Source organism: Lysobacter firmicutimachus (assembly GCF_037027445.1).
Lineage (GTDB): Bacteria > Pseudomonadota > Gammaproteobacteria > Xanthomonadales > Xanthomonadaceae > Lysobacter > Lysobacter firmicutimachus.
Map to the genome: position 1 here is coordinate 4,421,652 of NZ_JBANDL010000002.1, position 57,015 is coordinate 4,478,666.

48 protein-coding genes (1 of these 48 cut by a window edge) are annotated in these 57,015 nt (G+C 68.8%); 17 read left to right on the forward strand and 31 right to left on the reverse strand.

Annotation, left to right across the window (positions count from 1 at the left end):
* The 8 genes from V2J18_RS19095 to gstA all read right to left on the reverse strand — a co-directional run.
* On the reverse strand, positions 1-1,414 hold the beginning of the coding sequence (locus tag V2J18_RS19095) for a hypothetical protein (RefSeq protein WP_336132608.1). Its footprint begins 1,676 nt before the window's first position; the window shows 1,414 of its 3,090 coding nt (coding positions 1-1,414); its start codon is at positions 1,412-1,414; its stop codon lies off the left edge, out of view.
* Positions 1,415-1,631: 217 nt separating this feature from the next.
* The gene (locus tag V2J18_RS19100) at positions 1,632-3,911 is read right to left on the reverse strand and encodes a hypothetical protein (protein WP_064747285.1); all 2,280 of its coding nucleotides are present in this window, start codon (positions 3,909-3,911) and stop codon (positions 1,632-1,634) included.
* Positions 3,912-4,015: 104 nt separating this feature from the next.
* On the reverse strand, positions 4,016-6,169 hold the full coding sequence (locus V2J18_RS19105) for a hypothetical protein (RefSeq protein WP_064747286.1): 2,154 nt from the start codon (positions 6,167-6,169) through the stop codon (positions 4,016-4,018).
* A 358-nt stretch (positions 6,170-6,527) separates the two neighbouring features.
* Entirely contained in the window at positions 6,528-7,211 is a 684-nt protein-coding gene (locus V2J18_RS19110) for a hypothetical protein (RefSeq protein ID WP_064747287.1), read from the reverse strand.
* Complete coding sequence (locus tag V2J18_RS19115; RefSeq protein ID WP_336132609.1) at positions 7,208-9,019, reverse strand: hypothetical protein; 1,812 nt, start codon at positions 9,017-9,019, stop codon at positions 7,208-7,210. The genes V2J18_RS19110 and V2J18_RS19115 overlap by 4 nt, the downstream gene beginning before the upstream one ends.
* A gap of 3 nt (positions 9,020-9,022) precedes the next feature.
* Positions 9,023-11,503, reverse strand: coding sequence for a hypothetical protein (locus V2J18_RS19120; protein WP_336132610.1), 2,481 nt, complete (start codon positions 11,501-11,503; stop codon positions 9,023-9,025).
* Positions 11,504-11,793: 290 nt separating this feature from the next.
* Positions 11,794-12,420 carry a 2-hydroxymuconate tautomerase family protein gene (locus V2J18_RS19125; protein WP_222423776.1) on the reverse strand — a complete coding sequence of 209 codons (627 nt, stop codon included), beginning with the start codon at positions 12,418-12,420 and terminating at the stop codon, positions 11,794-11,796.
* Between the two features lie 11 nt (positions 12,421-12,431).
* Positions 12,432-13,037 (reverse strand): glutathione transferase GstA, encoded by a 606-nt coding sequence (gene gstA, locus V2J18_RS19130; protein WP_336132611.1) that lies wholly within the window; start codon positions 13,035-13,037, stop codon positions 12,432-12,434.
* Positions 13,038-13,140: 103 nt separating this feature from the next.
* On the opposite strand from gstA, the gene V2J18_RS19135 reads away from it, so the two are divergent.
* Entirely contained in the window at positions 13,141-14,058 is a 918-nt protein-coding gene (locus V2J18_RS19135) for a LysR family transcriptional regulator (RefSeq protein WP_064748936.1), read from the forward strand.
* A 7-nt stretch (positions 14,059-14,065) separates the two neighbouring features.
* Here V2J18_RS19135 and V2J18_RS19140 read toward each other — a convergent pair whose 3' ends face one another.
* The 4 genes from V2J18_RS19140 to V2J18_RS19155 form a co-directional block, all read right to left on the reverse strand.
* Complete coding sequence (locus tag V2J18_RS19140; protein WP_141233525.1) at positions 14,066-15,268, reverse strand: hypothetical protein; 1,203 nt, start codon at positions 15,266-15,268, stop codon at positions 14,066-14,068.
* On the reverse strand, positions 15,265-16,722 hold the full coding sequence (locus tag V2J18_RS19145) for a serine hydrolase domain-containing protein (protein WP_336132612.1): 1,458 nt from the start codon (positions 16,720-16,722) through the stop codon (positions 15,265-15,267). Before V2J18_RS19145 ends, V2J18_RS19140 begins: the two co-directional genes overlap by 4 nt.
* Positions 16,723-16,845: 123 nt before the next feature.
* Positions 16,846-17,586, reverse strand: a complete 741-nt coding sequence (locus V2J18_RS19150; RefSeq protein ID WP_064748939.1) for a LytR/AlgR family response regulator transcription factor — start codon at positions 17,584-17,586, stop codon at positions 16,846-16,848.
* Positions 17,586-18,701 (reverse strand): sensor histidine kinase, encoded by a 1,116-nt coding sequence (locus V2J18_RS19155; protein WP_186442617.1) that lies wholly within the window; start codon positions 18,699-18,701, stop codon positions 17,586-17,588. The genes V2J18_RS19150 and V2J18_RS19155 overlap by 1 nt, the downstream gene beginning before the upstream one ends.
* A gap of 427 nt (positions 18,702-19,128) precedes the next feature.
* Here V2J18_RS19155 and V2J18_RS19160 point away from each other — a divergent pair, with 427 nt between their 5' ends.
* A complete protein-coding gene (locus V2J18_RS19160) occupies positions 19,129-19,593 on the forward strand; it encodes a hypothetical protein (RefSeq protein WP_075575201.1) in 465 nt (154 codons plus the stop codon).
* 282 nt (positions 19,594-19,875) lie between these two features.
* On the opposite strand, the gene V2J18_RS19165 is transcribed toward V2J18_RS19160, so the two are convergent.
* The gene (locus V2J18_RS19165) at positions 19,876-20,532 is read right to left on the reverse strand and encodes a glutathione S-transferase family protein (protein WP_064748942.1); all 657 of its coding nucleotides are present in this window, start codon (positions 20,530-20,532) and stop codon (positions 19,876-19,878) included.
* A gap of 373 nt (positions 20,533-20,905) precedes the next feature.
* On the opposite strand from V2J18_RS19165, the gene V2J18_RS19170 reads away from it, so the two are divergent.
* Positions 20,906-21,547, forward strand: a complete 642-nt coding sequence (locus V2J18_RS19170; protein ID WP_064748943.1) for a GNAT family N-acetyltransferase — start codon at positions 20,906-20,908, stop codon at positions 21,545-21,547.
* 113 nt (positions 21,548-21,660) lie between these two features.
* The gene (locus V2J18_RS19175; RefSeq protein WP_141233526.1) at positions 21,661-22,131 is read left to right on the forward strand and encodes a hypothetical protein; all 471 of its coding nucleotides are present in this window, start codon (positions 21,661-21,663) and stop codon (positions 22,129-22,131) included.
* A gap of 101 nt (positions 22,132-22,232) precedes the next feature.
* Here V2J18_RS19175 and glmS read toward each other — a convergent pair whose 3' ends face one another.
* On the reverse strand, positions 22,233-24,065 hold the full coding sequence (gene glmS, locus V2J18_RS19180; RefSeq protein ID WP_064748945.1) for a glutamine--fructose-6-phosphate transaminase (isomerizing): 1,833 nt from the start codon (positions 24,063-24,065) through the stop codon (positions 22,233-22,235).
* Between the two features lie 189 nt (positions 24,066-24,254).
* Here glmS and V2J18_RS19185 point away from each other — a divergent pair, with 189 nt between their 5' ends.
* The 9 genes from V2J18_RS19185 to V2J18_RS19225 all read left to right on the forward strand — a co-directional run bounded on the left by V2J18_RS19185 (position 24,255) and on the right by V2J18_RS19225 (position 35,247).
* A complete protein-coding gene (locus V2J18_RS19185) occupies positions 24,255-25,532 on the forward strand; it encodes an efflux RND transporter periplasmic adaptor subunit (RefSeq protein ID WP_336132613.1) in 1,278 nt (425 codons plus the stop codon).
* Between the two features lie 2 nt (positions 25,533-25,534).
* The gene (locus V2J18_RS19190; protein ID WP_141233527.1) at positions 25,535-25,747 is read left to right on the forward strand and encodes a hypothetical protein; all 213 of its coding nucleotides are present in this window, start codon (positions 25,535-25,537) and stop codon (positions 25,745-25,747) included.
* Positions 25,748-25,787: 40 nt separating this feature from the next.
* Positions 25,788-26,516 carry an ABC transporter ATP-binding protein gene (locus V2J18_RS19195; RefSeq protein ID WP_064748948.1) on the forward strand — a complete coding sequence of 243 codons (729 nt, stop codon included), beginning with the start codon at positions 25,788-25,790 and terminating at the stop codon, positions 26,514-26,516.
* A 10-nt stretch (positions 26,517-26,526) separates the two neighbouring features.
* Positions 26,527-27,837 (forward strand): ABC transporter permease, encoded by a 1,311-nt coding sequence (locus V2J18_RS19200; RefSeq protein WP_064748949.1) that lies wholly within the window; start codon positions 26,527-26,529, stop codon positions 27,835-27,837.
* A gap of 66 nt (positions 27,838-27,903) precedes the next feature.
* Positions 27,904-29,127 (forward strand): ABC transporter permease, encoded by a 1,224-nt coding sequence (locus V2J18_RS19205; protein ID WP_064748950.1) that lies wholly within the window; start codon positions 27,904-27,906, stop codon positions 29,125-29,127.
* A gap of 137 nt (positions 29,128-29,264) precedes the next feature.
* The gene (locus tag V2J18_RS19210; protein WP_079248260.1) at positions 29,265-31,127 is read left to right on the forward strand and encodes a DUF885 domain-containing protein; all 1,863 of its coding nucleotides are present in this window, start codon (positions 29,265-29,267) and stop codon (positions 31,125-31,127) included.
* 114 nt (positions 31,128-31,241) lie between these two features.
* Positions 31,242-32,600 carry a sigma-54-dependent transcriptional regulator gene (locus V2J18_RS19215; RefSeq protein WP_064748951.1) on the forward strand — a complete coding sequence of 453 codons (1,359 nt, stop codon included), beginning with the start codon at positions 31,242-31,244 and terminating at the stop codon, positions 32,598-32,600.
* 10 nt (positions 32,601-32,610) lie between these two features.
* Positions 32,611-33,915: a sensor histidine kinase gene (locus V2J18_RS19220; RefSeq protein WP_064748952.1), complete on the forward strand. Its 1,305-nt coding sequence runs from the start codon at positions 32,611-32,613 to the stop codon at positions 33,913-33,915.
* A gap of 495 nt (positions 33,916-34,410) precedes the next feature.
* Positions 34,411-35,247, forward strand: a complete 837-nt coding sequence (locus tag V2J18_RS19225) for a glycoside hydrolase family 18 protein (protein ID WP_336132614.1) — start codon at positions 34,411-34,413, stop codon at positions 35,245-35,247.
* A gap of 278 nt (positions 35,248-35,525) precedes the next feature.
* On the opposite strand, the gene V2J18_RS19230 is transcribed toward V2J18_RS19225, so the two are convergent.
* Both V2J18_RS19230 and glmU read right to left on the reverse strand, forming a co-directional pair.
* Positions 35,526-36,503 (reverse strand): right-handed parallel beta-helix repeat-containing protein, encoded by a 978-nt coding sequence (locus tag V2J18_RS19230; protein ID WP_336132615.1) that lies wholly within the window; start codon positions 36,501-36,503, stop codon positions 35,526-35,528.
* 113 nt (positions 36,504-36,616) lie between these two features.
* A complete protein-coding gene (gene glmU, locus V2J18_RS19235; RefSeq protein WP_064748954.1) occupies positions 36,617-37,981 on the reverse strand; it encodes a bifunctional UDP-N-acetylglucosamine diphosphorylase/glucosamine-1-phosphate N-acetyltransferase GlmU in 1,365 nt (454 codons plus the stop codon).
* 90 nt (positions 37,982-38,071) lie between these two features.
* Here glmU and V2J18_RS19240 point away from each other — a divergent pair, with 90 nt between their 5' ends.
* Positions 38,072-39,655 (forward strand): hypothetical protein, encoded by a 1,584-nt coding sequence (locus tag V2J18_RS19240; RefSeq protein WP_336132616.1) that lies wholly within the window; start codon positions 38,072-38,074, stop codon positions 39,653-39,655.
* On the opposite strand, the gene V2J18_RS19245 is transcribed toward V2J18_RS19240, so the two are convergent.
* On the reverse strand, positions 39,621-40,544 hold the full coding sequence (locus V2J18_RS19245; RefSeq protein WP_087960743.1) for a glycosyltransferase: 924 nt from the start codon (positions 40,542-40,544) through the stop codon (positions 39,621-39,623). The two genes, V2J18_RS19240 and V2J18_RS19245, sit on opposite strands and share 35 nt — an antisense overlap.
* A gap of 131 nt (positions 40,545-40,675) precedes the next feature.
* Here V2J18_RS19245 and V2J18_RS19250 point away from each other — a divergent pair, with 131 nt between their 5' ends.
* Entirely contained in the window at positions 40,676-41,059 is a 384-nt protein-coding gene (locus tag V2J18_RS19250) for a GtrA family protein (RefSeq protein WP_064748957.1), read from the forward strand.
* A 152-nt stretch (positions 41,060-41,211) separates the two neighbouring features.
* Here the strand turns inward: V2J18_RS19250 and V2J18_RS19255 are convergent, their stop codons facing one another.
* The 9 genes from V2J18_RS19255 to V2J18_RS19295 form a co-directional block, all read right to left on the reverse strand.
* Positions 41,212-41,637 carry a F0F1 ATP synthase subunit epsilon gene (locus V2J18_RS19255; RefSeq protein WP_064748958.1) on the reverse strand — a complete coding sequence of 142 codons (426 nt, stop codon included), beginning with the start codon at positions 41,635-41,637 and terminating at the stop codon, positions 41,212-41,214.
* Positions 41,638-41,767: 130 nt separating this feature from the next.
* On the reverse strand, positions 41,768-43,195 hold the full coding sequence (gene atpD, locus V2J18_RS19260) for a F0F1 ATP synthase subunit beta (RefSeq protein WP_064748959.1): 1,428 nt from the start codon (positions 43,193-43,195) through the stop codon (positions 41,768-41,770).
* A 69-nt stretch (positions 43,196-43,264) separates the two neighbouring features.
* On the reverse strand, positions 43,265-44,128 hold the full coding sequence (gene atpG / locus V2J18_RS19265) for a F0F1 ATP synthase subunit gamma (protein ID WP_221671220.1): 864 nt from the start codon (positions 44,126-44,128) through the stop codon (positions 43,265-43,267).
* 108 nt (positions 44,129-44,236) lie between these two features.
* Positions 44,237-45,787, reverse strand: a complete 1,551-nt coding sequence (gene atpA / locus V2J18_RS19270) for a F0F1 ATP synthase subunit alpha (RefSeq protein ID WP_336132617.1) — start codon at positions 45,785-45,787, stop codon at positions 44,237-44,239.
* A 136-nt stretch (positions 45,788-45,923) separates the two neighbouring features.
* Positions 45,924-46,451, reverse strand: a complete 528-nt coding sequence (locus tag V2J18_RS19275) for a F0F1 ATP synthase subunit delta (RefSeq protein WP_064748962.1) — start codon at positions 46,449-46,451, stop codon at positions 45,924-45,926.
* Positions 46,452-46,467: 16 nt separating this feature from the next.
* Positions 46,468-46,938, reverse strand: a complete 471-nt coding sequence (locus tag V2J18_RS19280) for a F0F1 ATP synthase subunit B (RefSeq protein WP_064748963.1) — start codon at positions 46,936-46,938, stop codon at positions 46,468-46,470.
* 87 nt (positions 46,939-47,025) lie between these two features.
* Complete coding sequence (gene atpE, locus V2J18_RS19285; RefSeq protein WP_064748964.1) at positions 47,026-47,295, reverse strand: F0F1 ATP synthase subunit C; 270 nt, start codon at positions 47,293-47,295, stop codon at positions 47,026-47,028.
* A 76-nt stretch (positions 47,296-47,371) separates the two neighbouring features.
* Entirely contained in the window at positions 47,372-48,208 is an 837-nt protein-coding gene (gene atpB, locus V2J18_RS19290) for a F0F1 ATP synthase subunit A (RefSeq protein ID WP_064748973.1), read from the reverse strand.
* A 10-nt stretch (positions 48,209-48,218) separates the two neighbouring features.
* Entirely contained in the window at positions 48,219-48,587 is a 369-nt protein-coding gene (locus V2J18_RS19295) for a hypothetical protein (protein ID WP_075575199.1), read from the reverse strand.
* Positions 48,588-48,920: 333 nt separating this feature from the next.
* On the opposite strand from V2J18_RS19295, the gene V2J18_RS19300 reads away from it, so the two are divergent.
* Both V2J18_RS19300 and V2J18_RS19305 read left to right on the forward strand, forming a co-directional pair.
* Positions 48,921-49,127 (forward strand): DUF2061 domain-containing protein, encoded by a 207-nt coding sequence (locus V2J18_RS19300; RefSeq protein WP_064748966.1) that lies wholly within the window; start codon positions 48,921-48,923, stop codon positions 49,125-49,127.
* 313 nt (positions 49,128-49,440) lie between these two features.
* Positions 49,441-50,247 (forward strand): hypothetical protein, encoded by an 807-nt coding sequence (locus tag V2J18_RS19305; RefSeq protein WP_064748967.1) that lies wholly within the window; start codon positions 49,441-49,443, stop codon positions 50,245-50,247.
* A gap of 197 nt (positions 50,248-50,444) precedes the next feature.
* On the opposite strand, the gene V2J18_RS19310 is transcribed toward V2J18_RS19305, so the two are convergent.
* From V2J18_RS19310 to V2J18_RS19330, 5 genes are all read right to left on the reverse strand, one after another.
* Positions 50,445-51,119 (reverse strand): hypothetical protein, encoded by a 675-nt coding sequence (locus tag V2J18_RS19310; protein WP_336132618.1) that lies wholly within the window; start codon positions 51,117-51,119, stop codon positions 50,445-50,447.
* 338 nt (positions 51,120-51,457) lie between these two features.
* Positions 51,458-53,290 carry a dihydrolipoyl dehydrogenase gene (gene lpdA / locus V2J18_RS19315; RefSeq protein ID WP_336132619.1) on the reverse strand — a complete coding sequence of 611 codons (1,833 nt, stop codon included), beginning with the start codon at positions 53,288-53,290 and terminating at the stop codon, positions 51,458-51,460.
* Between the two features lie 97 nt (positions 53,291-53,387).
* A complete protein-coding gene (locus V2J18_RS19320) occupies positions 53,388-54,086 on the reverse strand; it encodes a hypothetical protein (protein WP_336132620.1) in 699 nt (232 codons plus the stop codon).
* A 104-nt stretch (positions 54,087-54,190) separates the two neighbouring features.
* Complete coding sequence (gene aceF / locus V2J18_RS19325) at positions 54,191-55,585, reverse strand: dihydrolipoyllysine-residue acetyltransferase (RefSeq protein WP_425606071.1); 1,395 nt, start codon at positions 55,583-55,585, stop codon at positions 54,191-54,193.
* Positions 55,586-55,734: 149 nt separating this feature from the next.
* Positions 55,735-56,499, reverse strand: coding sequence for a DUF2884 family protein (locus V2J18_RS19330; RefSeq protein WP_336132621.1), 765 nt, complete (start codon positions 56,497-56,499; stop codon positions 55,735-55,737).
* Positions 56,500-57,015: the final 516 nt, after the last annotated feature.

Genomic DNA, 57,015 nt, shown 5'->3' on the forward strand with positions numbered 1-57,015 from the left:
ACAGGCCGAAGGTCTGTTCCTGGGTCGCCGCCGGCCATTCGACTTCGATCAGCCGCGCGCCGTTGGGATCGACATTGACGGTGCAACGGCCTTGCGCGTCCAGCGCCACCGGCTGGGCGTCGACTTTGACCACCGCGCCGGCGCCGGTCACGGTGATGGTTTCGCTGAGGCCGCTGCTCGACGGCGTGTGGCTGACCGATTGTCCGGCCGGCAACGGCGAGGGTTGCTGCGATTCGACCGTGAGCGTGGCCGGTTGGATCTGCGCTGGCGGCGGCGTGGTGCCGGTACCGGGCGCCGTACCGGGACTGGTGGCGGCGGTACCGTTGAAGCCGCCGCCCGGCGCGCTGCTGCCGGGCGTCGTGCCGGTACCGGGCGTGGTGCCCGTGCCCGGTGTGGTGCCGGTACCCGGCTGCGTGCCGGTACCGGGCGTCGTGCCGGTACCAGGCGTGGTACCCGTGCCCGGCGTCGTGCCGGTACCGGGCGTCGTGCCGGTACCGGGCGTCGTGCCGGTACCGGGCGTGGTACCCGTGCCGGGCGTCGTGCCAGTGCCGGGCGTGGTACCCGTGCCAGGCGTCGTGCCGTCGGCGGCCAGGCGGCCCGGCACCAGGGTCGGCTCGAACCACTTGCTGAGCAGGTCGTTCTTGAAGAAATCCAGCGCCCACTGCTCCTGGTCGCGGCGATCCTCGGCGTCGGTGAAGGCCTCCACCTGAATATCGATCACGCCCTTCTGCACCAGCGATTCGAACGCGGCATCGATGCCGGCCTTGAACCAGGCGTATTGGCCTTCCAGGCTGGCGCTGAAGTGGTTGTAGATGCGCTCGAAGTCGGCGGTGATGGTCACCCGCAGCGCCGGCCGCATCGCCAGGTACTTGAAGTTGTAGATCACCCCGATCGGGGTCATGCCGTCGCTGAGCGCCTGCTCGAGGATGGTGGCGCCTTCGGCCGACAGGCTCAGGCTGAAGGCGGCGCGGTTGGCCGCGTCCATCGACGGCACGCTGGCGCCGAGGATGTGCTCGACCGCATTGAAAGTGCCCGGCTGCGCCGGTTGCGCCGAAGTGCCGCCGGAGCCTTGCACGTTCAAGGCCACGCACTGCACCGAGCCTTCTTCGAAGGTCGCCGGGCTCAGGCGCACCGGCAGCTGCACGCCGGGTTCGGCGTTGAGCCGGCCGACGATCTTGCTCTCCATCGACGAAGGCAGCTGCAGGGTGGTGACGAAGGTGACGAAGCCGCCCCCCTTGTTGGCGGCTGCGGCGTTGGCGACGCGGTACTTGAGGAAGCTGAATTCCTTGCGTCCGTCGGCTGGACGCGACGCCAACGCGACCGGGCCCGGCAGATACCAGAACTGGCTCTTGTCGGAGTGGTCGCGGAACACGGTGATGCCGTCGATGACGATCGGCTTTTCGAGACTGAGCATGTCGAACTCCGGAGATTCTGCGATGGACGCGCGGTGCGCGGCCGGTCCTTGTCCTTGCACGCCGGGCGGTGCGGGCGCTGGGCTCGTCATTCCCGCGAACGCGGGAACCCAGGGCTTCGCCGAAACACGGCGCTGAAGTCTCTGGGTCCCCGCTTGCGCGGGACGACGGCGGTGCGGGCACGTCCCGGGCCGGCGATCCTGTGGGTTGCGGTTGCGATCAGGGCATCTTCAGCACCAGATCGGTGGCCTCGCCCGGCGACCAGTTGAGGCTCTTGTTGGTGCCGTTCTCGAGCAGGTAACTGGCCTTGTACTCGTAGCGCATGCGCGCCGGGTCGAGGTAGTCGTACTCGAACTCGCCGACCGCCTGGGCGTTGTCGAATTCGAAGTCCTCGGCGAAATTCAGCCCGCCGACCAGATCCTCGAAGCGCAGCGAGACCTTGACCTTGCGCATCTTGCGCTTGGCGAAGTCGGTCGGCGGCTTGACCGTGACGATGCGCCGGCCCTTCATGCCCGCCTTGAGCATGATCCGGTTGCCGAAGGTCACCGACTCGGGGATCTCCTCGACGTCGCGCCCGTCCTTGTACAGGATGCTGACGCTGTAGAAGACCGCCTTGATATCGGGGTTGCGCATGTCCACAGCGAAGGTCTGCGAGGCCGATCCTTCCTGGAAGCTCATCGGCTGCTCGATCAGCACGTCGTTGGCGCGGTCTGCATAGCGCAGGTCGACGAACACTTCCTGCACTTCGTTCCAGTTGAAGTTCGGCACCACCTGCAGCACGCGCCGGGTCGGGAACGGATTGCGCACGGTCACCTGCGGCTCGTCCAGGTCGGCCCAATCGACGACCTTGTCCGGGCCGCTGACGGCGTGATGGACCAGGCGCACCTGGTAGCCGGTCTTGGCCAGGTCGATCATGAACATCTTCCAGGCTCCGGCCGGCGCGTCCTTGGTCAGCCGCACCATGTCGTTCTGGTTGATCTTGTTGGCCGGGTCGCGATAGCGCAGGAATACGTCGACCGAGCTGTAGCGGTCCCAGGGGTAGTTCTCGGCCAACACCGGCACGGTGTTGATCGCGTACAGGTCGCGCGGCACGACTTCGATGTTCTCCACGTCGAAGACCTGCGGCTTGGACTTGAGCTTGGTCGGCCGCTCGGCCGCGTCCACGCCCTTGAAGTTGACCTCGTACTCGACCTGCACCTCGCGCTTCATCGCCCCGCGCTCGAGCTGGCTCAGCCACTCGAAGCTGGCCTCGCCGGCGTTGGCGCCGAGCAGCGCGTTCTGCGCCTTGTCGCCGTAGCGCACCCGCACGTTGATGCTGCCGATGTCGTCGCCGGCCAGGTCGGCGCGCGAGATCACCTTGACCCTGCGCTTCTTGAAGAAGTCGTTGTCCAGGCTGATCTGCTTGACCAGCCGCTCGCGCGGCACGTTGCCGTCGCGGACGGTCTTGAACAGCGCCGCCAGGTGTCCTTGCGGATGGATCGAGCGCTTGATAGCCACGCGCTCGGAGAAGTTGACGTTGAGCTTCTTGCGGTCGACGCGCTTGTAGTCCATGCGCTTGTAGCTGAAGCTCGGCATCAGCGCGCCAATCGGTCCGCCGGCGGCGCGGGCCGAGGATTCGGCGGCGAACTTGCCGATCGCTTCCAGGCCGCGTTCGAAGTCGTTCTTCTTCTCCGGCGACCACGGCGGCAAGCTGGGCTGGAAGAAAGCGTCGGTGACCATGTTGCGGACCTGGGCCAAGGCCGCATCGCGGCGGTCGATGATGCCCTTGGTGTCCTCGCTCTCGGCGACGAAGGTGTCCGACTCCAGCACGATCGCGCGCTTTTCGACCAGCTCGTCGACCGCCTTGCCGATCTCGGTGGAGAAGAAGATGTTGCCGCCGGAGAAACTCTCGTCCATGTGCTTCTGGACGCGGTCCCAATCGATCTTCAGGTTGATGTTGTAGGCCGGGCGCAAGCCGAGGAAGTCCAGCGAGTAGATCACCGCCACCGGCAGGATCTCGCCCTCCAGGCACTGCTCCATCACCGTGTAGCCGTCCTGATCCAGGCGCACCGAGAACGCGGCCTGGTTGTTGCCGTACAGGGCGGGCTTGGCGGCCTGGTCGATCTTGAGCACGAACTGCGGACCGCCGCCCGGGGTCGCCGCGGTATCGCCGCTGGCCTTGCCGAGCATCAGCAGCCTTACCGATCCGTCTTCCAGCGGCACCGGGGCGATGCGCGGCTTGTTGCGCAGGTTCTCGGCGTTGGCGATCTCGCGCGCCAGATCGTCGATCTGCTTGGCGCTGGCGCCGACGTTGCAGTCGAAATTGAGGAACCCGCCGGTGCCCGCGTCGCCGCGGAAACCGATCAGGAGGAATTGCGGCACGTCGATGCCGAGCGACGGGTCGCGCACGGTGGTCAGATGCGGCGCGGTCGGCATGTAGTACCACTGCTCGGGATCGGCATGGTCCGGGAAGACCGAGATGCCGTTGATCTCGCGAGTGCGGCTGTCGAGGAGAAGCATGATCGGACTCCTTCCGAGTCAGGCGTGATGGCGGGTGGACGGCGGGCGGTGCGCGACCGCCGCTCCGGGCCTGCAGCGCAGGCCCGACGGCGGCGGCGCAACGCTCAGGCCGGCACTTCCAGGAACAGGGTCAGATCGGTGGCGTCGTCGAGCGCGACCACCTTGCGCGAGTTGTCGGCCATGAAATAGGTGATCTTGGCGTCGTACTCGGGGTCCTCGCCGTTGGCGATCGGCAGCTTCCAGCTCTTCTCCTCGTCGCCGGGCTTGAAGCGCAGGTCGATGCGCTTGGGCCCGTGCGACAGGGCGACGCTGACCATCTTCAGCTCGTCCCAGTTGAGCAGGTCCGGCACCACCGCCACTTCCAGCGCGTCCAGCTTCTTGCCGACCAGCACGGTCGAACGGCTGGCGACCTGCTCGGGCTCTTCCTTGCTGGTGCCGTCGGCGTACAGGGTGGTGACCGCGTACTTGACCGTGCCCAGGGTTTCGTCGACCACCGGGAAGGCCCAGTCGAACGAGGTCATGTCCTTGGACAGGGTGATCACGGTCTTCTGGCTGTACTTGTTGGCGGTGTCCTCGTAGCTGCCTTCCACCGTGATCGACGCGATCTCGTTCTCCAGATCGCCGGCGGCGCGGAAGCTGACCGTCTTCTGGGCGGTGAACGGGTCGTCGATGTACAGCTCCTTGGCCTGCTGGGCGCCGGCCTTCTTGATCTGGCGGCCGTCGGCCAGCGAGTACAGCAGTTCGTACTCGATGTCCTGGGTGCGCGGCACGCCGATGATCTTGCGCAGCTGGAAGGTCGGCGTGTCCTTGGTCAGGTTGAACTTGGCCTCGACCGGTTGCTTGCCGCCCTTGTAGCGCACGGTGACCTGGGTGCGCGGCACCTGAGCGAAGTCGATGTCGCCGGGACCGATGTCCAGCGACAGCAGGCCCAGGTCGTCGACGTTGATCACCAGATTGGTGTCGTCGGTCTCGATTTCCGGCGACTGATGCTTGAACGCGTTGCCCTTGTAGTTGACCGTATAGGAATACTTGAACTTACGAATGCCCTGATGCACGAAGGCCTCGAACTTGGCCACGTCGTCCGGGCTGGTGAAGGTGAACTCCTGCACCTTCTTGTTCGGGCCGTGCGGGTAGTTGATCTTGACCTCGACGCTGTGGATCGGCAGGTTGGCGAAGTCGGCGTTGACCCGCATGTTCACCCGCACGGTCTTGAGGAACTCGTCCAGGTTGATCTTGGAGTAGTAGTTCTCCCACTTCAGCGCTTTGTTCTTGCCGTCCTTGAGCGACGTGATGGTGGGCAGCATGCCCTGCGGGTTGCGGTTGACGATCACCGCCTTGGCCTCGCTCCATTCGACCCGCACGTTGGCGATCTGGGTCTTGCTGACCGCGCGGCGGATCTTCTCGAAGTCCTGGCCTTCCTGCAGTTCCTTGATGTTGGGGTCGACCTCGGCGATTTCCTTCAGCAGGTTGCGCTGCACCGCCGCTTCCAGCTGCTTGTTGATCGCCGCGCGGATGTCGGCCTCCAGCTTGGCGTTTTCTTCCGGAGTGCCGTTGGGCGCTTGGACGAAGTCGAAATGGGTCTTGGTGACGTCGTTCTTCCAGCGCGTCGAGCTGACCATCTCGCTGTAAGCGTCGTCGCCCCAGCAGTTCTCCTTGACCGTGACGTCTTGGGCGAAGCGGTAGAACTCCGACGCGTTCCAGGTGCCCCAGGCCTTCATTTCCGGCAGGCGCATATAGCAATTGAGCTTGTACACGACCTGCACGGCCGAAGCCGAGCCGGTGCTCAGGGTCTCCTTGAAGATCGCCGTGCCCAACTCGGACAGTTCGACCATGAACGAGGCCTTGTTGTCGCCGTACAGCGAGGGCTTGCCGGCGCCGCGGATCTTCTCGACCAGGGCGCCGCCCTCGGTCAGCAACAGCTCGACCGTGCCGTCGGTCCACAGCACCGGCGCCAGCACCACCTTGGGCGGGGTCTTGCCCTTGTACTTCTCCGCCAGCTCCTTCTGCAGTTCGGCGGTGATCTTCTTCTTCTCGTCGGCCGGCACCGACAGATCGGTGTCGAACGCGATGAAGCCGCCGAACTTCTTTCCGCCGTCTTCGCGGATCTGGCCGTATTCGACGAAGCGCAGGGCCAGGTCGCCGTTGCTCATGCGCGCGAACGTCGGGCCCTGCGGCATGATGTAGAAAGTGTGGTCGTTGGCATCGTCGCCGTAGACGAAGTAGTCGCCGACGTTTCTGCCGCTGTCGAGTTTCATCATGGACCTGCTCCTTATCCGATAGTCCGCCGCGCCCCAGTCCGGGAGCGCGCTGCGTTTTCCTGTCGCCGCGGCGCGAATGCCGCGACCCCTTGCGATCCGGTCGAACTTTGCAAACGCCGCCGGCGATCGCGTCCGGACAACGTTTTTCCCTGGTTTTTCGCTGTTTCTTCCACGTCCCTGCCCCGCATCGGCATGAGCTTCCCCGCCGCGCGCCGACCGGCGCACGCTGTTTCGGAACGAACGCTGCCTGCGCGGCCGGCGACGGCCGCGTCGGGTCCACGTTGTCGTTGCGGCTCAGGCCGCAGGCGCAACTCGCGCCGATAAGGTCCGTCGCGGCGCACACACCGCGGCGCAAGCGTCAACTTCGCGGCAGGCCCCAGTCGGCCGCGTCCGCCGCATACCAGTGCGTCTTCGGCACCGATCGCGGCGTGATGTCTTCCTGTCGGTAGTCGCTGCGCGCGACCGAACTGAATCCGGCTTCTCCGGTCCCGTCGCGCACGCGCGATTCGTGCTCGCTGGATTCGCTCGCCGTTACCGTTCTTTCGCGCAGCGCCGGTTCGACGTCGGCGATCAGGTAGCGGATCTCCAGCCATCCGCGCTGTCCGGACAGGGCCTTGCGCGCCTTGTCCAGTTGTTCGCCGGCCAGCATGGCGCTGAACGCTGCGTGGTACGGCGGCGCGCCGGACGTGCGGCTGCTCGCCAAGCGCAGATAACCGCCCTGACCGTCGCCGATCTGCAGCACCGCTTCGCCGACCTCGACCGGCGCCGGGTACAGCCGCACCTGCTCAGGCGGCAGTTGCGCACGCACGGCCAACTCGGCGCGCAACGCGCCCAACCGGTCCGCGTCCACGCCCCAGACCGCGGTCAGCGACAGCATCGCCATCGCGCCCACCGCGACCAGCGAGAACTGCGGCCGGCCTTGGTTGTCCGTGGCCAGCGCCGGCGCTTTGGCGCGGTAGTACCAGGTAGCCGGCTCGTCCGCCGGCGCCGCCAGCACGCCGGCGATGTCTTGGTATTCCTCGTGTGCGGGGTTGCGGATCATGCTCCTGCTCCGGCGGTCGTCCTTGGAATTTGGCTGCTGCGCAGGCGCAGCGGCGTATCGGGTTGCAGCACCGGCGACCACGGCGATTGCGGCGACCAGCGCCAGCGATAGCCGGACCGGAACGGCGACAGCGCCAACCAGTGCCAATCCGCCTGCGCGGCGTTGCGGCTCAGGCGCAGGCTGCGCCGGCGCTTGGGGTCGCCGATGCGGTCTTCCGGCGCCAGCTCGATCAGCAATTGCGGCGCGTCGTCGTCGAAGTCGGCGTCGACCCTGAGCTCGCGCACGCCGGCGCCCTCGAAGCTGAAGGCATCCAGGCGCAACGCCTCGGCCTCCACCGGCGCCAGCGCACAGCAGCGGCCGTCGGCACGGGCGCGTGCGAGACCGCGGATCGCGGCCTGTTCGAGGTCGGGCGGGATCGCGAACGCCAGCGTCGGCGCGTCGCGATCCAACCGGCCGCGCGACGACCAGGGCTTGCCGCGGCGCAGGCCGGCGCATTCCAGATCGATGTCGGCCTGCTCGAGAAACGCCGGTTCGGCCTCGACCGGGATCAGGCGCAGACCGAAGTCTTCCGGCGCGATCAGCAGGTGCTCGCGATCGGACTGTTGCAGCGGCCCCTTGAAGATTTCCGCACGGCCTTCGTGCAGCAGCACCGCCGAGGTTTGCCACGAATAGCTCAGCGCCTCGCTCGGCGACAAGCGAAGATCCAGCCGGACCGGACGGTCGCTCGCATCCAAGGGGGCGGACGCCTTGATCGTGAACGGCCGCGACGGCAGGCGCGCCGGCAGCTTCACTTCCACCTGGGCCTGGGCCAGGCCGACCCGACGTTCGGGCATGTTCGGTCGCACCGTCAGCGCGCGCCAACCGCTGCTCAGCGCGCGCACGTCGTGACGACGCACGACCGCATCGTGCATCGCCGCCGGCATCGTGCGCAGCGGGCCGAGCGGATCGGCTTGAATGGCGAACAGGCGCGGCGCCAGCATCGGTTCGGCCAGATCCCAGCGCACTCGCCCGGCAGGCATCGCCGCCGGATCGAAGGCCAGCCGTACCCCCGGCTCGACCTCGGCCGGCGTCGGCGCGAGCGCGGCGAAACGCACGGCGATGCGATCGAGCAAGGCATCGGCCAGCCGCTGCGGCGTCCAGCCATCGGTCGGCGCCTGCGCGGGAAAACCCAGGCTCTGGGGCGCTTCGATCAGACGCTCGCGCAACAGGTCGCGGTCCAGTGCGAGCTGCCCCTGGCCGAGCTGGCGCACCGCGCTCAGCAACGCGGCCGGGTCGAACTCCAGCGTCGACGGCAAGCGATCGGCGACGCCGCGCACCCGCAGCCAGGCGTTGGCGCTGACCGACAACAGGCCGCGTTGCAGCGCGGCGACGAACAGGTCGCTGGCCGCGCTGTCCAGGCGCAGCGCAAGGCCCAGTGCGCCGAGGCTGGCGACGTCGAGCGGCAACAGCTCGCCCAGCGCCGGCGGCAGATCCAGCGCCTCGACCGCGTCCAGGCGCAACCAGCCGCCGTCGGCCGGCAACGCCGACAGCGCGAAGCTCTGCCCCGCATCGAACGCCGCCTGGCGCGCGGCCTCCAGGCCGAACTCGGCGGCGAAACCCAGCGAGAGGATCGAGAAGCGTTCCAGCCCGGCGCGGCCGCGGTCCTGCTGGAACAGGTCCAGGCGCAGCGGCGGCTCGGCATCGGCGCCGCAGGCGACCAGTTCGGTCGGCGGCAGCAGAAAGGCGCCGGGACGGTCGTAGGCGGCGAACGCGATGCGTTCGCCGACGTTCATCGGATTGCGCCAGTCGGGGCGGCCGGAGAAGGACATGGCTCAGACCGCCGTCACGAACAGGTCGACGGTGTCGACGCGCTGCCACGCGGTGGCCGGAACGCGCTGGCCGGACTTGTAGATCACGGTCTGGCGGTACTCGTAGTAGCCCTCGCTGTCGCGGCGCAACAGGATGTCCATCAGCGGCACCGGCACTTCGACCTCGACCAGCAGGGTGGAGGCGTTGAGGAACGCGCTGCGGTTGCCGCGGAACTCGACGATGATGCTGTGGATCTCGCCCTCCGGGCGACCGGCGTTGAGCAGGATGTCCGTCGCCGTCGAGACCCGGATCGTGCGCACCGTTTCCTGCTCGATCGAGTCGTCGAGCACGTATTTCATGATCGCTTCGCCGTCCGGCACGCTGCGCACCGAGCCGGTATCGAAGATCGCGTCGGCCGGCAGCGCGCCCGGCGGCGGGGTCAGCGGCTGCACGGTGAAGGCGATGCGCTGCTCGGGCTCGATCTCGACCGGTCGGCTCAGGTCCAGACCGTCGATGCGGGCATCGACCAGGCCTTCGCCGCGGCTGATCCAGGTCGGCAGGCGCTGGAAGCGCAGCTTGCTCTCGGTGGCGTTGATCAGTTGCACCGCCACCGCGCCGGTCTGCGGATCGGGCGTCTCGATCGACTGGAACATCTCGCCTTCCATGTCGGCGAAGTTGAGCCGCACCGGCACGGTCACGTTCTCGTTGACGCCGCTGCTGACCACCACGTGGCCCTGCAGCAGATTGGAGTTGGACGTCGACATCAGCGCCGCGACCGCTTCCTGGAAGGCGGCGAACTCGAAGCGCTCGTTGAAGGTGAAGCCGTTGTCCCAATCGATGGTCGCCGGCACCGCTTCGGTGCGCACGCCGCCGTTCCGGTTAAGGGCCAACTGCAGGGTCGAAGACGCTCGCAGCAAGCGCAGCTCGAACTCGCGCCGGGGGTTGTCGGCGCTGGCAGGCACCTGCGCGGCGAGTTCGCGGCGCGCGGCGAGCAGGCGCTCGCCGTCGGTCACCGGGCGCACTTCGCACGTCAGGTCGACCATCACGTCGTCGGGCGTATCGCCCTGATCGACCCGGAACACCAGCGACGGTGCGTGCGGCGCTTCGCTGCGCCGCGCCAGCTTGAACGCGTCCGGCAGGTAATAGATGCGACTGGGATCGGACAGGTCCTGGAAGTACGGATGACTGCGCCCGCTGCCGGCGGGATAGCGCAGCGAATGCACCACCCAGCGGCTGACGCCGGCGTTGTTGCGGCTGCCTGCGGGATAGACGTAAGGATGCAACTGCGGGTCGAAGAACAAAGCCACCGCCCAGTCCTGCACCTGATGGCTGACTTGGTAGCGCTGTTCCTGCGGTTGCGGTTGCGGTTGCGGCTGAGGCTGAGGCTGTGGGCGCGGCTGCGGGCGCGGGAACGGCATGCCGCCGATGCGGCCGCGCCCCGGCAGCGGACGCCCGACCGGCAGACCGCCGGCGATGCCGCCGCCGGCCATGACGTCGCCGATGCGCACCGCGCGCGCGGCGGCGACGCCCGCCGGCGCGGGCGTGGCCGCATGCGGCGCGATCGCGGCCGGTGCGAGGGCCGCCGGCGCCACCCGCACTGCGGCGTCGGCACGCAGCAGGCTGGCCTTGGAGAATTGCATCTGCCCTTTGACCATCATCAACTGGCGCCTGGGCGTGTCCGCAGCGCTCGACGCCGGCAGCGGCACCGCGACCGAGAACGCACGCGAGACCAGCAACCGCGCCTGTGCATCGGCGGACATGAAGGCGCGCAGCAGGCCGTCGCGCTCCGCCAAGCCCATGCGCAGCAGCATCACGCAGCCGCCGCGCGGATCGTCCTGGACCTCGGCCACCGGCACGCGTTGTTCGATCGCCGTGCCCGGTACGCGATAGGCGATCGTGGCCTGGCGCGTCAGCGGCAACATCTGCGCGCTGCGCGCGGCCTCGGCGATCTCTTCGGCGGGATAGGTTTCCACCGCCAGGCTGACCGCCCACAGGCCGTCCTGACCCAGCGCGACCCCGACCTCGTATTGGCCGTTGTGCTGGCGCAGGCGATAGCGCGGCAGCCAGTAGCGCTGCTGCGGATTGCGCGGGTCTTCGTACAGGCAGCGGTCGTCGGGCGCGGCGCCGGGGCTGATGGGCTGCGGCGAATCGGCGCGGACGAAGCCGGCGCCGGGCGCGGTCGCGAACAGGTCCGGGCGCAGGTCGTTCAAACGCGGCCGCAACGCGCGGCCCTCGATCTGCGCGCGCAGCGCCGCGGGGTTCATCCGCAGGCCAGGCACCGCCGGGCGCATGCGCAGTTCGCCGACTGCGGCCGCCGGCGGCGCGACCACCGCCGACACGCCGGGCGGCGGCGGCATCGGCGCGGCGGCCGCCGGCGGCGGCGGTGCGACCACGACCGCCGGTGCGGGCGCAGGCGCGACCGGCGTGGCCGGATGCGGCGCCGGCGGCGGCGGGCGCATGCCGGCGAGGATCTGGTTGAGATTGAGCAGACGGCCTGCGGGCATGCGGATCTCCTTGAATCAGCGACAGGGCGCTGTCCGGCCCGGCGCGTACGCCTTGCCGTCGTCCTTGGGTGTGTGGAGTTCGGGCGCGTATTGCGGCACCGATCACGTTCGAATCAAACGCGCGTGCAGTTGCGCGGCGGACATTTCAGGAATGAAACGTTTTGCGCCAGGCGGGTTCGGAGGCCGGCGTTCAAGGCCGCGCAGCAGGACGCGGACGCGGCGACGGCCCCGGTTCGGGGCCGTCGCCGCGGGCGTGGGCGCAGTTCGTCGGCGCTGCGGCCGCCGCCGGTTCAGGCCGGGCGTTCGTCGTAGTGGAAGACCTTGGACACGATCCACCAGCGCCCGTCGATCTTGAGCCAGGTCAGCAGATCGACGAAGCGCCGCGGCCGCACCGTGCATTCGGCGCGCACCAGCGCGGTGACCGGCCCGATCCACTCGATCGAGACGATGCGGTCTTCGCGCGGCTCGCCCTTGCTGGCCGGCGAAGGCCGCGCATCGATCACCGGCCAGTACTCGTCCATGCCGCGGGTCAACAGTTCGCCGCCGCTGGCGGTGGCGTACAGCGCGCGCGGATGCAGCACCTGGCGCAAGCGCGCGCTATCGCTGCGGTACAGGCCGTCGAAGTAGTCCTGCATCGCCGCGGTCAACGCGGCGCGATCGGCTTCGCGTGGTTCGGGCGGCCTGCCGGGCGCCCCCAAGCTTGCGTCGGCGCTCGCCGCCCGCTCGGCGCGCCAGGCGGAAACCGGGTGCCCGCCGATGCCCCAGTTGTCGGCTTCGACTTCGTCGACGACGACGAACGTGGTGGCCGGGTCTTTGTCGAGCACGTCCGCCATCATTTGCGTCGCGCGGCGGATCAGTTCGGCTTTGCGCGGCGCGTCGAGGCCGTCGCGGGTCGCCTGGATCAGAATGTAGGGCATGGCGGTCTCCTTCAGGCGGCGAGCAGGCCTTCGGCGCGCAAGGATGCGATCACCGCCGGGCGCTGGGCGACCCGGTGCAGGTAGGCCTGCAGTCGCGGCAGATCGCCCAGCTCCAGCGCCACATGAGGCGCCCAGCGCGCGACCGCGAACAGATAGGCGTCGGCGACGGTGAACGCCGCGCCGGTCAGATAATCCCCGTCGAGCCGGCTTTCCAGCCATTCGAACCGGCGCCGCAGACCGGCGCGCAACGGCGCCTTGGCGGCTTCGTCCAGATCGTTGCGGAACAACGGCGTGAACGACTTATGCAATTCGGTGGCGACGTAGTTCTGCCATTCCAACACGCGGTAGCGCGCCAATCCGGCGCGCGGCAGCAAGACGTCTGCGGCGGCGAGCTCGCTGAGGTACGGGCCGATGATCGGTCCTTCGCTGAGGCGCTGGCCGTCGGCCAGTTCGAGCAGGGGCACCTGGCCCTTGGGATTGATCGCGTAGTAGTCGACGCCGGCCTCGGTGCGGTGCGCGCCGGTATCGACGCGCTCAAGAGCGAACGCAGCGCCGGTTTCGCGCAGCAGGATGTGGCTGGCCAGCGAGCAGGCGCCGGGCGAGTAGTAGAGCTTCATGCAGGCTTCCTTGTGGATGGGGAGCGACAGCCGGCATGCTATTGATGCGTCCGAAGCGCATAAACGCGTCCGGATTCAATTCATAAGTTACATGGCGTAATCCATGACCCGACAGTTCGACGCCCTCATGCTCGGCAGCATCGAGTTGTTCTGCCTGTCCGCCGAGGCCGAAAGCTTTACCGCCGCGGCGCTGCAGGCCGGCCTGACCCCGGCCGCGGTCAGCCGCGCGGTGGCTCGCCTGGAGGCGCGCCTGGGCGTGCAGCTGTTCGTGCGCAGCACGCGCCGGGTGCGCCTGACCGACGCCGGCCGCAGCTATCTCGCCCATTGCCGGCTGGGATTGAACCAACTCGCCGAGGCCGAGCGCGAAGTGAGCGGTCAACAGCGCGCGCCGGCCGGCAAGGTGCGGATCAGTCTGCCGACGCCGGTCGCCCACCATCTGCTGCTGCCGACGCTGGCGCGGTTCCGCCGCGCCTATCCGGACGTGACGCTGGAGATCCAGCTCAGCAACCGCAACATCGATTTCACCGCCGACGGCTTCGATCTGGCGATCCGCGGCCGCGCGCCGCCGGACTCGGGGCTGGTGGTGCGCAAACTGTTCGATGCCGAGCTGACGGTGGTCGCCGCGCCCGACTATCTGCAACGCGCCGGCATTCCACGCACGCTGGAGGATCTGGCCGAGCACGACTGTCTGCAGTTCGTCCTGCCCAGCAGCGGCCAGACCGTGCCCTGGCAGTTCCGCCGCGACGGCTGCGACCTGGAGCTCCACACCCGCGGCGGCCTGCAGTGCTCGGACGACTTTCTGGGCCCGGCGACCTTGGCGCGCGCCGGCGGCGGCCTGCTGCAGACCTACCGCTTCATCGTCGCGGCCGATCTCGAACGGGGCGCCTTGCAGGAAGTGCTGGGCGAATACGGCGGCCGGTCGCGGCCGTTCTCCCTGGTCTATCCCAGCGCGCGCCACGTCGCCTCGCGGGTGCGCGCGCTGATCGATTTCCTGGTCGCGCAACTGCCGGCGCAGGTGTGAGCGACGGTCAGCGCGCCTGTGCGCCCGGCTCGGGCACTTGGATCAATCCTTGGCAAAGACCGCCGCCGCCGATGCCGGTGCTCTGCACTTCGATGCGCACATCGGCCACCCGAGGCGAACCTTCCTGATCGGGCGCGACCACGAAGGTCACCACGCAACGGCTATGCGCGCCCTGCTCGGCCACCACCTGGCCCGAGGCCCGATTGACCAGTTGCGAGCGGTCGTCGTACTCGCGCGAGTAACTCAACAGACGCAATTCGCCGGACTGCTGCAATTCCGCTCGTCCCATCCGCTCCAGCACCTGCTGTTCCGGCTGGCCCTGCCAGACCATGATCGCCGAGGCTTCCTTGGGATCGAGCCGGCGCTGGCCGCGGATCGAGGCGGCCTTGGCGGCGAAGGCCTGATCGACGCGATGCTTGCGCAGCAACGGTTCGCCGTACTGCTGCGCTTGCGCAGCCAATCGGTCCATGGTTTGCGCGATGGCTGCGTACTCGCGTTGGTACTGCGCCTTTTCGGCGGCGCTCAGCGGCCGGTCGCCGGCGCTCTTGGGCCGCTGCGCGCCCGCCCACAAACCGCTCCAGGCCACTTCGCGCAGCACGAAGAAGTTCGGCGTGTCCGCCACCCATCGCAGCGAGCGCAGGCCCAGAGGCTCCAGCGCGGCGTCGAATCGCGCCTGATCGAACCCATCCCCGCCGCGCGCGGCGTTTTCGGCCTCGCGCACCGGCACCTCGTTGCAGGCCAGTGCCTGCGCCCGCAATGCGACCGCATCGTTGGCCGGTCGCCAGGCCGCGGCGGCGATGCCCAAGCGCTGCCCCTCGCGGCTCATGCGATAGCCGCCCTCGCCGACTTGCAGGCGCACGCTGTCGGGTCGCGGCGGCGGCTCGGCCGCTGCCGGTGCGCGCTTGCGCCGGCCCGGATACTGCGGCAGGGGCTGCGCGCATTCGAACTGCAGCGGCACCACCGACCAATCGGCCTCGGCCGCGCTTTCGAACACGGTGTAGACATCGATCTGGCGGATCGCGACCGGCGCCAGGATCTGTTCCATCGGCGTGCGGTCCTGGATCCGGCCGAGGTCGGCGAAATAAGCGCGGCGTTGGCCGACTGCGCCCTCGCTGTGCAGCAGCACCACGCCAGCCTGCGCCGAGACGGCGAACAAACCCGATGCGGCGACGCCCAGCACCCGCCGCGACAACATCGCACGCGCGCTCACAGCCGCAGCTCCAGCACCCGATCGCCGCTCAATTGCGCCCGATAGCGGCCGGCGCCTTGCGCGCGCAACTCGTACAAGCCGAACGGCGTGACCAGTGCGGCGCGGGACAGTCCGCCGCCGGCGTCGAGCGCGATCACCCGCAGGCGCTGGTCGTTCCACACCGACGCCTTGGCGAAGTGCGCGCGCAGAGCCGCATCGGCGTGCAGCTCGCCGACACAGCGGCCGCGCTCAAGACGGAAACTCGCCGCACCGTCGAGGGCCTGCTCGACCAGACGGCCGCCGTAACGGCGTTGCGCCAACGGACACCGCGCGGATTTCAGATCGACGGGCCGGGGCAGGAACGGCGCCGCCAGCAGCATCGCGGTGGATTCGATCGACGAGACCCACTCCGCATTCGAGGCCACGCTGGCGGCGATCGCGCGTTGCGGCCACAGCACCAGCGCCGCGCGTGCGCCTTCGGTGATACCGGCGTGGTGGACGATGCGGGCGCCGTCCGGGTCCAAGCCCAGGCGCCAGCCCAGGCCGAGGCGATAGTCGCGCTCCTGCACTGGCCGGCCGTCGTTCAATCGCAGCGGCTCCTGCATCGCGGCGAAGGTCTCGGGCCTGACGATCTGCCCGTTCATCAGGCGGCCGCCGAAGCGGACCAGCGACTCCGGCGTGCCGGCGAGCCCGCCGCCGCCCCAGGAGTAGCTGAAATCTCGCGGTCGCTCGACCCGGTGCGCGGTACCGCCATCGAGCTCGTACAACTGCGACTCGCCTTCGCCGCGGCCGCCGTGCTCGGCGCCGATGCGCAGCCCCGGCACGATCGCGCGTCCGATGTAGTCCAGGAACGGCTGGCCGGCCGCGTCCTCGATCGCTGCGCCGATCAGGGTGTAGCCATAGGAGGAGTAGTGGTAGCTCGTGCCCGCCGCGCTCAGCAGCGGGCGCGCAGCGAATACGCCGACCGCCTCGCGCTGGCTGGCGTAGCGACGACCGTCGCGGCCGATGTCCTCGTCGCCAGCCTGGTAGTGCGGCAGTCCCGCCACGTGCGCCGCTACCTGACGCAGGTTCATCGGGCCCCAAGCGGCGGGCAGCCAGGGCAAACGCGCCTTGAGCGGCGCATCCAGATCGAGCTTGCCGTCCTCGCTCAGCTTCGCCGCGGCGGTCGCGGCGATCGCCTTGGACACGCTGGCGAAACGGAACACCGTGTCGGCGCGTACCGGTCTCCGCGCCTCCGCATCGCGCCAGCCGGCGCAACCGGTCCAGGCCACTTCGCCGTCGCGCCACACCGCTGCGCCCATGCCGGGCACGCCGTTGCTGCGGACCAAGGCATCGAGCAGGGTCTGCGCGGTGATCGCGGCGGAACTTTCGGGCGCGTGGCCGCAGTCGGCGAGCGCCGTCGAGGCGGCGACCGGCAGCACGACGGCGAACACGCGGGCGGCGAGCGATGGACGGGAATGGCGCGGGCGGATCATGCCGGCGGGACTCCTGATGAGCGGAGCCCCACTGTAGGAACCGCTACGGCGCCGCGCACCTGGTTTGGGATGGACCGTGCACGCACTGAGACGAACCGGTCCGGCGCAACCGGCGCGACGGGCTCACCCCATGCCGGCGCCGTCCTGCAGCCGGGCGAGCAAGGCGTCGATATAGGTGCGGCTGACCCGCAGCGGCGTGCCGTCCTGCAGGCGGGCGATCGCGTCGCGATTGGGCAGGGCCTGCAACTCGGCCACGCAGTCCACGCGCACGATGGCCGAACGGTGCACGCGCACGAAGCGCAGCGGGTCCAGGCGCTCGGCCAACCGATGCAGCGGCTCGCGCAACAGGTGACTGCGGCCGCCGACGTGCAGCAGCGCATAGTCGCCGTCGGCCTGAATCCATTCGATCCGCTCGGCCTCGACGTACACCGCGCGCCGCCCGACCCGCACCGCGAATCGGCGCAGCGGCGCGATGGCCGGCACCGTGGCGCCGATGCCTTCTCGCTCGCGGCGACGCCGGCGCGCACGCTCCACCGCTTCGTCGAAACGCGCATCGTCGATCGGCTTGAGCAGATAGTCGACCGCCTCCAGGGCGAAGGCCTGCACCGCGTACTGGGCGTGCGCGGTCAGCAGGATCGCCAGCGGCCGCCGGGGCGGCGCCTGCGCAGCGAGCCAGTCCAGGCCGCTCTGGCCGGGCATCTGCACGTCGACGAAAACCAGATCGACCGGCGCCGCCGTCAAACCGGCGCGTGCCGCTTCGGCATCGGCATAGTCGCCGGCGAGCGACAGATCGGAATGGCGCGCCAAACGCTGGACCACTCCGCAGCGCGCCAAAGGTTCGTCGTCGATCACCGCCACCCGCATCAGCGCCCTTCTCCCGTATCGATCGATGCAACCGCACTGCGCGCGGAGCGCAGCGGCAAGCGCAGGCGCACCCGGTAGCGGCCGTCGCCGTCGAGCCCGGCCTGGAAAACATGCCGTTGCGGATACAACGCCTGCAAACGCTCGCGCACATTGCGCAGGCCGATCGCGCCGCCGGCGCGCACCGGCCCGGTGTCGCCAGGCGGGGCCGTGGCCGGGTCGTTGGCGATGTCGATCCGCAGCATGTCGCCGTCGGCGGCGATGTCCAGATCGATCCGTCCGGGCTGCGTGCGGCGGGCGATGCCGTGGCGGATCGCGTTCTCCACCAGCGGCTGCAGTAGCAGATACGGCACCGGCGCCGGCAACACGCCGGCGCCGATCTTCCAACCCAGTCGCAGACGCTCGCCCAGGCGCGCCTGCTCGACCTCCAGATAGGCCTCGGTCAGCGCGAGTTCCTCGGCCAGGCTGACTTCGTGCCCGCGTTCGCCATCGAGCGTGGCGCGCAGAAACTCGCTCAGGCGCACCAGCATCCGCTGGGCCTGCCCCGCCTGTCCTTCGCCGATCAGCGCCGAAACCGCATTGAGCGTATTGAAGAGGAAGTGCGGCTGCAGTTGGTAGCGCAGCGCGGTCAGCTCGGCGTCGCGCGCCAGCGCCCGCGCCTGCGCCGACCGCTCGCGCTCGCGCCGCAACTGCGCCGCGTATGCGACCACCGCATGGATCGCGCAGGCCGCCACCAGGCTCAGCCAGGCCCCCTCCAGCCCGCGCAAGGTCGACGTCCAGTCGAACGAAGGCGGCAACGAACCGCGCGCGAGCAACGGCGGCAGCAGCAACAGCCAGCGGCTGGTCCAGGCCATCAGGAACGTGGCCGGCAACAACACCGCCGCCGTCGCCGCCAGCGAGCAACGCCGCCGCAGCGCTCGCTGCAAGGCCGTCAGCGGCAGCAACCACAGCGCGAATGCCCACAGATACATGCTGCGCGACACGCTCGCCGGACCATGGCCGAGGATCGGCAGCACGCTCAGCAGCAGGCAGGCCGCCAACGGCAGCGTCGCGAGCAAGGGCAGCCAGAACGGCGGCTCGTCGTCGCGGCGGTGCAAGTCATCGTAGGGGGCGTTCATCGGATCGGCGGCACCGAACATCCAGACGGGCGATCGGCGCCCATCATGCCAGCGCCGGCGGGCGCACAGGACCGGTATACCGCAGCGCCGGCTACCCGGCGCACGCTGGCCCGACCGAAGCGGCCGGCCGTGCATCCGCCGCGGCGGGCCGGTGGATGGGGATTGCCGGGCGGTCACTGTGCGCGTCGTGCGCACGGCATCGCCCGGCTGCATCGGCCTACCGCTGCCCCGTGCTGCGCGCTTGGCCCCGCGAAACCCCACCCGCTACCATGCGCCCATGTCGAAGCATCGGATGCAAGACGACAACGACGGCCACGTCATTCACCTCGTGCCGCGACTCAGCCCCGCAGCTTCGCCGGGACCAGCCCCCCGTTCGCTGCGGTTCCCGCGCCGCATGGGCACGGCCGGGCGGATCGGATTCGCGCTCATGAACCTGATCGCCGGCGCCGGCGCGGTCTGGGCCGTGGCCCAACTCTGGACCGAGCCGACGCCGGGCTGGTGGTTCAACCTGATCTTCACCGTCATGCTCGTCGGCCTGGCTGTCGCGCTGTGGGCGGTCTTGGCCGCCTGCATCCGGCAGGCGAAGCTCGAACGCGGGCTGGAAGCGCAGTGGCGCGAAATCCGCCCTGGGGCGATCGCCGCCGCCGGCCGGGTGACCGGCCGGCACTGGGTGCTCGCCGAAGACGGCTCGCTCTCGTCCTTCGCCTTGATCGTCCGGCTCGGCGACGGCCGGGCGCTGGAAGGACGGTGGAATCCGCAAAGCTCACGCGACTATTTGCTGCAAACGCAGGTCCCCGGCGTCGGCGCAGAGGCACGGGTCTGGTACGTTCCCGACGCCGCAGCCGAGGCGCCGCTGGTGATCGAAGTCGCAGACGCCAGCGTCGTGGGTTGAGTTCCGCTGCCTGCAGCCCGCGTCCCCGCGGCGGCCCGCCGCGTCATATCCGCGGGCGAGACTTCAGCTCGGGGGCCGGCCCGGGGGACGCCCCGTTCCAACCGCGTAGTCGGCCGGCCCGGTCGGTGGCCTCGATCAGAGTGGCGAGTTCACGAAGTCGCTTGAACGTCTCCAGCGGCAGCCCCGCCTGGGCGTAGGATCGAATCCGCAGCGCTTCGTGCCGCGGATCGCGGAGTTCTACAGGCCTTTGCAACGCGTTCCGCATCGGAGCGGACTCGACGTTCAGACCGCCTGCGGCTCGATGACGGCGTTGACCGCCCATTGCGCGGCAAAAGCGCGCAGGTAGGCCGGCCGCGCTTCGCCGCGGGCGACATAGGCGGCCAGACGCGGGAACTCGTCCAGCAACCCCGACGGCCTCAGCCGCAACAGCACCGACACCATCATCAGGTCGCCGGCGCTGAATCCTCCGTCGAGCCATTCTGTCCGGCCCAGGCGGGTCGCCAGTTGCGCCAACCTCTGCCGGATGCGGTCTTCGACCAGCGGCAGGCGTTGGCCGGCCCAGGGCCGGTCGCCTTCCGCCAGTCTGGCGACCGCCAGATCGAGGATCGGCGGTTCGACCGTGTTGAGCGCGGCGAACATCCAGGCGATCGCGCGCGCCCGTGCATCGGCATCGTCGGGCAGCAAACCCGCATGGATCTGCGCCAGATGCAAGACGATCGCGCCGGTTTCGAACAAGGCCAGACCGCCTTCCTCATACGTGGGAATCTGGCCGAAGGGATGCAGGCGCAGATGGGCCGGCTCCTTCATCGCGCGCAAGGACACGAACCGGACCTCGTAGGGCCGGCCGACCTCCTCCAGCGCCCAGCGCACACGCGTATCGCGCGCCAGTCCTTTGCCGCCGTCGGGCGATCGTTCGAAGGCGGTGATGACGATGGTCATTGCGACGTGTTCCTCGGTGAATATCGGTGGCGGGGCGAGCCGATCGCCCCCTTCACCTCGGCGACGAACGACTGAGCGCAGATTCGACAACCGTCCGTTCCTCGGCCGAATCAGGGACGGCAACCTTCCGGCGTCCCGCGATTGCGCCTGTGCTCCGACGGACGGCTCCGAGGACGCCTCCCCGAAACCGATGCCGCTCGCCGCGTCCAGCCCCATCGCGGCACTCGCGTTCCGCCTGCCTGCGTCTTAGCGCCTGAGACGAAGCGATGCTGTAGTCGACGCCTACGCAGGCGGCACCGCCGAGCGCCGGTATGGCGCGGCAGACTTGGCCGCCGGAGAATGCGCCCCTTCCGGGCGCCCCAAGCGATCCACCATGAGCCTATCCCGCATCGATCCCGACCTCGTGTTCGCCTGGCAAGCCGCCCATTCCATCGCCCGCGGCTCCCCGCCCCCCGTCCGCGATCGCGGCGGCTTCCGGGTGGACACCCACTCGGAAAAGGAAACCAAGCGCTGGGTTTTTCCGCAGCTATGCGATGGGCTGCGCGCTATCGCACGCGAAATCACCGCGCCGCGGCATTATCTGAAGCTGTGCGGCTACGACGAAGAACTGCGCAGCGCGCTGCCGGAGCGTTGGGAGCTCCAACCGTCGAACTACTTCATGACCACGACCGCGGCGCCCGCCGACGCCAGGCCGCTGCCGGACGGGTACAGGATGGAGCTCGAACGCGCCGGCAGCGCCGTTCGCGCCAGCGTCGTCGCGCCCGACGGCGCGGTGGCGGCCACCGGCAGCGCGGCGGAAACCGCAGAAGCCTTCGTCTACGACCGGATCGAAACCGCGCCGGAGCATCGACGCAAAGGCTTGGGCGCCGCGGTGATGATCGCGCTGGCATCGGGCAAGTTGTCCCCAACCAGCCCGCAGTTGTTGGTCGCGACCGCCGACGGCCGCGGTCTCTACGAGAACCTGGGTTGGACGGTGCTCGGGCCGTTCGCTACGGCGACGATTCCGGAGACTTGAAGCGACTGGCAGCGCTGCCCGGAGCATACGCGCGTCGGCTTCGGACCGGATCGTCCGGGTATCGCGCATCACGTGCAATGCCGCATCGGAATGCACCGACAGCGCCGGCGTCAGTGCAGGCCATTTACGAGAACGAGCCGATTGACGGTTCCGCGAAGGAACGCCCAGAACCCGTGCAGGCCCACTTCGGCGGCCGGTCATCGACGGCTCCCGGCAGCCGCATGCGCGCCTTTGTTGTCGGCCTTTCAGCCCTGCTCGCCGGCTGCCCCAGCGGCCGCATCGAGGCTGCGGATCGTTGGCACCTGCTGGCCGCCGAAGCCGCACGCTTGACCTCTACCTTTGCCGGCATGGCCTGGGGGCGACGGATGCTTCCTGCTCACGACCGCTTCCGGTCCGAGGTCTATCGCAGCTGCGCCGCCCAGGCCGGACAGGCCGGCATCGCCCGCTTTCGCGCTGTCGCGGTGATCGACGAGGCCGGGACCGTCAAAGAATATCGGGTCAATCCCGGCACCCCGGATATGGCTTGTTTCCCGGCGGATGGTCGGCCGCAAATATCCTGCGCCGCCGAGCGCGCCGTTCTATGAGGTCTACACCGTCAGGCTGACCGCACCGTATTAGCGGATCGTGTTTTCGAAACGCCCCGAACGCGGACTGCGCGCAAGGGGCGCCTCGCCGGCTCAGCCGGTCATTCCACCGTCACCGCCTTGGCCAGGTTGCGCGGCTTGTCGACGTCGGTACCGCGCGCCAGTGCGGCGTGGTAGGCCAGCAACTGCACCGGGATCGCGTGCACCACCGGCGACAACACGCCGACGTGGCGCGGGGTGCGGATCACGTGCACCGCCTCGGATTCGCCGAAGTGGCTGTCGAGGTCGGCGAACACGAACATCTCGCCGCCGCGGGCGCGCACTTCCTGAATGTTGGACTTCACCTTCTCCAGCAGCTTGTCGTTCGGCGCGATCACCACCACCGGCATGGCGGCGTCGACCAGAGCCAGCGGGCCGTGCTTGAGCTCGCCGGCCGGGTAGGCCTCGGCGTGGATGTAGGAGATTTCCTTGAGCTTGAGCGCGCCTTCCAGGGCGATCGGGTAATGCACGCCGCGGCCGAGGAACAGCGCATGCTGCTTGGGCGCGAAGCGTTCGGCCCAGGCGGTGATCTGCGGTTCCAGGTTGAGCGCGTGCTGCACGCTGCCCGGCAGGTGACGCAGGGCGTCGACGAACTCGGCTTCCTGTTCGGCCGACAGCTTGCCCTGCAGCTTGGCCAGAGTCGCGGTGAGGGTGAACAACGCCACCAACTGGGTGGTGAAGGCCTTGGTCGAGGCCACGCCGATCTCGGCGCCGGCGCGGGTGTAGTAGACCAGCTTGCTGGCGCGCGGAATCGCGCTCTCCGGCACGTTGCAGATCGACAGGGTGCGCTCGTGGCCCAGCGACTTGGCGTACTTCAGCGCCTCCATCGTGTCCAGAGTTTCGCCCGACTGCGAGATGGTGACGATCAACTGCTTGGGATTGGCGACCGCGGCGCGGTAGCGGTATTCGCTGGCGATTTCAACCTGGCACGGCAGGCCGGCGATGGCCTCGATCCAGTAGCGCGCGGTCAGGCCGGCGTAATAGCTGGTGCCGCAAGCCAGGATCTGCACGCCTTCGATGCCGGCGAACACCGACTCGGCCTGCGCGCCGAACAGCGACGGCGAGAACGCGCCGTTGTCCATCACCGCCTCGATGGTGTCGGCGATGGCGCGCGGCTGTTCGTGGATTTCCTTCTGCATGAAGTGGCGGTACGGGCCCAACTCCAGCGACGCCAGCGACACGTCGGACACGTGCACTTCGCGTTCGATGCGCGCCCCCTGCGCGTCGAACACTTGCACGCTGTCGCGGCTGATGTCGGCGGTGTCGCCTTCTTCCAGGAAGATCACCCGGCGGGTGGCCTGGACGATCGCCGAGACGTCGCTGGCGACGAAGTTCTCGCCCTCGCCCAGGCCGACCAGCAACGGGCAGCCCATGCGCGCGGCGATCAGACGGCCAGGTTCGCGCTTGCTGACCACCGCGATGGCGTAGGCGCCGACCAGCTCGCGCACCGTGTTCTGCACCGCCGCCAGCAGGTCCCCGTCCTGCTTGAGATGGTGATGGATCAGGTGGGCGATGACTTCGGTGTCGGTCTGCGATTCGAACGCGTAGCCGGCGGCGCGCAGGCGCTCGCGCTGCTCGTCGTGGTTCTCGATGATGCCGTTGTGCACCACCGCCAGTTCGCCGAAGCTGATGTGCGGGTGGGCATTGGCCTCGGTCACGCCGCCGTGGGTGGCCCAACGGGTGTGGCCGATGCCGACCTGGGCGTTGAAGCCCTCGGCCTGGGCCGCGGCCTCCATCTCGCCGACGCGGCCGGTGCGGCGCACGCGGCGCAGCTGCGCGCCGTCGAACACGGCGATGCCGGCCGAGTCGTAGCCGCGGTATTCCAAACGTTTGAGTCCGTCGATGAGGACGGGTACCACATCGCGATCGGCGATCGCGCCAACGATTCCGCACATGCTGGGGGCAACTCCTTCGGGGGATGGCCGCGATTCTAGCCAGTGCGCTTTGCGGACACGTCCGGCGGACAGAGCGACTGTCCGGACGGACGCCCGGACAGGAACGTACGCCATTTTAAATCAACAACTTGCGATTGGCACGGGTTGTGCTTGGGTTAAGCCCAGACATCCGGATCGAGCCGCATCGAAATGAGCATCCGCGACACTTCTGCGCAGGACCACCGCGTCGCCCCGACCGCCGCCGCATGGCGCCGGCCGTGGCTGCTGGGCGCGGGCGCCGGCGTGCTGGCACTCACCGCCGGCGCCTGGCTGTTGTCCGGCTGGAGCGCGGGCGGGCGCTCGATCGCGGCCGAGCGGCTGCGCTTCGCCGAAGTCGAGCGCGGCGATCTGGTCCGCGACATCGCCGCCGACGGCCGGGTCATCGCCGCCAACAGCCCGATCCTGTACGCGATCGCCGGCGGCTCGGTCGACCTCAAGGTGGTGGCCGGCGACGTGGTCCGCCGCGGCCAGGTGCTGGCCGAGATCGACAGCCCCGAATTGCGCAGCAAGCTGGCCCAGGAACAGGCCACCCTGGCCGGCCTGGAAGCCGAGGCCAGCCGCGCCGAACTGGCCGCCGAACTGGCCCGCTCGACCGCACGCAAGGAACTCGACCAGGCCCAGGTCGACCGCATCGCCGCAGCGCGCGACCTGGAACGCTACCAACGCGCCTTCGACGGCGGCGCGGTGGCCAAGGTCGACGTGGCCAAGGCCCAGGACGAACTCAAGAAGGCCGACATCGGCCTGGATCATGCCCGCGGCGACCTCGACCGCCAGGGCCGCAGCGCCGGCCTGGATGCGCGCAACAAGCGCCTGCTCGCCGATCGCCAGCGCGCGATCGTCGCCGAGGCGCAGCGTCAGGTCGACGCGCTGACCCTGCGCGCGCCGTTCGACGGCCAGGTCGGCCAGATCCAGGTCGCCCAGCGCGCCAACGTCGCCGCCAACGCGCCTGTGCTCAGCGTGGTCGACCTGGGCGTGTTCGAAGTCGAAATCAAGGTGCCGGAGAGCTTCGCCCGCGAACTGGCGATCGGTATGCCGGCGCAGATCGGCGGCGGCGGCGGCGAGAGCTTCCCGGCGCGGATCTCGGCGGTGTCGCCGGAAGTCGTCGGCGGCGAAGTGGTCAGCCGCCTGCGCTTCGTCGATCGTCAGCCGTCCGGCCTGCGCCAGAACCAGCGCCTGAGCGCGCGCATCGTGCTCGACACCCGCCGCAACGTGCTGACGGTCGAGCGCGGCCCGTTCCTGGAACAGTCCGGCGGCCGCTACGCGTATGTGGTCGCCGACGGCCTCGCCTCGCGCCGCCCGATCCGCGCCGGCGCCAGCAGCCTGAGCCACGTGGAAATCCTCGAAGGCCTGCAGCCGGGCGAGCGCATCGTCGTCTCCGGCAGCGACCAGTTCGACAACGCGGACGCGGTCCGCATCAGTGGAGAATGATCATGTACGCCCTGCACGATACCCGCGCTACCGTCCCGGCCTGGAACCCGCAGCAGCTGACCGACGCCGTGCCGCTGCGCCTGCACCAGCTGATCAACTTCGATCTGGTCCGCGACGCCGGCCCGGCGCGCAGCGCCAACGCCGAACCGCGTCGGCCGCTGCGCAATGCGCGCTACGCCGCGGCGCGGTCGCTGCCGATGTTCGCGGTCCGCTGATCCCGTTTCGCTCCAGACCTCTCCTCCAGGAATCGCCTTCATGCTCGATATGCGCCAGGTCACCAAGGTCTACCGCACCGAACTCGTGGAAACGCACGCGCTGCGTTCGCTGGATCTGCACGTCGGCGAAGGCGAGTTCGTCGCGGTGACCGGTCCGTCCGGCTCGGGCAAGACCACCTTCCTCAACATCGCCGGCTTGCTGGAAACCTTCACCGGCGGCGAGTTCCGGCTGGACGGCGAGGACGTGCGCGGCCTGTCCGACGATGCGCGGTCGCGCCTGCGCAACCAGAAGATCGGTTTCATCTTCCAGAGCTTCAACCTGATTCCCGACCTCAACCTGTTCGACAACTGCGACGTGCCGCTGCGCTACCGGCGCATGCCCGCCGCCGAACGCAAGCAGCGCATCGAGCAGGCATTGAGCCAGGTCGGCCTGGGTTCGCGCATGAAGCACTACCCGGCCGAACTGTCCGGCGGCCAGCAACAGCGCGCCGCGATCGCCCGCGCCCTGGCCGGCGCGCCGCGCCTGCTGCTCGCCGACGAACCCACCGGCAACCTCGACTCGCAAATGGCGCGCGGGGTCATGGAGCTGTTGGAGGAGATCAACGCCGCCGGCACCACGATCGTCATGGTCACCCACGACCCGGAGCTGGCCGCGCGCGCGCAACGCAACGTCCACATCGTCGACGGCATGGCCACCGACCTGAAGGCCGAGCCCAGTCTGATCCGCAGCCCGGCGCCGGCCGAAATCGCCGACGCCCTGTCCGCCTGAGGCCGCCGCCATGTCCGGCAACAGCCAGTTCGCTTACTACCTGCAACTCGCCCTGCGCAGCTTCAAGCGCAACCGCGTCCTGACCGCGCTGATGGTGCTGGCGATCGCGCTCGGCATCGGCGCGTCGATGACCACCCTGACGGTATTCCACGTGCTGTCGGGCGACCCCATTCCGGACAAGAGCGAGCGTCTGTTCTATGTTCAGCTCGACGCCGCCGACCTGCACGGCTTCAAGCCCGGCGAGGAGCCCGAATCCCAGCTGACCCGCTTCGACGCCGAAGCCCTGCTGCGCGAAGGCCGCGCCGAGCGCCAGGCGCTGATGTCCGGCGGCAACGTCGTGGTCACCCCGGCTGGCGGCCAGTCGTCGAAGATCAGCGAGGCGCGCTACACCAGCGAAGGCTTCTTCGACCTGTTCGACACGCCGTTCCAGTACGGCCGCGGCTGGACCCGCACCGAAGACGAGGGCCGCGCCCGGGTGGCGGTGATTTCGCGCGAACTCAACCAGACCCTGTTCGGCGGCGGCAACAGCGTCGGCCGCACGGTGCGGGTGGAGAACGTCGACCTGCGCATCGTCGGCGTGCTCGACGATTGGCGCCCGGTGCCGCGCTTCTACGACCTCAACCTGTCGCGCTACGGCGAGCCGGAAGAACTGTTCGTGCCGTTCTGGACCGCACGCGATATCGGCCTGGAACACAGCGGCAACCGCAACTGCTGGGCCGATTCCGGCGGCGACCAACTGTCGGCCACGGCGCCCTGCGCCTGGGTGCAGTACTGGGCGCAAATGGACCCGGCCCAGGCCGGCGCCTACCGCGACTACCTGGGCGCCTACTCCGAACAGCAGCGCAAGGCCGGCCGCTTCCAGCGCCCGCCCAACCCCCGCCTGCGCGATGTCATGCAGCACCTGGAGCACAACAAGGTGGTGCCCAACGACGTGCGCCTGCAGGTCTGGCTGGCGTTCGGCTTCCTGCTGGTGTGCCTGATCAACACCGTCGGCCTGTTGCTGGCCAAGTGCCTGCGGCGTTCGTCGGAGATCGGCGTGCGCCGCGCCCTGGGCGCCTCGCGCCGCGACATCTTCCTGCAGTTCCTGGTCGAGTCCGGCACGCTCGGCGTGGCCGGCGCGGCGCTCGGCCTGGGCCTGGCCCTGCTCGGACTGTGGGCGGTGCGGCAGAACCCGGCCCAGTACGCACAGCTCGCGCATCTGGACGGGACCATGCTGCTGACCACCTTCGCCCTGTCGATCGGCGCCAGCGTGCTGGCCGGGCTGCTGCCGGCTTGGCGCGCCTGCCAGGTGACGCCGGCGATCCAGCTCAAGTCCCAGTAACGCGCGCGCCGCGACCCAGAAACGAACCGCCGCCGGCGACGTCCGGCGGCCTCGACGGAGCACCCCATGGACATCCGCCCCATTCTTTCCACCCTGCGCCGGCACAAGACCGCCGCCGCGCTGATCGTGCTGGAGATCGCGCTGGCCTGCGCCATCGTCTGCAACGCGGTGTATCTGATTTCGCAGCGCCTGGAACGCATGGACCGCCCCACCGGGGTCGCCGAAGAGCGCCTGTTGCGCATCCAGACGGTCAGTCCCGGCAAGAACCGCAACGATTCGGCGCGCGTGCAGGAAGACGTGCAGACACTGCGCGGCGTACCCGGCGTCATCTCCGCCGCTTCGGCCTCGCAAATTCCGCTCGGCGGCTCCAGCAGCAACAGCGGCGTGCGCATGAGCCCCGACCAGAAGGACAACAGCTTCAACGCCTCGGTCTACCTGGGCAGCGAGGACCTGGTCGAGACCATGGGCCTGCGCCTGATCGCCGGGCGCGATTTCCTGCCCGGCGAATACCAGAACATGGAAACGATCGAAGCGTCCTTCGACGAGGGCCGCATTGCGGTGGCGGTGGTCAACCGCCGCTTTGCCGAACGCCTGTTTCCGGGCGCCACGCCGGCGACGGCGCTCGGCAAGCAGTTCTACAGCTGGGGCAACGCTCCGATCACCGTGATCGGCGTGGTCGAGGAACTGCTGCGCCCCAACGACTACGGCAACGGCCAGTACTCGATGATCTTTCCGGTCCGCCCGCATTGGAGCTGGTCCAACTATCTGATCGCCACCGAACCGGGCCGGCGCGCGGAAGTGCTCAAGGCCGCGGTCGCGGAGCTGCAGCGCGTCCGTCCGGGCCGGGTGGTGCTGAAGGAGAACACCTTCGCCGAGATCCGCGAAGAGTATTACCGCCAGGACCGCGCCATGGCCTGGCTGCTGTCGGGGGTGATCCTGGCCCTGCTGATCGTGACCGCGCTCGGCATCGTCGGCCTGGCCAGCTTCTGGGTCCAGCAGCGCACCAAGCAGATCGGCGTGCGCCGCGCGCTGGGCGCCACCCGCGGCCAGATCCTGCGCTACTTCCAGACCGAGAACTTCCTGCTGACCACGATCGGCATCGCCCTGGGCATGGCCCTGGCGTTCGCGATCAATCTGGGCCTGATGAAACTGTACGAGCTGCCGCGGCTGCCGGGTTGGTACCTGCCGGTCGGCGCGCTGTGCCTGTGGCTGCTCGGCCAGCTCGCGGTGTACGGACCGGCGCGGCGCGCGGCGATGGTGCCGCCGGCATTGGCGACGCGTTCGGCCTGAGCTCAGGGACAGAGGGGGCGAGCGCACTCACCCCCTCCGCCCCCGCCACACTGTTCCTTCCTTCGCCCGGCCTGGCGCCGGGCGCTCGGCAACGGCGCGCCTGCGCCGCCCCGCCTTCTTTCGCCACGGAGCCCGCCATGAGTCCGATCGCCCCGCGTCCTCGTTCTCGCCTGCGCCACAGCGCGCTGGCATTCACCGTGCTCGCCTTGCTCGCGGGCGGCGTCGCGCACGCCGCAGAAACCGCGCCGGCCGCGGCATCGCGGACCGCGGCCGTCGACGACGTCGCCGCCCGCACCCGCGCCTTCAACGCCCTGATCGACGAGCATTGGGAGGGCATGCTGCGTCTGTTGCCGGAACAGGCCAGCTTCTTCGGCGACTATCGCTACAACACCCAGTGGAGCGACTTCTCCCTGGCCGGGGCCGAACGCCGCCAGGCCTTCGGCCGCGACATGCTGCAACGGGTTCGCGCGGTCGACACTCGCGGCTTCGCCGAGGCCGATCTGCTCAACCACCGTCTGCTGGTGCGCTGGATCGAGAACGACCTGCAGTCCTACGCGATCAAGAGCCATCTGATGCCGCTGGACCAGTTCAACGGCAGCCACCTGTTCCTGACCATCATCGTCAAAGCCTTTCCCTTCAACGATACCCGCCAGTACGACGACTATCTGGTCCGGCTGCGCGCGATCCCGCGCATCCTCGACCAGGTCACCGAAGTCGCGCGCCAAGGCGCGCGCGAAGGCCTGATGCCGCCGCGCTACCTGCTGGAGAAGATCGTCGGCCAGTGCAACGGCATCGCCGACGCGGCCGGCGAGAACAGCGTTTTCGCCGCCTCGCTGAACAAGTTCCCGGCCAGCGTGCCGCAGGCCGAGCGCGAGCGCCTGCGCAAGCAGATCCTGGAGGTCGTCGACGGCGAAGTGCGCCCGGCCTATCGCCGCCTGGCCGAATTCGTCGCCAAGGAATATGCGCCGCAAGGCCGCAGCGAGTACGGCGTGTGGTCGCTGCCGAACGGCGATGCCTACTACCGCTACCAGATCGAGCAATTCACCGGCTCGTCGCTGAGCGCGGAGCAGATCCACGCCCTGGGCCTGAGCGAAGTCGAAAGGATCGAACGCGAGCAGACCCGGATCGTGCGCGAGCTGGGGTATGCCGACCTGAAAACGGCGCGCGAGCGCATGGGCCGCGACCCGGCCCGGCACGCGCAGTCGCGCGAGCAGATCCTCGAGCTGTATCGCGGCTACCTGGCCAAGATGGAACAGCGCCTGCCGGAGCTGTTCGGCACCCTGCCGCAGACCCGCGTGCAGGTGCAGGCGGTGGAGGCCTGGCGCGAGAAAGAGGCCTCGGCCGCGCAATACATGCCCGGCACGCCGGACGGCGCGCGCCCGGGCCTGATCACGGTCAACACCGGCGAACCGGAGCAGCGCCTGCTCGGCACCATCGAGGCCATCGCCTATCACGAAGGCGTGCCGGGCCATCACCTGCAATCTTCGATCACCCGCGCGCTGCCGGCGCTGCCCAAGTTCCGTACCCTGACCGGGCAGTTGGCCTTCATCGAAGGCTGGGGCCTGTACTCGGAAGACCTGGGCAAGGAAATCGGTTTCTACCAGGACCCCTACAGCGATTTCGGCCGGCTCTCGCAGGAGCTGGTGCGCGCCAACCGGCTGGTGCTCGACACCGGCATCCACCACAAGCGCTGGAACCGCGAGCAGGTGGTGCAATGGATGCGCGATCACTCCGACATGGAGGAGCCCAACATCCAGGCCGAGACCGACCGCTACATCGCCTGGCCGGGCCAGGCCCTGGCCTACAAGATGGGGCAGTTGAAGATCCGCGAGCTGCGCGCCCGTTCCGAACGCGAACTCGGCGAGCGCTTCGACATCCGCGCTTTCCACGACCAAGTGCTCGGCGGCGGCGCGCTGCCGCTGGACGAACTGGACGCTCGGATCGGGCGCTGGATCGCCGCGAACCGACCGCACGGCAACGCGCACGACGCGGCCAAGTAAGCGCCCGGTCGAGCTCCGGGCAAGACCGGCGTTCGCCCGCCATGGGCGACGCTGGCATACTCCACGCACTACGGCGGCGCGGTTTCGCGCCGTCGCACGCACAATGGAATCCCGATGCGCACGGTCTTGGTCATCGACGACAACCCCGCGGTCGCCACTGCTCTGGACCTGCTGTTCGGCCTGCGCGAGATTCGGGTGATCGCCGCGCAATCGCCTGAGGAAGGCCTGGCGTTGCTGGCGCGCGAAGACGTCGGCCTGGTGCTGCAGGACATGAACTTCAGCGCCGACACCACGTCCGGCCAGGAAGGCGTGGCCCTGTTCCGGGCGATCCGCACGCGCCATCCCGACCTGCCGATCATCCTGCTGACCGCCTGGACCCATCTGGACATCGCGGTCGACTTGGCCAAGGCCGGCGCCGCCGACTACCTGGCCAAGCCCTGGGACGACCAGAAGCTGCTCGCCAGCGTCGAAAACCTGCTCGAACTCGGCGCCAGCACCCGCGAGGTCTCGCGCCTGCACGAGCAGCGGCGCAAGCGCCACCGCGACCTGGAAGCGCGTTTCGACCTGCGCGGGCTGGTGTTCGGCTCCGAACGCCTGGCCGCGGTGATCGAGTTGGCCGGTCAGGTCGCGCGCGCCGACGTACCGGTGCTGATCACCGGCCCCAATGGCGCCGGCAAAGAGAAGATCGCCGAAATCGTGCAGGCCAATTCGGCGGTGAAGTCCGGTCCCTTCGTCACCCTCAACTGCGGCGCGATGCCTACCGAGCTGATCGAGGCCGAATTGTTCGGCGCCGACGCCGGCGCCTACACCGGCGCCAACCGGTCGCGCGAAGGAAAATTCGAGGCCGCCGACGGCGGCACCCTGTTCCTCGACGAGATCGGCAACCTGCCGCCGGCCGGACAGATGAAGCTGTTGCGCGTACTCGAAACCGGACGCTTCGAACGCCTGGGTTCCAACCGGGAGCGCCAAGTCAGCGTGCGCGTGATCAGCGCGACCAACGCCGATCTGCCGGCGATGATCCGCGATGGCCGCTTCCGCGAAGACCTGTACTACCGACTCAATACGATCCAGATCGACATTCCGCCGCTGGCCGAGCGCCGCGACGACGTACTGCCTTTAGCGCGGCATTTCCTCCAGGCCAACCCGCTCGGGTCCGGCAAGCGACTGGGCGAGGACGCCGAACAGGCCCTGCTCGCCCACGCCTGGCCGGGCAACGTGCGCGAATTGCGCAACACGTTGCAGCGTGCCGCCCTGCTGGCGCGCAGCCAGATCATCGGCGCGACCGATCTCGGCCTGCCGTTGCCGGCGTCCGGCGCGACCGGCAACGGCGCTGCCGACGAACCCGATCGCGCGGCGATCGAGGCTGCGCTGGAGCGCGCCGGCGGCGTGCTGGCGCAGGCCGCGAGCGAACTGGGCCTGTCGCGGCAAGCGCTGTATCGCCGCCTCGACCGCCTCGGCATCCGGCGCGACTGAGGCCGCCCGCATGCGCCGTCCGTCCCTGAGCCTGGTCTTCGCCGCGATCGCGCTGATCTACCTTGCCGCGGGCGCGGCCGCGACCTTGTGGCTGTCGGGCTATCTGTCCAATCGCTGGCTGGCGCTGGCCATCGTGCTCGCGATACTGGCGCCGCTGCTGATCTACCACGTGCGGCGCGCGTTCGCGCCGATGAATTCGCTGTTCCGCGCGCTCGCCGGCTCGGTGGCCAGCTACCGCGACGGCGACTATTCGATCAGCTTCCACTGGACCGGCGGCGGCGACCTGGGCGAACTGGTCGCCAGCCACAACCGCCTCGGCGATGCGCTGCGCGAGCAGCGCCTGAGCCTGGTCCAGCGCGAGCTGCTGCTCGACACCATGGTCCAGAACACGCCGGTGGCGATGCTGCTGGTCGATCCGAGCCGGCGCATCGTTCACGGCAATCTCGCCGCGCGCAAGATGCTCGGCGAAGGCCGGCGCCTGGAGGGCCAGGATTTCGCCGAACTGCTGGCGCGCGCGCCGTGGCCGATGCAGGAGGCCTTCGAGCGCGGCGGCGACGGCATGTTCAGCGTCGGCGACATCGAGAACGAAGAGATCTATCACCTGTCGCGGCGCATCTTCCGTCTCAACGGCCGCGCCCACGAATTGGTGTTGCTGCGTCAGCTCACCGCCGAGCTGCGCCGGCAGGAAGTGCAGACCTGGAAGAAAGTGATCCGGGTGATCAGCCACGAGCTCAACAATTCGCTGGCGCCGATCGCCTCGCTGGCCCATTCCGGCGCCGAACTGCTGCGGCGCGGCCAGCACGAACGCCTGCCGACCGCGCTGCAGACCATCGAAGAGCGCGCGCGCCACCTGGAAGGCTTCATCCGCGACTACGCCCGCTTCGCCAAGCTGCCGGCGCCGCGGCTGCAACCGATCGAGTGGTCGCGGTTCATCGAACAACTGCGCAGTCAGGTCGCCTTCGTCTACGACGGCGTGCCCGGCGAAGCGGTGGCCCGAGTCGACGCGGCCCAGCTCGAACAGAGCCTGATCAATCTGCTCAAGAACGCGCACGAATCGGGCTCGGCGCCGGACGAAGTGCGGCTGCAGCTGCGTCGGGTCCAGGACGCCTGGCGCATCGACGTGCTCGACCGCGGCAGCGGCATGAACGATGCCGTGCTCGCCAACGCCCTGCTGCCGTTCTATTCGACCAAGCGCAACGGCACCGGCCTGGGACTGGCGCTGGCGCGCGAGATCGCCGAAGCCCATGGCGGCCGCATCGCCCTGCTCAACCGCCAGGGCGGCGGGCTATGCGTGTCGATGGTGCTGCCGGACTGAAACGCTCGCCCGCGCCGCGCGTGCGCGCATTGCCTGGCCGAGCCGATCGCAGCCGCAGCCGCGATGGCTCCGCCGCCGCTGCTACGGTGCGCAGCGAGCCGGCGCGAACCAATCGTCTGCGCCACGCCGTGGCCGATCCGGCTCCGATGCGCGCGCATCGGTTGCCATCGCGCCGACGCCTGGCGGGCCGGCTCGACTTTCCGCTCCCGGTTCGCGTCTACCGCGATTGCCGAGCGCGGACTCGCCGATTCGCGAACGAGCGCATGGTCTTGGCGCGGCGCTTGACCCACGCTTGCGCGGCGATACGCATCGCAACCGACTCCCGCACGAATTCCGCCGCGCGCACCGTAGGGTGAAACGCCCTGCGCTTCGTTTCTGGCGTGGACGTGCGCGTTCGACGATCGTTTCGCGTCCGCCAATCGAGCTGTTTTTCCAAACAATGGAAGAGGAGATTCGCCAATGCTTCGCAAATCTACGCTTTTGGCTCTCGGTCTAATGGCAATGCTCGCTAGTTTCGGCGCGTGCGCAGCGCGCAACGTCGTTTTCCTCAACAATCCTTCGCCGCAGGACGTCAAGGACATCGCCCACTATCGCGTGAAGAGCACGGGCAAACCGTTCTTTTCCGATCTGGTGCTGTTCGCCGCCAACATCAACGGCAGCACGCCCAATACGCCCGTTCTGTACTACAACACGGAGATGAGCACGATCCTGAATCAGAACATCGACGCCGTCCGCCAGTTGCAGAACAACGGGATCAAGGTGCAGATCTCGTACCTGGGCAATCATCAGAACGCCGGCTGGTCGTGCAACATGACCTCCAGGACCGCGACCAGGCTCGCCAACGCGATGGTCGCCGACGTGATCAAGTACGGGCTCGACGGCATCAGCGTCGACGACGAATACTCGACATGCTCGGGCAGCGCGAGTTCGTTCTATGCCGTACTCAAGGCGATCCGCGCCCACCCCTACTTCGGCGGCAAGACCCTGAGCAAGGCGCTGTGGTCGGACTCGCAGTACTTCCGCTCGCCCTACAACGCCGCCAATCAGCTGACCGAAGGCTACGAGATGACCTACGCCGGCAGCGTCGGTTACTTGGCCCCGTACGTCGGCTACGGCATGGCCAAGAGCAGCTTGTTCCTCGGCATCTCGCCGGAATTCAGCTCGGCCTCGCAGGCGCGGTCGATCGCCCAGAGCGTCGCCAACGGCGGCTACCAGGGCGTGATGATCTGGGCGCCGAACGCCTTCCTCGACCGGACCGCGGCGGCGCAGTACTACACCGAGATCGTCAAAGCCCAGGCCGGCGCCACCGAGTCGGTCGAATACATGCCTTGAGGCAGCACACTGAAACCCCCGGAGGTCCGCTTGCGCGGGCATGACGGGCGAAGCGGCGCGGGCGAAGCGGTTGCCTGCCTCGCGCGCAGCCCTTTCGCCGTCATCCCGCGCGAGCGGGGGCCCAGGGCGCCCGGACAGGTTTTACAGGTCTCTGCCCGACGCGCGCGCAAAGCGGCTGGAAGCGGAAAAGCGGAGCGCGCCTGCACCGCACGAAGTTCGCCCTGCGTCTTCCACGCGCGGATTAGGCCCCCCGCTCCGTCGCGACCGCCCCGACTGGCCTAGTCGCGCACCGTCCCGGATTCGATCAGCCGCGGCTCGGCCAAGGCACCACAGGCATCGTCGGCGCCGAACAGCAGCGTCGACGGGACCGCGCCGTAGTAGCCATCGCCCACCCGGTTGTCGCGGAACACGTTGCCGGCCGAGGGGCATTCCGGCCGCGGCAGGGTGCAGCGCTCGATGCAGTACCAATCCGAGTAAGCCGCGCGCTTTCCGGCCCGGTCGAAGACGTTGTCGGCCATCCGGTTGGCGTCGGCGCCGTCGCGGGTGCGGATCGCGTCGCCGTTGACCGCGACGAAACGGTTGCGTTCGATCCGGTTGGCGCTGGCGCCGTGGGCGAGGTAGATCGCGTGCAGATAGCCCGAGTACTCGCCGGGATTCTCGATCGACTCGAAGTGATTGTCGTACAAGCCGTTGTAGCGCGAATTGATCAGCCGCACCGCCGCGTACGAGTACGGCGCCGGACCCGCGCCGTAGCGGCCGCCGATGCGGACGAAGCGCAGGTTGCGCACTTCGTTGTAGCCGTTCCAGCCGCCGGCCGGGTCGTTGCGGTCGCCGACCAGATCGATGCCGAGCCAGTAGTTGGTCACGGTCAGATAGCGGAACTGCAGTTTCGACGCGCCGGCGGCGCTGCGCAGCTCGAACCAGGTGCCGGCGCTGCCGCCGCCATCGAACACCGGCCGCGTGCCCGCGCCGGGTGTCGGCAGGAAGCTGATGCGGTGACCGTTCAAGTACGTCCATAGGACCTGTTGGCCGCGGTAGGTCCCCGGCGCGATCCTTATCTCGATGTCCTCGCGCGGCGCATGGGCTTGCAGCAGCCGGTCGGCGCGGGCCAGCGTGCGGATCGCGGTCGCGGCGCTGCGTCCGTCGCGGGCGTCGTCGCCGTCGGCCGCCAGGTACAGGCGGAACACCGCCTGCGCCGGCGGCGCGCACAGCAAGGCGACTGCGGCCAGCGTCGCGCCGGCGAGCCTGGTGATCATCGGTCGGCCCCCGCGCGTCCCCCGCGCCAGGGCAGGCTAGCGCGCGCGTCGCGCGCGCTGCGGTGCCGCGCATCACGGAACGCGCCGCTCCGGCGCGTTCCGTGGCGTCGCGCTTACTTCTTCTTGACCGGGCGCTTCCAGCCTTCGACCGTGGCCTGGCGCGCGCGCGCCACGGTCAGTTCGCCGGCCGGCGCCGTGCGGGTGATGACCGAACCGGCGGCGATGGTCGCGTCCTTGCCGATCGTCACCGGCGCCACCAGCGAAGCGTTGGAACCGATGAAGGCGCCGTCCTCGATCGTGGTCACCGACTTGTTGACCCCATCGTAGTTGCAGGTGATGGTGCCGGCGCCGACGTTGACCCCGGCGCCGATCACCGCGTCGCCGAGGTAGGTCAGATGGTTGGCCTTGCTGCCGACGCCGACCCGAGCGTTCTTGGTCTCGACGAAGTTGCCGACGTGGGCGCCGTCGGCCAGCACCGTGCCCGGACGCAGGCGCGAATACGGGCCGATCTGCGCGGCGCCCTCGACCACCACGCCGTCGAGATCGCAATGCGCGCGCACTTCGGTGCCGGCGCCCAGGCGCACGTCCTTGAGCCGGCTGAACGGACCGATGCGCACGCCGTCGCCGAGTTCGACCGTGCCTTCGAGGACCACGTCGACATCGATCTCGACATCGCGCCCGACCGTCACCGTGCCGCGCTGGTCGTAGCGCGCGGGATCGGCCAGGCGCGCGCCCTGCACGCACAACGCACGCGCGGCGCGGCGCTGGAACGCGCGCTCGAGCTGGGCCAGCTGCCAGGGATCGTTGGCGCCTTCGACCTCGATCGGGTCGTCGACGTGGACCATCTCGGCCGCGGTGTACTCGGCCGCGGCCGAGCCGAACACGTCGGTCAGGTAGTACTCGCCCTGGGCGTTGTCGTTGCCCAGGCGCTCCAGCCAGCGCCGCAGCGGTTCGCCGTCGGCGACCAGGATGCCGGTGTTGACGGTGCGGATCGCGCGCTGCTCCTCATCGGCGTCCTTGTGCTCGACGATGCGGCCGACCCGGCCTTCCGGATCGCGCACGATGCGGCCGTAACCGGTCGGGTCGTCGAGATCGGCGACCAGCACCGCGATCCGCCCCGGTGCCGCGAGCAGGCGTTGCAGGGTGTTCGGCGCGATCAGCGGCACATCGCCGTACAGGATCAGCACGCGCGCGTCCTGCGGCACGTCCGGCATCGCCTGCTGCACCGCATGGCCGGTGCCCAGGCGTTCGCTCTGTTCGGCCCAGGACAGGTCGTCCTGGCCGGCGAACGCGGCCCGCACCTGCTCGCCGCCGTGGCCGTAGACCACATGAATGCCGGCCGGGTTCAGCGCGCGCGCGGTGTCGATCACGTGCGCCAGCATCGGCCGCCCGGCGATCTTCTGCAGCACCTTGGCGGTGGCCGACTTCATCCGCTTGCCCTCGCCCGCGGCGAGGATGACGATATGCAACTGGTTCATCGAATCACGAGCCATCGAGAATGTCCGATTCCTTGACGCGCATGCCGCGCCCGGGCCGAATCTTAGCAACTGTCGATTGCGGGACCCTGCATGTCCGCTGAGCGAGTTTCCTGGCGCCCCGCCGCCGCCGTGGCCCTGTTCTTCACCCTGCTCGCAGCCCTGGTGCAGCGCCAGGACGCGAACTGGGACCTGCGTAACTATCATTTGTATACGCCGTTGGCATGGCTGGACGGTCGGCTGCAGACCGACATCGCCGCGGCGCAGATGCAGACCTGGCACAACCCCATCGCCGATCTGCCGTTCGCGTTGCTGGTGCGCGCCGGCGCGGGCGGTTGGCTGGTGTCGCTATGGCTGGCGCTGCCGACCTTCCTCGCCCTGTCGTTCGGCTTGCGCCTGCTCGACCGCCTGTGGCCGGCGCAGCGCAGCCCGCTGCGCACTTGGATGGCCGGCTTGGTCGCGATCACCGGCGCGGCGGTCTATCCGGGCGCGGCGGCGACCTTCAACGACCACATCGTCGCCGCTTTCGTACTCGGCGGCCTGTGGTGGATGGCCGATTCGCAGTCGCACCGCGGCGCCTGGAAGACCTGGCTGCCGATCGGCCTGCTCGGCGGACTCGCCGCCGGGCTGAAGCTGACGGCGGCGATGTACTGCCTGGGCTTCGTCGCCGCCGCGGCGCTGGCCGGGCCCTGGCGGCAGGCGCCGGCGCGGCTGTGCGCGCTGGCCGTGGGCGGACTCATCGGCGCCGCGCTGAGTTGGGGGCCATGGGGCTGGTATCTATGGCAGCACCACGGCAATCCGCTGTTTCCCTATTTCAATCACTGGTTCCATTCGCCCGACGCGCTGTTCGAAGATCGGCGCGACCTGCGCTTCCTGCCGCAGACCGCCTGGGACGCGTTGAACGTGCCGTTGCGCCTGCTGCGCAAGAGCAACGATTTCTCCGAGGCCTCGCTGGCCGACGCGCGCCTGCTGCTCGGCTTCGCCGCGCTCGCCGGCTGGCTGTGGGCGGGGCGCCGCCGCGATGGCGCGGCGGAATCCGCGGACAGCGCGCAAAGCGCGGCGCGGGCGCTGCGTTGGCCGCTGCTGGGCTTCGTCCTGACCAGCTACGCGTTCTGGCTCGGCGTCTACAGCATCTACCGCTATCTGCTGCCGCTGGAGCTGCTGTGCTCGCTGCTGATCGTCGGCCTGCTGTCGCAGGCGTTCGCGCGGCGCTGGACCCGTACCGCCCTCGTGCTCGGCGCGTTGCTCGCGATCGCGCCGACCAAGCATCCCGGCTGGGGCCGCGATCCGTTCCGCACGCCGATGATTTCGGTCGCCTTCCCCGCGCTGCCGCCCGGCAGCCTGATCGTGTCCAGCACCGAGGAACCGATCGGCCACGCCGCCGCGTTCCTGCCGCGCGAGGTGCCGCTGTACGCGATCCGCAACAACTTCATGGACCCGCAGCGCTGCACGCGCCTGCAACGACAGGTCGAGCACGGCATCGCGACGCATCCGGGGCCGCTGTGGCTGCTGCGTCCAGTGGCGGTCGATGCGATCGCCGCGCAGCGCATGAGCCTGTATGGGCTGCACCTGGACGGCGCTTGCCGTCCGATCGAAGACAGCCTGGCGCGATTGGAGCTGTGCCCGCTGCGGCGCGAGCCGTTCACTCCGATTTGTAACGCACCACCTGGTCGGTGATCAGGCGCAGGATCTCGTTCGAACGCCGGTTGACCGTGTCCAGGATCAGGCCGGTGGCCAGCAGGATGAACGCGGTCAGCGCCAAGGCCGCGGCGAGCACCGCGGTCGAAGGATGAGTGACCGCGCCGGTGAGGCTGTACTCGTGGACCACGAAAGCGCCGAAGCCGACGCTGGCCAGCGCCGCCAGCAGCGCGGCGGTGCCGAAGAACAGCAGCGGGCGCAGGTCCTTGAACAGAAAGCCGATGGTGCGCAGTACCCGGAAGCCGTCGCGAAAGGTGTTGAGCTTGGACTCGCTGCCTTCCGGGCGCACGCCGTAGGGCACGGTGCGCTCGCTGAGCACGAAGGCGTTGGCCATCGCGAACACGGTCATTTCGGTTTCGATCTCGAAACCGCGCGACAGCACCGGCATCGACTTGACGAAACGGCGCGAGAACGCGCGATAGCCCGACAGCACGTCGCGCACCGGTTGGCCGAACAGGCGGCCGATGCTCCAACGCACCAGCTTGTTACCGAAGCCGTGGAAGCGCCGGAACGAATCCGAATCGTGCTGTTCCAGGCGGGTGCCGACGACCATGTCGGCGCGGCCTTCGATCACATCCTCGAGCAGGGCCAAGGCGTGTTCGGCCGGATAGGTGTCGTCGCCGTCCACCATCAGGTACACGTCGGCCTCGACCTCTCGGAACATGGTCCGCACCACGTTGCCCTTGCCCTTGGCCGGCACCCGCCGCACCCGCGCGCCGGCGCCAAGCGCCAGCGCGGCGGTGTCGTCGCTACTGGCGTTGTCGAACACCCAGATCTCGGCATCGGGCAGCGCGCGGCGAAAATCGGCGACCACCTTGGCCACCGTTTTGGCTTCGTTGTAGCAAGGGATCAGGACCGCGCTGCGCAAACCGCCGCTCCGGGAGGCCATGGGATTGGGCGCGATGGTACAGGGTCGTGTGGCTAGAATGCGCGAATGCCCGGTTCCCAGTCCGCTGCCGTACGCTCCGCCCCCTTCGCCTCGCGCGAGGGCCGTCGCGCATGAGCCTGACCCGCCAGGGCCGCAACTACCTCATCTTCGGCGCCCTGCAGTACGTCCTCGACTGGGGCGTCATGGTCGGGCTCAGCCACCTGGGCATGCCGGTGGAGGCCGCCAACTTGGCCGGACGCATCAGCGGCGCCATGCTCGGGTTCTGGCTCAACGGCCGCTTCACCTTCGCCGGCGACGACACCACGGTGGGACGGCGCCAGTTCGGCCGCTTCGTGACCATGTGGATCGGCACCACCCTGGTCAGCACCTGGGCGGTAGGCACGGTCGACGACTACGCCGGGCTCCGATGGACCTGGCTGGCCAAGCCCTTGATCGAAATCGTCCTCGGCGGCGTCGGTTTCCTGATCTCGCGCCATTGGGTGTATCGGCGCTGAGGTTCGCGGACGTAGCGGCTGACCGCCGGCACCGCGATCGCACCGGATTGCGCTCGCGGCTGACCCGCTCCTACAGAGCGCGGACGCGCCACGCAGAAACGAAAACGCCGGCGCGGGGCCGGCGTTTTCGCATCGGGCCGCAGCGCGACCGATCAGTGCTTGACGTTCTTGCGCAGGCGCTCGAGCGCCTGCAACTGCGCCATCGCCTCGGCCAGCTTGGCCTGGGCTTCGGCGACGTCCATCTGCGGGCCGCGGTTGGCCAGCGCGCGCTCGGCTTCTTCCTTGGCCGCGCGCACGGCGGCCTCGTCGATGTCCTGGGCGCGGATCGCGGTGTCGGCCAGCACGGTCACGACCTGCGGCTGCACTTCGAGGATGCCGCCGGACACGGCGAAATCCAGCTGCTCGCCGCTGGGCAGGGTCACCACGACCTTGCCGGGCTTGAGGCGGGTGATCAGCGGCGCGTGCCGCGGGGCGATACCGAGCTCGCCGATCTCGCCGGTGGCGACCAGCAGCGTCGCTTCGCCGTGGAAGATTTCTTCCTCGGCGCTGACGATGTCGCAACGGAAGGTGGATGCCATGTCTCTCTCGCTTCGCTCGTTCGACGGGATTGGTGATTAGGGATTGGGGATTCGTAGATGCGACGTACGGAGATCGGCCTTCGCCGATCCCGAACCACGAGTCACGAATCCCGAGACGCCGTCAGGCGTCTCAGCCCACGCCCATCTTCTTGGCCTTCTCGACCGCTTCTTCGATGCCGCCGACCATGTAGAACGCCTGCTCCGGCAGGTGGTCGTACTCGCCTTCGACGATGCCCTTGAAGCCGCGGATGGTGTCCTTCAGCGACACGTACTTGCCCGGGGCGCCGGTGAACACTTCGGCGACGTGGAACGGCTGCGAGAAGAAGCGCTCGATCTTGCGCGCGCGGGCCACGGCGGTCTTGTCTTCTTCCGACAGCTCGTCCATGCCCAGGATCGCGATGATGTCCTTGAGCTCCTTGTACTTCTGCAAGGTGGCCTGGACGCGGCGCGCGGTCTCGTAGTGCTCCACGCCGACCACGTTCGGGTCGAGCTGGCGCGAGGTCGAGTCGAGCGGATCGACCGCCGGGTAGATGCCCAGCGCGGCGATGTTGCGGCTCAACACGACGGTGGCGTCGAGGTGGGCGAAGGTGGTCGCCGGCGACGGGTCGGTCAGGTCGTCCGCGGGCACGTACACGGCCTGGATCGAGGTGATCGAACCGGTCTTGGTCGAGGTGATGCGCTCCTGCAGCACGCCCATTTCCTCGGCCAGGGTCGGCTGGTAGCCCACCGCCGACGGCATGCGGCCCAGCAGCGCCGAGACTTCGGTGCCGGCCAGGGTGTAGCGGTAGATGTTGTCGACGAAGAACAGCACGTCGCGGCCCTTGCCGTTGGCGTCCTTCTCGTCGCGGAAGTACTCGGCCATGGTCAGGCCGGTCAGGGCGACGCGCAGACGGTTGCCCGGCGGCTCGTTCATCTGGCCGTACACCATCGCCACCTTCGACTTCGACAGGTCGTCCTGCACGATGACGTTGGCGTCGGACATTTCGTGGTAGAAGTCGTTGCCCTCGCGGGTACGCTCGCCCACGCCGGCGAACACCGACAGACCCGAATGCTCGGTCGCGATGTTGTTGATCAGCTCGAGCATGTTGACGGTCTTGCCGACGCCGGCGCCGCCGAACAGGCCGACCTTGCCGCCCTTGGCGAACGGGCACATCAGGTCGATGACCTTGATGCCGGTTTCCAGCAGCTCGTTGCCCGAGGACTGGTCGGCGTAATCCGGGGCGGCGCGGTGGATTTCCCAATGCACGTCGCTTTCGACCGGACCGCGCTCGTCGATCGGCTCGCCGAGCACGTTCATGATCCGGCCCAGGGTGGCCGCGCCGACCGGCACCGACACCGCGCGACCGGTGTTGGTCGCGATCAGGTTGCGCTTGAGGCCGTCGGTGGAGCCCAGCGCGATGGCGCGCACGACGCCGTCGCCGAGCTGCTGCTGCACCTCGAGCGTGATGGCGGTGTTCTCGACCTTCAGCGCGTCGTACACCTTCGGCACCGCATCGCGCGGGAATTCCACGTCGACGACCGCACCGATGATCTGAACGATCTTGCCCTGGCTGCTCATCTTTGATTCCTCAGTAACTTTCAATGCTGCTCGTGGTCGCAGGCCGGCCGGCCGCGCCCACCGGATGGGTTAGACCGCCGCGGCGCCGCCGACGATTTCGGAGATTTCCTGGGTGATCGCTGCCTGACGGGCCTTGTTGTAGACCAGGTTCAAGGTGCCGATCAGCTTGGTGGCGTTGTCGCTCGCCGCCTTCATCGCGACCATGCGCGCGGCATGCTCGGAGGCCACGTTCTCCAACACCGCCTGGTACACCAGCGACTCGATGTAACGGGTCAGCACGTGGTCGAGCACGGTCTGCGCATCGGGTTCGTAGATGTAGTCCCAGTCGTGCTTGGCGACCTGCGTCTCCGGTTCCGGCAGCGGCAGCAGCTGATCGAACGCCGCGCGCTGGGTCATGGTGTTGACGAAGTCGTTGTAGCAGACGAATACGCGGTCGATGCTGCCGGCGCTGTAGGCGTCCAGCATCACCTTGATCACGCCGACCAGCTGCTCCAGGTGCGGCTGGTCGCCCAGGTGGGTGACCGAAGCCAGCATGTTGACCTTGATCCGGCGGAAGAACACCGAGGCCTTCTGGCCGATGGTGACCACGTCGACCTCGACGCCCTGCTCCTGCCACTTGCGGAACTCGCCGAGCAGCTTGCGGAACAGGTTGTTGTTGAGGCCGCCGGCCAGGCCGCGGTCGGACGACACGATCACGTAGCCGACGCGCTTCACGTCCTTGCGCTCGACCATGTACGGATGCCGGTAATCGGAATTGGCCTGGGCCAGGTGACCGATCACCTGCTTGATCACGCGCGCGTACGGGCGCGAGGTCTTCATCCGATCCTGCGCCTTGCGGATCTTGGAAGCCGAGACCATTTCCAGCGCGCGGGTCACCTTGCGGGTGTTCTGCACGCTCTTGATCTTGGTTTTGATTTCTCTGCCGCCGGCCATTGCTCGCTCCGCTCACGGGATTGGCGATTCGGGATTCGGGATTCGTTCGAACCGATCCCGCGTCTCTCTTCAGCCAATCCCCAATCCCGAATCCCTAATCCCGCCGGCTCAGTAAGAGCCGGTCGCCTTGAACTCTTCGATGCCCTTCTTGAAGGCGCCTTCGATTTCGTCGTTCCAGTCGCCGGTGCTGTTGACCTTCTCGATCAGCGCGCCGTTGGTGTTGACGAAATGCGAATGCAGCGCTTCTTCGAACGCGCCGATCTTGTTCACCGGCACGTCGTCCATGAAGCCCTTGTCGACCGCGTAGATCGACAGCGACTGCAGGGCGATCGGCATCGGAGCGTACTGCTTCTGCTTCATCAGCTCGGTCACGCGCTGGCCGCGCTCGAGCTGCTTGCGGGTGGCTTCGTCCAGGTCCGAGGCGAACTGGGCGAACGCCGCCAGCTCGCGGTACTGGGCCAGGGCGATACGGATGCCGCCCGACAGCTTCTTGACGATCTTGGTCTGGGCCGCGCCGCCGACGCGCGACACCGAGATGCCGGCGTTGACCGCCGGGCGGATGCCGGCGTTGAACAGGTCGGTTTCCAGGAAGATCTGGCCGTCGGTGATCGAGATCACGTTGGTCGGAACGAACGCCGAGACGTCGCCGGCCTGGGTTTCGATGATCGGCAGCGCGGTCAGCGAACCGGTCTTGCCCTTCACTTCGCCGTTGGTGAACTTCTCGACGTAGTCCTCGTTGACGCGCGCGGCGCGCTCGAGCAGGCGGCTGTGCAGGTAGAACACGTCGCCCGGGTAGGCTTCGCGGCCCGGCGGACGGCGCAGCAGCAGCGAGATCTGACGGTAGGCCACGGCCTGCTTGGACAGATCGTCGTACACGATCAGCGCGTCTTCGCCGCGGTCGAGGAAGAACTCGCCCATGGTGCAGCCCGAGTAGGCGCTGATGTACTGCATCGCGGCCGATTCCGACGCGGTCGCGGCGACCACGATGGTGTGGGCCAGGGCGCCGTTCTCTTCCAGCTTGCGCACCACGTTGGCGATCGAGCTGGCCTTCTGGCCGATCGCGACGTAGATGCACTTAATGCCGGTGCCCTTCTGATTGATGATCGCGTCGATCGCCATCGCGGTCTTGCCGGTCTGGCGGTCGCCGATGATCAGCTCGCGCTGGCCGCGGCCGATCGGAATCATGGCGTCGACCGACTTGTAACCGGTCTGCACCGGCTGGTCGACCGACTTGCGCCAGATCACGCCCGGGGCCACGCGCTCCACCGGAGCGGTCATGGTCGCGGCGATCGGGCCCTTGCCGTCGATCGGCTCGCCCAGCGCGTTGACGACGCGGCCCAGCAGCTCGCGGCCGACCGGCACTTCGAGGATGCGGCCGGTGGTCTTGGCGGTGTCGCCTTCGCTGAGGTGCTCGTAATCGCCCAGCACCACGGCGCCGACCGAGTCGCGCTCCAGGTTCAGCGCCAGGGCGAAGGTGTTGTTCGGCAGTTCGATCATTTCGCCCTGCATCACGTCGGCCAGGCCGTGGATGCGCACGATGCCGTCGGACACCGAGGTGACGGTGCCTTCGTTGCGCGCTTCGGCGGCCAGCTTGACCTTCTCGATGCGGGTCTTGATCAGTTCACTGATTTCGGACGGGTTGAGCTGGGTGCTTGCCATTGTCGTTTCCTTGGTCCTGCATCGCGATGGGCGACGCGCGGGTGCTTTCTTTTGTTTGGGATTGGGGATTGGCGATTCGGGATTCGTTCAAGCCTTGGCTTCTCGAATCCCGAATCCCGAAACCCGAATCCCGGCTTCAGCCGGCCAGCGCCGTCTGCAGGCGCGCGAGCTTGCCCTTCAGCGAGCCGTCGATGACGACGTCGCCGGCGTCGATCACCGCGCCGCCGATCAGCGAAGCGTCGACCGCGGTCTCGACTTCGACCTGGCGGCCGAAGCGCTTGACCAGCGCGGCCTTGATCGAGTCCAGCTCGGCCGCCGGCAGGTCGCTGGCGGAGGTGACCTTGGCCTTGACCACGCGGTCGGCGTCGGCGCGCAGCTCTTCGAACAGACCGGCGATTTCCGGCAGCAGGCCGAGGCGACGGTTGTCGGAGAGCAGCGCCAGGAAGCGCTGCACCGATTCGTCCGCGCCGTCGATCGCGACCAGGCCGACGGCGTCGGCCGCGCTCAGCTGCGGGTGGCCGAGGACCGCCTGCACCTGCGGGTCGGCGGCGACGCGCGCCGAAAAGGCGAGCGCCTGCGACCATTCGGCGGAGCGGCCGGCATCGCGCGCGAGCGCGAAGGCGGCGCGGGCGTACGGACGGGCGAGGGTGAGGTTCTGGCTCATCGCGTGGGCGTTCCGATCAGATTTCTGCGGCCAGCTCGTCGAGCAGCGCCTTGTGGGCGTTGGCGTCGATTTCGCGCTTGAGCAGCTTCTCGGCGCCGGTCACGGCCAGCGCGGACACCTGCTTGCGCAGGTCTTCGCGGGCGCGGTCGGCGGCCGCTGCGATCTCGGCGTCGGCCAGCGCCTTCAGGCGGGTGGCTTCGACCATCGCATCGGTCTTGGCCTGGTCGACGATCTGATTGGCGCGCTGATGCGCCTGCTCGATGATCTCGTTGGCCTTGGTGCGGGCTTCGCGCAGCGCGGCGTCGACGCTTTCCTGCGCCTGGGCAAGGTCCTTCTGGCTGCGCTCGGCAGCGGCCAGGCCTTCGGCGATTTTCTTCTGGCGCTCTTCGATCGCTGCATTCAGCGGCGGCCAAATGAACTTCATCGTGAACCAAACGAGGATCGCGAAGGAGAGCATCTGGCCGAAGAAAGTCATGTTGGGATTCATGACGGGTCCTCGACGTTGCTTACGTTGGGCCGGCGCTTACCGGCCCGGATTGCCCGGTCCGCGCCCGCGGGCGCGGACCGACACGGATCAGCCGGCCTGCAGGACGCTGATCAGCGGGTTGGCGAACGCGAAGAACAGGGCGACGGCGAGGCCGATGATGAACGCCGCGTCGATCAGGCCGGCGAGCAGGAACATGCGGCCCTGCAGCATCGGCACCAGTTCCGGCTGACGGGCGGCGGATTCGAGGAACTTCGAGCCCATCAGCGCGATGCCGAGGCAGGCGCCGAGCGCGCCGAGACCGATGATGATGCCGATCGCGATGGCGGTCAGACCCTGAACGTTGGCGATGAACTCCATGGTGCTTCTCCTGGTAAAGGTAGTGCTAAACGGTGAAAGGGAAAACGAATGGGGGTGACGCGATTTGGAACCGGAATCAGTGACTCTCGCGGGCGCCGGCGATGTAGACGACCGTGAGGATCATGAAGATGAAGGCCTGCAGCAGGATGATCAGGATGTGGAAGATCGCCCAGGCGGCGTTGGCGAGCACGCCCGGCACGAAGGTAGCCACGCTGCCCATCAGGCCGGCGATGAGCATGAACACCAGCTCGCCGCCGTACATGTTGCCGAACAGTCGCATCGCGAGCGAAACCGGCTTGACCAGCCACTCGATGATGTTCATGACCAGGTTGACCGGGACCAGCGCGAGCTTCATCGGGCCGTGGGCGTGGAACGGCGCGGTGACCAGTTCCTTGCCGAAGCCCAGACCGCCCTTGGCCGAGATGGCGTGGCCGATCAGGATGAAGAACACCGAGGTCGAAATCGCGAACGTGGTGTTGAGGTCGGCGGTCGGAACCGCGCGGAAATAGGTGTGGTGCGCGGCTTCGGCGCCGGCGAAGGTGTGGACCAGCCAGCCGAACAGGTCGAGCGGCAGCAGGTCCATCGTGTTCATGAACGCGACCCACATGAAGATGGTCAGCGCCAGCGGCGTCACCGAACGGCGGTCGCCGTGGAAGGTGTCTTTGACCTGGCCGTCGATGAACTCGAGGATGATCTCGACGAAGGCCTGGCCCTTGCTCGGCACCCCCGCGGTCGCCTTGCGCGCCGCCAGACCGAACCAAAGGATGAATAGCAGGCCGAGCACCAAGGCGACGATCCACGAGTCGAAATTGAACTTCGACAACGCTTCGCTGCCAAAGACCTCACTGGTGTTGTGGGTCAAATGGTGCTTGATGTATTCGTTCAGGCCGCCCGAACCGGTCTGTTCACTCACGAAAGACACCTTATCGTTTCAAAAGATTGGCCAGCACGAAGCCCAGCGTCGCCGCGAGCAGTCCCACCAGCATTGGGAGTGGAGGCAAACGCCACCAGGCCATTCCAAGCCCCAGCACCGCCAGCACCGCCACCCACTTGAATATGACTCCGACCAGCAACCGCCCGACTGCCATCCCGGCCGGTTGCACGCCGCCCCCCAAGGCCATCCTGGCGGCTACGAGGCTGCCCACGGTCGCCGCCGCGCCGCCGACCGCCGCCGCCAGCGCATGCGTCGCGCCGAGGGGGAGGAAGGCCAGCGCCGCCAGCGCCATCGCGCCGGCTTGCCAGGCAATCGCGCGCGACGCCAGCCGGCGGCCTGCGGACAATGGATCGTGCACGCGGGTCTCGTCGGTCTGGGGAGTGGCGCAAAGCGCCCGTTAGAGCCGCAAAAGTATAGAACGCGGCCGACTTTGCGGCAACCGGCGACGTCACAGGGCGGTCAACGATTGTCCGGTCTATGGCTTCTATCGCGGCAGGCGGGTGACGGAGGCGGCCTTTCATGCCGACACTGTCGCCGGAACCCCGCCGTCGTTGAATTACCCGTGAGGTAAGCAGGCGATACGGCCCCCGCAACCGATAGGTGAAAGCTATCACAACGCGCTGTTTTTTCGATTTGCCTTTCCCCGGAACCGGCGTATTGTTGAGAACAATTCTCAACAAGGCCTCGCGCCATGACCAAGACCCTGAGCTTCGCCTGCGTGCATTTCTCGGTCGCCTTCCTGGTCGGCTACCTGATGACGGGCAGCGTCTGGGTCGGCGGCGCCCTGGCCCTGGTCGAGCCGGCCTGCAACACGGTCGCCTTCCACCTGCACGAGAAGGTCTGGAAGCGGATCGAGCGCCGCCGCGCCGCGGCCGCCTCCCCGGCGCTGGCGTCCTGAAGCGAATTCTTTGACGAACGGCGGAACCTTTCGCCGAGGCGCCGGTCAGTATTCGGGAACGCCCGCCGCCACTCTCTCCTCGTCAATGGCAAAGCAGCGGCGGGCACCCCGAAGCCCCGGCCTGATCCGCCGGGGCTTCGCCTTTAGGTCCGTTTTTTGCGTCTACGGGTTCGCTGTTTGAGACATCGCGCTTTGCCGCAACGGGCGAGCGACGCTTTTTTCACGGATGCGCTACTCCGCCGCGGGCATTGATGGACGCGACGGCACATGAATACGCCGTCATTCCCCCGCAGATCGCAGATGGAGCGCCTCCGTGACTTCCAGATTCCTGCCCTTGACGCTCGCGCTCGCCGCCGCGGGCGCCTGCGCCGCCCTGCCCGCGCGCGCGGAAGACGACCGCTTCACCGTGCGCCTCGGCGCGATGTCGGTCGACGCCAGCGGCGAACTCAGCGCCGGCACCACGTTCCGCGGCGATCCTTACCGCTTCAGCCAGGACTTCGATTTCGGCAGCGAGGAAACCGTGCCGCGGATCGAAGGGCTGTTCCGTTTCAGCGAACGCAATCGCCTGCTGTTCAACTACTTCGGCTACGACAAGAAGCGCCGCGCCACGCTCAGCGAGAACGTGTCCTTCGGCGACACCACCCTTCCCGCCGGCAGCTTCGCCGAGGCCAAGGCCAAGTTCGAACTCGCCAGCCTGGTCTACGACTACGCCGTGGTCGAAACCCAGACCGTCAGCTGGGGCCTGCAGATCGGCGTGGAGTACGCCAAGCTCGAAGGCAAGCTGCGCGCCGCTTCCGGCCCCGACAGCTACCGCACCAGTTCTAGCGAAGACGGCTACGCGCCGGTCGTCGGCACGCGCCTGACCGTGGCGCCGAACGATCGCTGGCGCTTCGTCGTGCAGGGCCAGTACCTCGACGCCGACTGGGGCGACTTCGGCGATTACGAAGGCGACCTGAGCCGCGCCAATGCCCTGGTCGAATACCGCTTCACCCCGGCGATCGGCGCCTTCGTCGGCTACGACTGGTTCAAGATCGACGCGCGCCGCAGCGGCCGCGACGGCGTGCTCGGCCTGGACCAGCGCTTCAAGGGGCCGATGGCGGGGGTGACGTTCTCGTTCTGAATCCCCCGGCGCCGCCTCCCGTCGGGCGGGAGCGGCGCAGGCGGCCGTCCGAAGCGGCGGCCTGCCGCGCAGGGCCGAAGCCGTCCACGCCCAACGTTTGCCCACGAAGCTCGAAGGCTCGCGGCTTCAGCGGCCGCGTTCGCACGCACCGCTTCGATCGACCGCGGCTCGCGCCGTTCCGGACCTGGCGAGAAGCGCTACAGGTCCGGCAGCCAGCCGTAAGGATTGTCCAAACGCTGGCGCAGGCAGGTTTCCAGCGCGGCGGGCATCAGGCCCAGGCGCGCGCGCCGCGCTTCCATCGCGGCCTCGTCGTCGCTCGGCGTGCGCACTACCCGCTTGCCGTCCCGATACTCGTGCGCGGTGCCGTAGCGCTGCGGTTGCCCGTCGTCGATCAAGGCCCGATCGATGCGCTCGGCGACGCCGTGCAGGTAATACGCCGGCGCCCCGGGCGAGGCGAGCTCGGCGCGAAGGAAACGCTCGCCCGCCTCGCGCTGGAACGCCGCATCGTCGCGGACCGCGGTGATGCCGTACCACAGCACTTCCAGGCCGTCCTCGCCGACCTCGGCCAACCCCGGCAGCGGATCGCGCCGGAGGAACTCGCGCATCTGCATGGCCTTGGCCTGCGCCTGGGCGCGCTCGGCGCGCACCTCGTCGGTGTCCGGATGCCCGAAAGCCTTGCGCAGCGACTGGTTGTAGTCGGCCATCGAAGCCTGCGACATCAGTTCGGTCGCGCTCGCACCGCCGGACCATTGCAGCAGGGCCGTCCGCAGTTCCGGGTCGCGCGGTTCGGCGCGCGCTTCGCGCCGGGCCTGCGCCCGCTGCGCGCGCGGCGGCCGCGTCGGACCAAGCCCGGCCGCCGGGGCAGTCCGCATAGTCTTGACCGGAGGGAAACTCCGGTAAGACCACGGTCGCCGCAGCGGGCGCGCAGATCGCCACGGCCACGGCCAGGCAAATCGCCCGCCATGCCGGCCGGAGCCAGTCCGCGGTGCCCAGGCGGCAACGAGAAGGGCCATGCGCGAATCGGATCGAACGAATCCAGGCCATCGACGTTCTCCTTGGCTTGCCTCGCTGGGACGCCTGGCTTGCCGCCAGGCGTCGCGTTGCCGCAGTTCCGTAGCGGCCGGCCCCTACCTCTCCAGAAGCCCGGCCCGGACAGCCGCTCCCGATGCGTGGCGCGGCCCGAGCCGCGCCGCCGCCGGGACGGCGCCGATCAGCCCTTCTTCTTCGGGATGTACAGATCGGTGATGGTGCCGTCGAACACTTCGGCCGCCATGCCGACCGACTCGCTCAGGGTCGGGTGCGGGTGGATGGTGTGGCCGATGTCGGCGACTTCGCAGCCCATCTCGATGGCGAGGGCGACCTCGGCGATCAGGTCGCCGGCGTGCACGCCGACGATGCCGCCGCCGACGATGCGGTGGGTGGCTTCGTCGAAGATCAGCTTGGTGAAGCCCTCGGTGCGGCCCAGGCCGATGGCGCGGCCGCTGGCCGCCCACGGGAACTTGCCCACCCCGACGCGCAGGCCCTTGGCCTTGGCTTCGGCCTCGGTGACGCCGACCCAGGCGATTTCCGGATCGGTGTAGGCCACCGACGGAATCACCCGCGCCACCCACTCCTTCTTCTCGCCGGCGGCGACTTCGGCCGCGAGCTTGCCCTCGTGGGTGGCCTTGTGCGCCAGCATCGGATTGCCGACCAGATCGCCGATGGCGAAGATGTGCGGCACGTTGGTGCGCATCTGCCGGTCGACCGGAATGAAGCCCCGCTCGGTGACCTGGACCCCGGCCTTGTCGGCGCCGATCTTGGCGCCGTTGGGCGCGCGGCCGACCGCGACCAGGACGCGGTCGTAGACGCCCGATTCCAGCGCCGGGGCCTTGCCGGCTTCGGCGCTTTCGAACGAGACCTTGATGCCGTCCTTCAAGGCTTCGGTGGCGGCGGCCTTGGTCTTCAGATGCACCGCCACGCCCTGCTTCTTGAGCCGGTCGGCGAGCGGCTTGACCAGGTCCGGATCGGCGCCCGGCATCAGCTGGTCCATGAACTCGACCACCGTGACCTCGCTGCCGAGCGCGCGGTACACGGTCGCCATTTCCAGGCCGATGATGCCGCCGCCGACCACCAGCAGCCTGGCCGGCACTTCGGCCAACTCCAGCGCGTCGGTGGAGTCCATCACCCGCGGGTCGCCCCAGGGGAAATTGCCCAGCTTCACCGCCTGCGAACCGGCGGCGATGATGCATTGCTCGAAACGGATCAGCTGAGTGCCGGCCTCGCCCTGCACTTCCAGCTCGTTGGCCGAGACGAAGGTGCCGACGCCGGTCACGGTGCGCACCTTGCGCTGCTTGGCCATGCCGGCCAGGCCCTTGGTCAGCTGGCCGACCACTTTCTCCTTGTACTTGCGCAGCGCGGCCAGGTCGATCGTCGGCTTGCCGAAGCTGACGCCGTAGTCGCCGGCGTGTTCGGCCTCGTCGATCACCGCGGCGGCATGCAGCAGCGCCTTGGAGGGGATGCAGCCGACGTTGAGGCAGACGCCGCCGAGGCTGGCGTAGCGCTCGACCAGGACCGTGTCCAGGCCGAGGTCGGCAGCGCGGAACGCGGCGGTGTAGCCGCCGGGGCCGGAACCGAGCACCAGCATGCGGCACTCGAGGTCGGCCTTGCGGCCGCTGGCGGCCGCGGCGGCGGGCGCCGGCGCGGCGGCCGGCTTGGGCGCTTCGGCCGGCGCGGCGGCGGCCGGCGCGGGCTGGGTTTCCGCGGCGGGGGCGGCAGCGGCCGGCTTGGCCGCTGCGCCATGGGCGCTATCGGCACTTTCGAGGTCGGCACTTTCGAGGATGGCGATGACCGCGCCCTCGGAGACCTTGTCGCCGACCTTGACGTTGAGCGACTTGACCACGCCGTCGGCCGACGAGGGCACTTCCATCGTCGCCTTGTCCGACTCCAGGGTGACCAGGCTCTGGTCCTTCTTGACCGTGTCGCCGACCGCGACCAGCAATTCGATCACGGGTACGTCGTCGTAATCGCCGATGTCGGGGACCTTTACTTCGATGCTGCTGGCCATGGCGCTGGATTCCTTTGATTCGTATCTCGGTGGCGAGGCGGCGGGGCCGGCCGCGCTCGCGGGTGGGGGACGGCGCGCGGCCGTCGCGGCGTCGCGCTCAGCCGGCCGGCGGCGCGGATGCCTCGCTCAGGCGGCGGTCGAGCTCGTCCAGCGACTCCTCCAGCTCGCGCCAGCGGCGCTCGCGCTTGGAGGCGCTTTCGTTCGAGGCCTCGGTCAGCAGGCCGGCCTGATCCATCATCAGCTCGCCCGCCCCGCAGTCCGGGCGCAGGCCGCTGACGCGCAGGCCGTCGACCACGAACAGCAACTGGTCCTTGTCGGTGAACTCCGCGCCGCGGTCTTCCGGCACGATGGTCGCCAAGGCACGTTTCCAACTGGCGACCAAGCGCTGCGCCAGCGGCGCCGGGATCGGCGCCTCTTCGTTCTCGACCTCCTGGTCCACGCGCAGCTGCAGGGCGCCGCCGTTGCGCGAGGACGCCCACGCCGCGACGCGCTCGCTGGCCGCGGCATGGCGCAGGGTCCAGTCGCCGTCGCCGGGGATCAGCAGCAGGCCGCTTTCGGCGCCGCGCGCCGGCAGGTACGTCAGGCTCAGCTGCGGCGCGGCCTTGGCCGCGAGCAGTTGCTCCACCGCCGAGCCGTGGTTCTCGGTCGCCGGCGGCCAGCCGCGGCCGAGCGCGGCCCGGCAATCGTCCTCGGCCTGCGCCAGCGGCGCGACCGACAGCAGTGCGGCCAGGGCGCAGACGGAAAGGCCGCGGCGACGCGGACGGCGGGAGGCGGAAGCGAGGGCGTGGCGGCTCATGGCGTCGGGCATTCCTGTAGGACGTCGGGGCTGGAAGCGATCGGCGGCGCGCAGGGCGCCGTGCGACCGGCGGCGGCGAGCCGCGCCGGTCCCGACGAACGCTTTTACAGCAGCACGCGGCGCATGTCGCCGAGCAGCTGGCCCAGGTAGGCGGTGAAACGGGCAGCGGCGGCGCCGTCGATCACGCGGTGATCGTAGGACAGCGACAGCGGCAGGATCAGGCGCGGCGCGAACTGCTTGCCGTCCCAGACCGGCTTGGTCGCCGACTTGGACACGCCCAGGATCGCCACTTCCGGCGCGTTGACGATCGGGGTGAACGCGGTACCGCCGATGCCGCCGAGCGAGCTGATCGAGAAACAGCCGCCGCTCATGTCGGCCGGGCCGAGCTTGCCGTCGCGCGCCTTGGCGGCGAGTTCGCCGGTTTCCTTGGCGATCTGCAGCACGCCCTTCTTGTCGCAGTCGCGCACTACCGGCACGACCAGGCCGTTCGGGGTGTCCGCGGCGAAGCCGATGTGGAAGTACTTCTTCAGGGTCAGGTTGTCGCCGGTCGCATCGAGCGAGGCGTTGAAGGTCGGGAACTTCTGCAGCGCCGACACCGAGGCCTTCATCAGGAACGCGAGCATGGTCAGCTTGATGCCGGCCTTCTCGTTTTCCTTGTTCAGCGCCACGCGCAGCGCTTCCAGGTCGGTGATGTCGGCGTCGTCGTGCTGGGTGACGTGCGGGATCATCGCCCAATTGCGCGCCAGGTTGGCGCCGGAGAGCTTCTGGATGCGAGTCAGCGGCTTGGTTTCGGTTTCGCCGAACTTGCTGAAGTCGACCTTCGGCCACGGCAGCAGGTTGAGGCCGCCGCCCAGCGACGGCGCGGCGCCGGCCGGTGCGCCCGGCGCGACCGCCGACTGCATGACGCCCTTGACGAAGGACTGCACGTCTTCCTTGCTGATCCGGCCGCCACGCGAACTGCCGGTGACGCGGGCCAGGTCGACGCCCAACTCGCGCGCGAACAAGCGCACCGCCGGGCTGGCGTAGGGCACCTTGTCCGGCATCAGTTCGTCGGCGGTGAAGGCCACCGGCGGGCTGCGCGGCGGCATGGCTTCCGGGTCGGTGTTCTGGCCGGCGCCGGCCAGGACCGCCGGCGGAGTCGGCGCGGCGGCCTTGGCCGGGGCCGGTTCGCTCTTGGCCGGGGCTTCGACCTTGGCCGGAGCGGCCGCGGCGGCCGGCTGAGCCGCCGCTTGCGCCGGCGCCGGTTTGGCCTCGCCGTCGGCGACCTCGATCAGCGCCACCACGCTGCCTTCCGACAGCTCGTCGCCGATCTTGACCTTGAGTTCGCGCACGATGCCGGCGAACGGCGCCGGCACTTCCATGGTGGCCTTGTCGGATTCCAGCGTGACCAGGCTCTGGTCCCGGGTCACCGTGTCGCCGACCGCGACCAGCAGTTCGATGACGGGTACGCCGTCGTAGTCGCCGATATCGGGGACGCGTGCTTCCTTCAACTCAGCCATTTCGTGGGGCTCCGCAATGCGCGAAAACCCTATTGTGGCGTTTGCAGGCGGTCACGCCAACCGCGTTGCCGGGCGGGGCGTACTAAAGGCCTAAGCGGCACAAAGTCGCCCTCGGGACGGGTCAGCGTACGCCCCGGTATTGCCGCCGCTCAGGGCTGTTTCGGCGTGTGTTCGACCCGCAGCAGGCCCAGCGCTCCGCCCTCGTAACGGTACGAGAGGGCGTCTTCGAGCTTGTCCAGCTCGCCCATCCGCTGGCACAGGCCGTCGGCGCTGCGCTCCAGCGCCTTGGCGCGCGGCTGCACCGCGGCCTCGATCTTGGCGTCGAGCTGTTCCAGGCGCTTGAAGCGTTCCAGATCGCCGCTGAAGGCCGCGCTGACTGCGCCGCCGACCACGTCGCCGAGCACCGCCGGCAGGGCATCGCCGAGCGCGTCGCCGATGCCGTCGCCGAGCGCCTTGCCGCTGAAACGGGTCGGCGTGATGGCCTGGCTCAGCCGCGCGTCGAGCTCGCGCCGGGCCTTCTCGATCTGGCCGCGGGTGCGCTCGGGATGGTCGCCGAGCGTGGCGGCGACCTCGCCCAGCGCGGTGAACGCGATATAGGCCGCCTCGCGGCCGATGTGCTGGGCCTCGACCATCGCCGCGCGGGTGCCGCGCTCGAACTCGGCCAGGCGACGCGAGTCGTCGGCGCTCAGCGTCACCCAGCGGTCGTCGACGAACATCCGCCCCTGGCGCATCACGATCGCCTTCGGTGCGCCGCTCTCGCGGGTCAGGATCAGGCTGCGCTCGTTGAGGGTCAGGTGGTAATCGCTGTCGATGTTGCACTCGGAGTCGACCTTGATGTTGGCCGCGAAAGCCGAGCCGCAGGCCAGCGTCGCTGCGGCCAGAGCGGTCAGTCGGAGCGCTTGCAGGGGACGCATCGCCGGATCCTTGACGGTGAAGTGGCGCCAGTGTGCCGCGCGCGCGGCCGCCGCGTCCCGTGCCGGTCGGCGGCATGACCTTCGTCATGGCGCAGCAGCAGGCCCGCAATGGCCGGTGCGTGCGGTCTTGCCGACCGCCGTGGACAGGGACGCAGGGGTTGAGCCCTCGGCTCGATCGCCTGCATCCCTCGCATCGGGCGACGAGAGGCCAAGCCTGGGCTGCGGAGGAGATCCCGGCGCCGACCGCGTCGCGATCGCCCCCTCCTCGAACGCCTGCATGCGACGCCGCGGCGGCTTCGAAGCGACGCTGCGCAGGCTGCGGTCATGCCCGATTCATCGGCAGGTTCCTGCGCTCGACGTTTGCCGCATGCGCTCGCAATCCACACATTTCATGCACGAACGATGAGGTGCGCTTTGTTAAACGAAGCACGCAACATTTCGCCGCCCGCATGAAACCGCATGAAAATAGGCATTTTCCAGATCATCGCGACGGATCGGCGCAGAGCTGCGCGGGCC

Excerpts from the sequence above, each read along its gene's own strand:
- V2J18_RS19100 (WP_064747285.1), bottom strand. The coding sequence starts at position 3,911 with ATGCTTCTCCTCGACAGCCGCACTCGCGAGATCAACGGCATCTCGGTC.
- V2J18_RS19105 (WP_064747286.1), bottom strand. The coding sequence starts at position 6,169 with ATGATGAAACTCGACAGCGGCAGAAACGTCGGCGACTACTTCGTCTAC.
- V2J18_RS19110 (WP_064747287.1), bottom strand. The coding sequence starts at position 7,211 with ATGATCCGCAACCCCGCACACGAGGAATACCAAGACATCGCCGGCGTG.
- V2J18_RS19115 (WP_336132609.1), bottom strand. The coding sequence starts at position 9,019 with ATGTCCTTCTCCGGCCGCCCCGACTGGCGCAATCCGATGAACGTCGGC.
- V2J18_RS19120 (WP_336132610.1), bottom strand. The coding sequence starts at position 11,503 with ATGCCCGCAGGCCGTCTGCTCAATCTCAACCAGATCCTCGCCGGCATG.
- V2J18_RS19125 (WP_222423776.1), bottom strand. The coding sequence starts at position 12,420 with ATGCCCTACATTCTGATCCAGGCGACCCGCGACGGCCTCGACGCGCCG.
- gstA (WP_336132611.1), bottom strand. The coding sequence starts at position 13,037 with ATGAAGCTCTACTACTCGCCCGGCGCCTGCTCGCTGGCCAGCCACATC.
- V2J18_RS19135 (WP_064748936.1), top strand. The coding sequence starts at position 13,141 with ATGACCCGACAGTTCGACGCCCTCATGCTCGGCAGCATCGAGTTGTTC.
- V2J18_RS19145 (WP_336132612.1), bottom strand. The coding sequence starts at position 16,722 with ATGATCCGCCCGCGCCATTCCCGTCCATCGCTCGCCGCCCGCGTGTTC.
- V2J18_RS19150 (WP_064748939.1), bottom strand. The coding sequence starts at position 17,586 with ATGCGGGTGGCGGTGATCGACGACGAACCTTTGGCGCGCTGCGGAGTG.
- V2J18_RS19155 (WP_186442617.1), bottom strand. The coding sequence starts at position 18,701 with ATGAACGCCCCCTACGATGACTTGCACCGCCGCGACGACGAGCCGCCG.
- V2J18_RS19160 (WP_075575201.1), top strand. The coding sequence starts at position 19,129 with ATGAACCTGATCGCCGGCGCCGGCGCGGTCTGGGCCGTGGCCCAACTC.
- V2J18_RS19165 (WP_064748942.1), bottom strand. The coding sequence starts at position 20,532 with ATGACCATCGTCATCACCGCCTTCGAACGATCGCCCGACGGCGGCAAA.
- V2J18_RS19170 (WP_064748943.1), top strand. The coding sequence starts at position 20,906 with ATGAGCCTATCCCGCATCGATCCCGACCTCGTGTTCGCCTGGCAAGCC.
- glmS (WP_064748945.1), bottom strand. The coding sequence starts at position 24,065 with ATGTGCGGAATCGTTGGCGCGATCGCCGATCGCGATGTGGTACCCGTC.
- V2J18_RS19185 (WP_336132613.1), top strand. The coding sequence starts at position 24,255 with ATGAGCATCCGCGACACTTCTGCGCAGGACCACCGCGTCGCCCCGACC.
- V2J18_RS19190 (WP_141233527.1), top strand. The coding sequence starts at position 25,535 with ATGTACGCCCTGCACGATACCCGCGCTACCGTCCCGGCCTGGAACCCG.
- V2J18_RS19195 (WP_064748948.1), top strand. The coding sequence starts at position 25,788 with ATGCTCGATATGCGCCAGGTCACCAAGGTCTACCGCACCGAACTCGTG.
- V2J18_RS19200 (WP_064748949.1), top strand. The coding sequence starts at position 26,527 with ATGTCCGGCAACAGCCAGTTCGCTTACTACCTGCAACTCGCCCTGCGC.
- V2J18_RS19205 (WP_064748950.1), top strand. The coding sequence starts at position 27,904 with ATGGACATCCGCCCCATTCTTTCCACCCTGCGCCGGCACAAGACCGCC.
- V2J18_RS19210 (WP_079248260.1), top strand. The coding sequence starts at position 29,265 with ATGAGTCCGATCGCCCCGCGTCCTCGTTCTCGCCTGCGCCACAGCGCG.
- V2J18_RS19215 (WP_064748951.1), top strand. The coding sequence starts at position 31,242 with ATGCGCACGGTCTTGGTCATCGACGACAACCCCGCGGTCGCCACTGCT.
- V2J18_RS19220 (WP_064748952.1), top strand. The coding sequence starts at position 32,611 with ATGCGCCGTCCGTCCCTGAGCCTGGTCTTCGCCGCGATCGCGCTGATC.
- V2J18_RS19225 (WP_336132614.1), top strand. The coding sequence starts at position 34,411 with ATGGCAATGCTCGCTAGTTTCGGCGCGTGCGCAGCGCGCAACGTCGTT.
- V2J18_RS19230 (WP_336132615.1), bottom strand. The coding sequence starts at position 36,503 with ATGATCACCAGGCTCGCCGGCGCGACGCTGGCCGCAGTCGCCTTGCTG.
- glmU (WP_064748954.1), bottom strand. The coding sequence starts at position 37,981 with ATGAACCAGTTGCATATCGTCATCCTCGCCGCGGGCGAGGGCAAGCGG.
- V2J18_RS19240 (WP_336132616.1), top strand. The coding sequence starts at position 38,072 with ATGTCCGCTGAGCGAGTTTCCTGGCGCCCCGCCGCCGCCGTGGCCCTG.
- V2J18_RS19250 (WP_064748957.1), top strand. The coding sequence starts at position 40,676 with ATGAGCCTGACCCGCCAGGGCCGCAACTACCTCATCTTCGGCGCCCTG.
- V2J18_RS19255 (WP_064748958.1), bottom strand. The coding sequence starts at position 41,637 with ATGGCATCCACCTTCCGTTGCGACATCGTCAGCGCCGAGGAAGAAATC.
- atpD (WP_064748959.1), bottom strand. The coding sequence starts at position 43,195 with ATGAGCAGCCAGGGCAAGATCGTTCAGATCATCGGTGCGGTCGTCGAC.
- atpG (WP_221671220.1), bottom strand. The coding sequence starts at position 44,128 with ATGGCCGGCGGCAGAGAAATCAAAACCAAGATCAAGAGCGTGCAGAAC.
- atpA (WP_336132617.1), bottom strand. The coding sequence starts at position 45,787 with ATGGCAAGCACCCAGCTCAACCCGTCCGAAATCAGTGAACTGATCAAG.
- V2J18_RS19275 (WP_064748962.1), bottom strand. The coding sequence starts at position 46,451 with ATGAGCCAGAACCTCACCCTCGCCCGTCCGTACGCCCGCGCCGCCTTC.
- V2J18_RS19280 (WP_064748963.1), bottom strand. The coding sequence starts at position 46,938 with ATGAATCCCAACATGACTTTCTTCGGCCAGATGCTCTCCTTCGCGATC.
- atpE (WP_064748964.1), bottom strand. The coding sequence starts at position 47,295 with ATGGAGTTCATCGCCAACGTTCAGGGTCTGACCGCCATCGCGATCGGC.
- V2J18_RS19300 (WP_064748966.1), top strand. The coding sequence starts at position 48,921 with ATGACCAAGACCCTGAGCTTCGCCTGCGTGCATTTCTCGGTCGCCTTC.
- V2J18_RS19310 (WP_336132618.1), bottom strand. The coding sequence starts at position 51,119 with ATGCGGACTGCCCCGGCGGCCGGGCTTGGTCCGACGCGGCCGCCGCGC.
- lpdA (WP_336132619.1), bottom strand. The coding sequence starts at position 53,290 with ATGGCCAGCAGCATCGAAGTAAAGGTCCCCGACATCGGCGATTACGAC.
- V2J18_RS19320 (WP_336132620.1), bottom strand. The coding sequence starts at position 54,086 with ATGAGCCGCCACGCCCTCGCTTCCGCCTCCCGCCGTCCGCGTCGCCGC.
- aceF (WP_425606071.1), bottom strand. The coding sequence starts at position 55,585 with ATGGCTGAGTTGAAGGAAGCACGCGTCCCCGATATCGGCGACTACGAC.
- V2J18_RS19330 (WP_336132621.1), bottom strand. The coding sequence starts at position 56,499 with ATGCGTCCCCTGCAAGCGCTCCGACTGACCGCTCTGGCCGCAGCGACG.